Origin of the sequence: Paraglaciecola arctica, assembly GCF_018861065.1 — a bacterium.
Classification (GTDB): domain Bacteria; phylum Pseudomonadota; class Gammaproteobacteria; order Enterobacterales; family Alteromonadaceae; genus Paraglaciecola; species Paraglaciecola arctica_B.
In genome coordinates this window covers 87,865-145,535 of the sequence record NZ_JAHKQO010000036.1, presented here as the reverse complement: position 1 = coordinate 145,535, position 57,671 = coordinate 87,865, and the positions used below count along the sequence as shown (strand labels likewise).

50 protein-coding genes and 1 other RNA gene (1 of these 51 running past the window's edge) are annotated in these 57,671 nt (G+C 41.2%); 30 read left to right on the top strand and 21 right to left on the bottom strand.

The genetic code is table 11. The annotated features are described in order from the left end of the window. From KO534_RS13930 to KO534_RS13850, 17 genes are all read left to right on the top strand, one after another. Positions 1-1,303, top strand: partial view of a UDP-N-acetylmuramoyl-tripeptide--D-alanyl-D-alanine ligase gene (locus KO534_RS13930; RefSeq protein ID WP_215930273.1) — the 3' portion only. The gene continues 107 nt to the left of window position 1, outside the view; 1,303 of the gene's 1,410 nt are visible here — the last part of the coding sequence; its start codon lies off the left edge, out of view; the stop codon is at positions 1,301-1,303. Continuing rightward, complete coding sequence (gene mraY / locus KO534_RS13925; RefSeq protein WP_215930272.1) at positions 1,297-2,379, top strand: phospho-N-acetylmuramoyl-pentapeptide-transferase; 1,083 nt, start codon at positions 1,297-1,299, stop codon at positions 2,377-2,379. The genes KO534_RS13930 and mraY overlap by 7 nt, the downstream gene beginning before the upstream one ends. Positions 2,380-2,405: 26 nt before the next feature. Further along, entirely contained in the window at positions 2,406-3,704 is a 1,299-nt protein-coding gene (murD, locus tag KO534_RS13920; protein WP_215930271.1) for a UDP-N-acetylmuramoyl-L-alanine--D-glutamate ligase, read from the top strand. Beyond that, the gene (ftsW, locus tag KO534_RS13915) at positions 3,701-5,041 is read left to right on the top strand and encodes a cell division protein FtsW (RefSeq protein WP_215930270.1); all 1,341 of its coding nucleotides are present in this window, start codon (positions 3,701-3,703) and stop codon (positions 5,039-5,041) included. Before murD ends, ftsW begins: the two co-directional genes overlap by 4 nt. After that, on the top strand, positions 5,034-6,122 hold the full coding sequence (gene murG, locus KO534_RS13910; RefSeq protein WP_215930269.1) for an undecaprenyldiphospho-muramoylpentapeptide beta-N-acetylglucosaminyltransferase: 1,089 nt from the start codon (positions 5,034-5,036) through the stop codon (positions 6,120-6,122). Before ftsW ends, murG begins: the two co-directional genes overlap by 8 nt. Further along, positions 6,119-7,573, top strand: coding sequence for a UDP-N-acetylmuramate--L-alanine ligase (murC, locus tag KO534_RS13905; protein ID WP_215930268.1), 1,455 nt, complete (start codon positions 6,119-6,121; stop codon positions 7,571-7,573). The genes murG and murC overlap by 4 nt, the downstream gene beginning before the upstream one ends. After that, complete coding sequence (locus KO534_RS13900; protein ID WP_215930267.1) at positions 7,570-8,532, top strand: D-alanine--D-alanine ligase; 963 nt, start codon at positions 7,570-7,572, stop codon at positions 8,530-8,532. Before murC ends, KO534_RS13900 begins: the two co-directional genes overlap by 4 nt. Continuing rightward, positions 8,529-9,287, top strand: a complete 759-nt coding sequence (locus KO534_RS13895; RefSeq protein ID WP_215930266.1) for a cell division protein FtsQ/DivIB — start codon at positions 8,529-8,531, stop codon at positions 9,285-9,287. The genes KO534_RS13900 and KO534_RS13895 overlap by 4 nt, the downstream gene beginning before the upstream one ends. 82 nt (positions 9,288-9,369) lie before the next feature. Continuing rightward, positions 9,370-10,599 (top strand): cell division protein FtsA, encoded by a 1,230-nt coding sequence (gene ftsA, locus KO534_RS13890; RefSeq protein ID WP_215930265.1) that lies wholly within the window; start codon positions 9,370-9,372, stop codon positions 10,597-10,599. 96 nt (positions 10,600-10,695) lie between these two features. After that, entirely contained in the window at positions 10,696-11,868 is a 1,173-nt protein-coding gene (gene ftsZ / locus KO534_RS13885; protein ID WP_215930264.1) for a cell division protein FtsZ, read from the top strand. A gap of 151 nt (positions 11,869-12,019) precedes the next feature. Next, positions 12,020-12,934, top strand: a complete 915-nt coding sequence (lpxC, locus tag KO534_RS13880) for a UDP-3-O-acyl-N-acetylglucosamine deacetylase (protein WP_215930263.1) — start codon at positions 12,020-12,022, stop codon at positions 12,932-12,934. 246 nt (positions 12,935-13,180) lie between these two features. Next, positions 13,181-14,089, top strand: a complete 909-nt coding sequence (locus KO534_RS13875) for a M23 family metallopeptidase (RefSeq protein WP_215930262.1) — start codon at positions 13,181-13,183, stop codon at positions 14,087-14,089. A gap of 144 nt (positions 14,090-14,233) precedes the next feature. Continuing rightward, positions 14,234-16,927, top strand: a complete 2,694-nt coding sequence (gene secA / locus KO534_RS13870) for a preprotein translocase subunit SecA (RefSeq protein ID WP_215930261.1) — start codon at positions 14,234-14,236, stop codon at positions 16,925-16,927. A 94-nt stretch (positions 16,928-17,021) separates the two neighbouring features. Then, on the top strand, positions 17,022-17,432 hold the full coding sequence (mutT, locus tag KO534_RS13865; protein ID WP_215930260.1) for an 8-oxo-dGTP diphosphatase MutT: 411 nt from the start codon (positions 17,022-17,024) through the stop codon (positions 17,430-17,432). A 181-nt stretch (positions 17,433-17,613) separates the two neighbouring features. Beyond that, positions 17,614-18,624, top strand: a complete 1,011-nt coding sequence (locus KO534_RS13860; RefSeq protein ID WP_215930259.1) for a LacI family DNA-binding transcriptional regulator — start codon at positions 17,614-17,616, stop codon at positions 18,622-18,624. Between the two features lie 187 nt (positions 18,625-18,811). Beyond that, on the top strand, positions 18,812-20,053 hold the full coding sequence (locus KO534_RS13855; protein ID WP_215930258.1) for an Nramp family divalent metal transporter: 1,242 nt from the start codon (positions 18,812-18,814) through the stop codon (positions 20,051-20,053). Positions 20,054-20,126: 73 nt separating this feature from the next. Beyond that, the gene (locus KO534_RS13850) at positions 20,127-21,203 is read left to right on the top strand and encodes a class I mannose-6-phosphate isomerase (RefSeq protein ID WP_215930257.1); all 1,077 of its coding nucleotides are present in this window, start codon (positions 20,127-20,129) and stop codon (positions 21,201-21,203) included. A 27-nt stretch (positions 21,204-21,230) separates the two neighbouring features. Here the strand turns inward: KO534_RS13850 and KO534_RS13845 are convergent, their stop codons facing one another. The 6 genes from KO534_RS13845 to KO534_RS13820 all read right to left on the bottom strand — a co-directional run bounded on the left by KO534_RS13845 (position 21,231) and on the right by KO534_RS13820 (position 30,755). Further along, complete coding sequence (locus tag KO534_RS13845) at positions 21,231-21,695, bottom strand: hypothetical protein (RefSeq protein ID WP_215930256.1); 465 nt, start codon at positions 21,693-21,695, stop codon at positions 21,231-21,233. Positions 21,696-21,997: 302 nt separating this feature from the next. Further along, positions 21,998-24,238, bottom strand: a complete 2,241-nt coding sequence (locus tag KO534_RS13840; protein ID WP_215930255.1) for a heparinase II/III domain-containing protein — start codon at positions 24,236-24,238, stop codon at positions 21,998-22,000. Positions 24,239-24,436: 198 nt separating this feature from the next. After that, on the bottom strand, positions 24,437-24,793 hold the full coding sequence (locus KO534_RS13835; RefSeq protein ID WP_215930254.1) for a cupin domain-containing protein: 357 nt from the start codon (positions 24,791-24,793) through the stop codon (positions 24,437-24,439). 151 nt (positions 24,794-24,944) lie between these two features. Further along, positions 24,945-25,817, bottom strand: coding sequence for an NAD(P)-dependent oxidoreductase (locus KO534_RS13830; RefSeq protein WP_215930253.1), 873 nt, complete (start codon positions 25,815-25,817; stop codon positions 24,945-24,947). A 364-nt stretch (positions 25,818-26,181) separates the two neighbouring features. Next, positions 26,182-29,241, bottom strand: a complete 3,060-nt coding sequence (locus KO534_RS13825) for a TonB-dependent receptor (RefSeq protein WP_215930252.1) — start codon at positions 29,239-29,241, stop codon at positions 26,182-26,184. Positions 29,242-29,756: 515 nt separating this feature from the next. After that, positions 29,757-30,755, bottom strand: coding sequence for an NADP-dependent oxidoreductase (locus KO534_RS13820; RefSeq protein ID WP_215930251.1), 999 nt, complete (start codon positions 30,753-30,755; stop codon positions 29,757-29,759). Between the two features lie 154 nt (positions 30,756-30,909). Here KO534_RS13820 and KO534_RS13815 point away from each other — a divergent pair, with 154 nt between their 5' ends. Further along, positions 30,910-31,809: a LysR family transcriptional regulator gene (locus KO534_RS13815; protein WP_215930250.1), complete on the top strand. Its 900-nt coding sequence runs from the start codon at positions 30,910-30,912 to the stop codon at positions 31,807-31,809. A gap of 36 nt (positions 31,810-31,845) precedes the next feature. Here KO534_RS13815 and KO534_RS13810 read toward each other — a convergent pair whose 3' ends face one another. After that, positions 31,846-32,643 (bottom strand): substrate-binding periplasmic protein, encoded by a 798-nt coding sequence (locus tag KO534_RS13810; protein WP_215930249.1) that lies wholly within the window; start codon positions 32,641-32,643, stop codon positions 31,846-31,848. 232 nt (positions 32,644-32,875) lie between these two features. Between KO534_RS13810 and KO534_RS13805 the strand changes: the two genes are divergently transcribed. Both KO534_RS13805 and mtnK read left to right on the top strand, forming a co-directional pair. After that, on the top strand, positions 32,876-34,051 hold the full coding sequence (locus KO534_RS13805; protein ID WP_215930248.1) for a dipeptidase: 1,176 nt from the start codon (positions 32,876-32,878) through the stop codon (positions 34,049-34,051). A 66-nt stretch (positions 34,052-34,117) separates the two neighbouring features. Continuing rightward, positions 34,118-35,362, top strand: coding sequence for an S-methyl-5-thioribose kinase (gene mtnK, locus KO534_RS13800; RefSeq protein ID WP_215930247.1), 1,245 nt, complete (start codon positions 34,118-34,120; stop codon positions 35,360-35,362). A gap of 82 nt (positions 35,363-35,444) precedes the next feature. On the opposite strand, the gene KO534_RS13795 is transcribed toward mtnK, so the two are convergent. From KO534_RS13795 to ssrS, 8 genes are all read right to left on the bottom strand, one after another. Beyond that, positions 35,445-36,332, bottom strand: a complete 888-nt coding sequence (locus KO534_RS13795) for an SDR family NAD(P)-dependent oxidoreductase (protein WP_215930246.1) — start codon at positions 36,330-36,332, stop codon at positions 35,445-35,447. A gap of 284 nt (positions 36,333-36,616) precedes the next feature. Continuing rightward, the gene (locus tag KO534_RS13790) at positions 36,617-37,048 is read right to left on the bottom strand and encodes a GNAT family N-acetyltransferase (RefSeq protein ID WP_215930245.1); all 432 of its coding nucleotides are present in this window, start codon (positions 37,046-37,048) and stop codon (positions 36,617-36,619) included. A gap of 244 nt (positions 37,049-37,292) precedes the next feature. Beyond that, positions 37,293-37,949 (bottom strand): ribose-5-phosphate isomerase RpiA, encoded by a 657-nt coding sequence (gene rpiA, locus KO534_RS13785; RefSeq protein WP_215930244.1) that lies wholly within the window; start codon positions 37,947-37,949, stop codon positions 37,293-37,295. 64 nt (positions 37,950-38,013) lie between these two features. Then, on the bottom strand, positions 38,014-38,613 hold the full coding sequence (locus KO534_RS13780; RefSeq protein WP_215930243.1) for a 5-formyltetrahydrofolate cyclo-ligase: 600 nt from the start codon (positions 38,611-38,613) through the stop codon (positions 38,014-38,016). 23 nt (positions 38,614-38,636) lie between these two features. Next, positions 38,637-39,578 (bottom strand): nucleoside hydrolase, encoded by a 942-nt coding sequence (locus tag KO534_RS13775; RefSeq protein WP_215930242.1) that lies wholly within the window; start codon positions 39,576-39,578, stop codon positions 38,637-38,639. Between the two features lie 19 nt (positions 39,579-39,597). Then, positions 39,598-40,488, bottom strand: coding sequence for a ribokinase (locus KO534_RS13770; protein ID WP_215930241.1), 891 nt, complete (start codon positions 40,486-40,488; stop codon positions 39,598-39,600). 160 nt (positions 40,489-40,648) lie between these two features. Continuing rightward, complete coding sequence (locus KO534_RS13765) at positions 40,649-41,059, bottom strand: hypothetical protein (protein ID WP_215930240.1); 411 nt, start codon at positions 41,057-41,059, stop codon at positions 40,649-40,651. A 36-nt stretch (positions 41,060-41,095) separates the two neighbouring features. After that, positions 41,096-41,277: non-coding RNA, 6S RNA (gene ssrS / locus KO534_RS13760), on the bottom strand. A 255-nt stretch (positions 41,278-41,532) separates the two neighbouring features. Here ssrS and KO534_RS13755 point away from each other — a divergent pair. The 7 genes from KO534_RS13755 (at position 41,533) to KO534_RS13725 (ending at position 47,978) form a co-directional block, all read left to right on the top strand. Then, positions 41,533-42,102, top strand: a complete 570-nt coding sequence (locus KO534_RS13755; RefSeq protein ID WP_215930239.1) for a UPF0149 family protein — start codon at positions 41,533-41,535, stop codon at positions 42,100-42,102. Positions 42,103-42,153: 51 nt separating this feature from the next. After that, positions 42,154-43,473, top strand: a complete 1,320-nt coding sequence (pepP, locus tag KO534_RS13750) for a Xaa-Pro aminopeptidase (protein WP_215930238.1) — start codon at positions 42,154-42,156, stop codon at positions 43,471-43,473. 4 nt (positions 43,474-43,477) lie between these two features. Then, positions 43,478-44,692, top strand: coding sequence for an FAD-dependent monooxygenase (locus tag KO534_RS13745; RefSeq protein ID WP_215930237.1), 1,215 nt, complete (start codon positions 43,478-43,480; stop codon positions 44,690-44,692). Between the two features lie 62 nt (positions 44,693-44,754). Then, positions 44,755-45,045, top strand: coding sequence for a hypothetical protein (locus tag KO534_RS13740; protein ID WP_215930236.1), 291 nt, complete (start codon positions 44,755-44,757; stop codon positions 45,043-45,045). Between the two features lie 9 nt (positions 45,046-45,054). Continuing rightward, complete coding sequence (gene ybaK, locus KO534_RS13735; RefSeq protein ID WP_215930235.1) at positions 45,055-45,522, top strand: Cys-tRNA(Pro) deacylase; 468 nt, start codon at positions 45,055-45,057, stop codon at positions 45,520-45,522. A gap of 2 nt (positions 45,523-45,524) precedes the next feature. Then, positions 45,525-46,277 (top strand): sulfite exporter TauE/SafE family protein, encoded by a 753-nt coding sequence (locus KO534_RS13730; protein WP_215930234.1) that lies wholly within the window; start codon positions 45,525-45,527, stop codon positions 46,275-46,277. A 168-nt stretch (positions 46,278-46,445) separates the two neighbouring features. Further along, positions 46,446-47,978, top strand: coding sequence for a methyl-accepting chemotaxis protein (locus KO534_RS13725; RefSeq protein WP_215930233.1), 1,533 nt, complete (start codon positions 46,446-46,448; stop codon positions 47,976-47,978). Positions 47,979-48,081: 103 nt separating this feature from the next. On the opposite strand, the gene KO534_RS13720 is transcribed toward KO534_RS13725, so the two are convergent. From KO534_RS13720 to KO534_RS13705, 4 genes are all read right to left on the bottom strand, one after another. Beyond that, the gene (locus KO534_RS13720) at positions 48,082-48,735 is read right to left on the bottom strand and encodes a GDSL-type esterase/lipase family protein (RefSeq protein WP_354667941.1); all 654 of its coding nucleotides are present in this window, start codon (positions 48,733-48,735) and stop codon (positions 48,082-48,084) included. A 2-nt stretch (positions 48,736-48,737) separates the two neighbouring features. Beyond that, positions 48,738-50,462, bottom strand: a complete 1,725-nt coding sequence (locus KO534_RS13715) for a DUF885 domain-containing protein (protein WP_215930232.1) — start codon at positions 50,460-50,462, stop codon at positions 48,738-48,740. A gap of 44 nt (positions 50,463-50,506) precedes the next feature. Further along, positions 50,507-51,814, bottom strand: coding sequence for a M24 family metallopeptidase (locus tag KO534_RS13710; RefSeq protein ID WP_215930231.1), 1,308 nt, complete (start codon positions 51,812-51,814; stop codon positions 50,507-50,509). A gap of 166 nt (positions 51,815-51,980) precedes the next feature. Continuing rightward, positions 51,981-52,124, bottom strand: coding sequence for a hypothetical protein (locus KO534_RS13705; protein WP_215930230.1), 144 nt, complete (start codon positions 52,122-52,124; stop codon positions 51,981-51,983). A 97-nt stretch (positions 52,125-52,221) separates the two neighbouring features. On the opposite strand from KO534_RS13705, the gene KO534_RS13700 reads away from it, so the two are divergent. Next, positions 52,222-53,118, top strand: a complete 897-nt coding sequence (locus tag KO534_RS13700; protein WP_215930229.1) for a LysR substrate-binding domain-containing protein — start codon at positions 52,222-52,224, stop codon at positions 53,116-53,118. Between the two features lie 352 nt (positions 53,119-53,470). Further along, positions 53,471-54,583 (top strand): hypothetical protein, encoded by a 1,113-nt coding sequence (locus tag KO534_RS13695; protein ID WP_215930228.1) that lies wholly within the window; start codon positions 53,471-53,473, stop codon positions 54,581-54,583. Between the two features lie 219 nt (positions 54,584-54,802). Here the strand turns inward: KO534_RS13695 and KO534_RS13690 are convergent, their stop codons facing one another. Together KO534_RS13690 and KO534_RS13685 are read right to left on the bottom strand one after the other, a co-directional pair. After that, on the bottom strand, positions 54,803-56,056 hold the full coding sequence (locus KO534_RS13690) for a Vgb family protein (RefSeq protein ID WP_252732154.1): 1,254 nt from the start codon (positions 56,054-56,056) through the stop codon (positions 54,803-54,805). A 123-nt stretch (positions 56,057-56,179) separates the two neighbouring features. After that, positions 56,180-56,830, bottom strand: coding sequence for a peroxiredoxin-like family protein (locus KO534_RS13685; protein ID WP_215930227.1), 651 nt, complete (start codon positions 56,828-56,830; stop codon positions 56,180-56,182). 264 nt (positions 56,831-57,094) lie between these two features. On the opposite strand from KO534_RS13685, the gene KO534_RS13680 reads away from it, so the two are divergent. Next, positions 57,095-57,562 (top strand): DUF6491 family protein, encoded by a 468-nt coding sequence (locus KO534_RS13680; RefSeq protein WP_215930226.1) that lies wholly within the window; start codon positions 57,095-57,097, stop codon positions 57,560-57,562. The last annotated feature ends 109 nt before the right edge of the window (positions 57,563-57,671 follow it).

Below are 57,671 nucleotides of genomic sequence, written 5' to 3'. Positions count from 1 at the left end.
TATCTTGCCTAAGGATTTGTTTCTAGCATTAAAAGGCCCCAATTTTGATGGTCATAAATTTGTTCAACAAGCCGAAGGTAAAGGTGCTATTGCCTTAATTGTATCTCAAGATGTTGATACACAACTTCCTTATATTTTAGTTGAAGATACCACTCTAGCACTTGGCATGTTGGGGGCAGCAGTGAAAGCGAAAGTGGCGCCTAAAACTGTAGGTATTACTGGCAGCAGTGGTAAAACAACAGTCAAAGAAATGGTCGCGGCCATCTTATCTCGCCGCGGAAAAGTATTGGCCACCAAAGGTAATTTAAACAATGAATTAGGTGTGCCTATGACATTGTTAAGACTCGAACAACATCACGAATTTGCTGTGGTAGAAATGGGCGCCAATCATCTAGGTGAAATTGCCTATACCACTAATTTAGTTAAGCCTGATGTGGCCACTATAGTCAACGCCGCCGCCGCGCATTTAGAAGGTTTTGGTAGCTTGCTTGGTGTTGCCAGAGCAAAGAGTGAAATTTTCAAAGGTTTATCAGAAAAAGAAGGTTTGGCGATAGTTAACGCAGATAGCCAGTTTGCTGACTTTTGGATGGGGAAACTTAAATACAATAAGGTGCAAACCTTCTCAGCCGAAAAGGCTGCAGATGTGTTTGCCGAAGATATCATTCTAGGTTTAGACGGTTGTGCTCAGTTTGAGTTAGTCACACCGAAAGGTCGTATCGCTATTAGTTTATCTCTACCCGGTGCCCATAATGTGAGTAATGCGCTGGTGGCAGCCGCACTTGCTTTACAAGTTGGAGCTACTTTGCAGGATGTGCGCGAGGGTTTGCGAGATATGCCCCATGTGGCTGGTCGATTACATGTTAAAGCCCTGACTAATCAAGTGAAAATTTTAGATGACACTTACAATGCCAATGTTGGTTCGGTGAACGCCGCAATTGATTTATTGTCGAGTTTCGCCGGAAGAAAAATATTGATCCTTGGAGATATGGCAGAACTTGGCGAAAAAGCTCGCTATTACCATGAGCAAGTAGGCGAATACGCCAAACAAAAAGGTATTGATAAACTGTTTACATTGGGTGTGTTGAGTCAAAGTGCGAGTGATGTTTTTGCTGAACAAGGACGACATTTTAGTCGTTTGGAGCAAATGATTGAATTTATCAATCAACAAACATTATCGGAAAAATGCGATATCAGCATATTAGTAAAAGGTTCTCGAAGTGCACGTATGGAATTAGTGGTTAAAGCGTTGGAGGAATCCCCCTTGGGAAAGCTTGAACGGTTTAGGGAGAGAATTGCATGCTAATTTGGTTAGCTGATTGGCTACAGCAGTTTGACGCGGGGTTTCGAGTTTTTTCGTACTTAACCTTGCGCGCTATTTTGAGTACCTTAACGGCCTTACTTATCGCTGTGATAATTGGACCAAAAATGATCCGTTGGTTACAGAGAATGCAGATTGGGCAAACCATCAGAGACGATGGTCCTGAGTCCCATTTGGCTAAATCTGGTACACCCACTATGGGCGGCTTGTTAATTCTTGCGGCAATAGTGTCCAGTGTTTTGTTATGGAGTGATTTGGCCAATAGGTATGTATGGGTCACGTTATTTGTTCTAGTAAGCTACGGAATTATTGGTTTCGTTGATGATTACCGCAAGGTTATTCGTAAAGATGCTAAAGGTTTAATCGCACGATGGAAGTATTTTTGGCAGTCTGTCATCGCCATTTTAGTGGCATTTTACTTGTATTCAAGTCAACAAAATCCAGCTGAAACTGCTTTATTAGTGCCGTTTTTTAAAGACGTGATGCCACAAATGGGAATGTTGTTTATTGTTGTCAGCTACTTCGTGATTGTAGGTACCAGTAATGCAGTGAATCTCACTGACGGTTTGGATGGGCTTGCTATTGTGCCCGTTGTTTTAGTGGCTGGAGCCTTTGCCATTTTTGCGTATGCAACAGGTAACATCAATTTTTCTGCTTATTTAAATATTCCCTATCTTCCACTCACCAGCGAACTAGTCATTGTCTGTACTGCAATAGTAGGAGCGGGACTCGGCTTTTTGTGGTTTAACACTTACCCAGCTCAAGTATTCATGGGTGATGTGGGATCGTTGGCGTTAGGTGGCACATTAGGAATACTGGCTGTTTTGGTTCGCCAGGAGATCGTTTTATTCATTATGGGAGGTATTTTTGTTGCCGAAACTTTATCGGTAATTTTACAGGTTGGATCATTCAAAATGCGTGGCAAACGGATTTTTAGAATGGCGCCTATCCATCATCATTACGAATTAAAAGGTTGGCCAGAACCACGGGTAATAGTGCGCTTTTGGATCATCTCATTAATGTTAGTTTTGGTGGGATTAGCCACCTTGAAATTACGTTAAGGGTCGAGTAAACAAACGTGAAAAACATGACTTTAGTTAACAAAAATATCGTTGTAATAGGAATGGGCCTTACTGGCTTATCTTGTGTACGGTTTTTGTTAGCTAAAGGAGCCAATGTCACAGCGATGGACAGCCGCAATGAATTGACACTTAAACTCGATATCCCTTTGGTTCTGGGCGAATTATCAATCGCGAAATTAATTCAAGCTGACTTGATTGTACTTAGCCCAGGCGTAGATTTTTATACCCCCGCTATTCAACAAGCCATCAGCGCTGGTGTACATGTGGTGGGCGATATTGAATTGTTTGCTCAATTTAATGAAGTTCCAGTGATTGCTATCACGGGGTCTAATGGTAAGTCTACTGTTACTCACCTAGTAGTTGATATGTGCAAAGCTGCGGGTAAAAAAGTATTAATGGGAGGCAATATTGGCGTACCAGCTTTGGATTTGCTGCAGCAGTCCGCTGATGTCATTGTTCTAGAATTGTCTAGCTTCCAACTAGAAACCACTTACTCTTTAACTCCACTGGCGGCAACCGTACTGAACGTTACCGAAGATCACCTTGATCGCCATGGGAATTTAGCAAGCTATCAGCAAATAAAACTGAGCATCTATCAAAATTGCCAATTTATGGTTTGTAACAGAGACGATATTTTGTCTTACCCAACAAACTGCGAAGCGACCTTAACCTACGGTTTATCTCAATCTAGTTCAGGCTTCTCATGGGATAAAGATAACGCGAGTATCTTGTTAGACGGCAAGCCATATATAGAAAGTGGCAGTTGTTTATTGGTTGGCGCCCATAATATGTTGAATATCCAAGCTGCTGCGGCTTTAGCAAAAGTGTTTGGCATAGACGATGACAGTATTCGTCAGGGAGCGCAAAAATTTGGCGGCTTGCCCCATAGATGCCAAACCGTTTCCATGTTCAATAACGTGCGCTGGATCAATGATTCTAAAGCAACAAATGTAGGAGCAACATTAGCAGCTATCAATGGATTGGTTTCAAACCTTAAGGGGAAGCTAATTCTTATCGCAGGTGGCGAAGGCAAAGGAGCTGATTTCACAGTGTTAAAGCAGTGCTTAACACAATTTGTTAGCGTGCTAATTACCCTTGGTAAAGACGGTGACAAAATTGCTGCCTTACATAACAATAATATAAAGGTAGAAACAATACAGGACGCGGTATTAGTAGCGGCTAAACACAGCCAATCGGGCGATATTGTCTTGCTTTCGCCTGCTTGTGCCAGTCTAGATATGTTTGTTAGTTACCAGCAACGGGGGGATTGTTTTTCCCATGCTGTTCAGGAGCTAGCAGTATGAGCGTGAATGCTGAAAATAAAAGCAACTCACTTCGGCTGTTATTCATGTCTAGGCATGATAACTCTGAGACTGCTACAAAAGCTAACCTGAAGCCATATGATCAGTCTTTACTTCTTTTGGCTGTGGCTTTGTTATCAATCGGATGGGTTGTGGTCACTTCGGCCTCAATGCCAATAGCTGATAGGTTGTTTGGTAACCCATTTCATTTTGCTATTCGCCATGGCATTTATATTATGCTCGCGCTCATCGGCGCATTGATAGTGATGCAAATTCCGATGCGCTGGTGGCGCATGAGTAACGTTTGGTTGTTATTATTGGCTGTGGTGTTGTTAGTTGCGGTGCTGTTAATTGGCCGCAGTGTTAATGGTAGTACTAGGTGGTTAGTCGTTGGCCCTATTACTATTCAAGCAGCAGAGCCTGCCAAGTTGTTTTTCTTTTGTTATCTAGCTGGGTATTTGGTGCGCCGCTACGAAGAAGTAACCGAAAACTTAAAAGGATTTATTAAACCTTTAGTAGTATTTTTTGCCTTAGCGTTACTACTATTGTTGCAACCTGATTTGGGTACGGTAGTGGTTATGTTGTTGACTACTATTGGGCTACTATTTTTGGCCGGCGCCAAACTTTGGCAATTTTTCAGTTTGGCTATTGCTGGTACGCTAGCTGTAGTGATGCTAATTGTATTTGAAGAGTATCGATTACGCAGAATAACGTCATTTCTTGACCCGTGGGCAGACCCTTTTGGCAGCGGATATCAGTTAACCCAATCACTTATGGCCTATGGTCGCGGCGATGTGTTTGGTCAAGGTTTAGGTAATAGCTTACAAAAACTCGAATATTTACCAGAAGCACACACCGATTTTATCATGGCTATTCTTGCGGAAGAACTAGGTTTTGCCGGTGTCTTAACGGTCTTAATTGTTATTTTAATGATTGTTATGAAAGCCATGAAAATGGGGAATTTAGCGTTACGAAAGGAACGCCCATTTGACGCTTACTTAGCTTATTCGATTGGCATTTGGTTTAGTCTGCAAACAGCAGTCAATGTTGGAGCGAGTGCCGGTATTTTGCCAACTAAAGGGCTTACCTTTCCTCTACTGAGTTACGGTGGTTCGAGCATGATAGTGATGTCGATAGCAGTGGCAATATTAGTACGTATTGATTTTGAAATGCGAGTAGATGGTATTCAAGCTATCAACAAAGCAAGTGCTGCTAAAGGTAAAAAAAGTCTGTTAACCAAAAAGGCCAAACAAAAAGTTAACGCTGTGATTGAAGACGTCATCAGCGAAGTGCCGTTAGAGCCTGCAACAACCATAAAAGCTGGAGGTCTCAATGACTAAGCGTTTATTGGTTATGGCAGGTGGCACTGGAGGTCATGTTTTTCCTGGTTTGGCTGTTGCTGCAGAATTGGCAGCGAAAAACTGGCAAATACAGTGGATGGGTACGGCAGGTCGAATGGAAGCTCAAATAGTGCCACAAGCGGGTTACCCCATAAACTTTATTGATGTTGTTGGAGTACGCAAAAACGGTTTGCTCACTTTAATAAGTGCGCCATTTAAAATTATCAAAGCAATTGTCCAAGCCCATAAGGTAATTAAACAATTTAAACCTGATGTTGTCATTGGAATGGGCGGTTTTGCAAGTGGTCCTGGTGGTGTGGCTGCCTGGTTAAATGGTTTACCTTTGATATTACATGAACAAAATGCAGTGCCAGGGCTGACTAATAAACTGTTGTCTCGGATTGCTAAAAAAGTAATGACTGGATTCGACAAAACCTTTGCAGCGCAAAGCACAGGACAAAATAATAAATATGTCTGGGTTGGCAATCCAGTACGTCGGGAATTTGCAGAATTAGCCATTAAGGCGCGTGTTGAGTTACCTCTCAACATACTTGTTATTGGCGGTAGTTTAGGGGCGCAAGTGCTAAACCAAACATTACCTTCTGCGCTAGTCAATTTAGATCAAGTAAAGGTACGGCATCAAACAGGGGGTGGGCATTTATCCAATGTGCAACAGGCATATATAGAAAATGGAATTGACTCGGATTGTTATCAAATTACTGAATTTATTGACGATATTCCAGCGGCCTATGCTTGGTCAGACTTAGTGATTTGTCGAGCTGGGGCCTTAACTGTTGCAGAAGTCGCTGCTGCAGGCGTTGCTGCGATATTTGTACCTTTGCCCTACGCGGTAGATGACCATCAAACAAAAAATGCGCAGACTTTGGTCGATGTGCAGGCAGCAGAGTTGTTGCCTCAAAGTGAACTGACAGCACAAAAATTGCGAGGATTGTTGCAAGAGTATGTGTTGTCGCCGGAAAAATTAATTGAGATGGGCAAAAGTGCAAAAAGCCTTGCCCGTTTAGATGCCGCTAAAGAAGTCGCGCATTGTTGTATTGAATTAAGTGAGCGAGCAGCATGAACAAAGATACTCCAGCCCATTACCACGTGCCAGAGATGCGCAGGATCAAACATATTCATTTTGTGGGGATTGGTGGTGCTGGTATGGGGGGCATTGCCGAAGTATTACTAAATGAAGGTTATGTGATTTCAGGTTCTGATCGTCAAGCCAATGCAATGACTCAAAGATTGCAAAACTTGGGAGCCACTATTTATTTCGGACACCTCGCTACTAACATTGAGTTGGCTAATGTTGTTGTGGTTTCCAGCGCAATAGACCTTAGCAACCCTGAAATTAGCGCTGCCAACGAAAAACGTATTCCAGTCATTCGCCGCGCCGAAATGTTAGCTGAGTTAATGCGTTTTCGTCATGGTATTGCGATAGCGGGCACACACGGGAAAACCACAACTACTAGTCTGATTTCAACTATTTTTGCAGAGGCTAAGTTGGATCCGACATTTGTTATTGGTGGGCTGCTCAACAGCGCAGGCACTAATGCTAGGTTAGGCGACAGTCAATATTTGATTGCAGAGGCCGACGAAAGTGATGCCTCGTTTGTGCATTTGCAACCAATGGTGTCGGTAGTGACAAATATTGAAGCCGATCATATGGAAACCTATCAAGGTGATTTCCAGAAGATGCAAGACACCTATATCGACTTTTTGCATAACCTACCTTTTTACGGACTGGCCGTATTGTGTATTGATGATCCTGTGATTCAAAAATTACTACCTCGATTAGGACGCCAATACTTGACTTACGGTGTTTCTGAAAACGCAGATGTGCGCGCCGTAAACATTCAATTAGGTTTTAATCAAAGTACTTTCGATGTATTACGAGCCAATCTTCCTCCACTAGCTGTAACGGTTAATATTCCAGGGCAGCACAATGTTTTGAATTCTTTGGCTGCCATCGCTGTGGCAAGCGACGAAGGTCTCGAAGACCAATACATAGTAAACGCATTGGCAGGATTCTCAGGGATAGGTAGGCGTTTCGAATTTTTAGGGGATTACACTACATCTAAAGGCCAAGTCATTTTAGTTGATGATTACGGTCATCACCCAACTGAGGTCGCTGCCACTATCGCGGTGGCTAGAAATAATTGGCCAGATAGGCGTTTGGTTATGGCTTATCAGCCTCATAGGTATACTCGTACCCGCGACTTATACGAAGACTTTGTTAAAGTGCTGTCTCAGGTTGACGTGTTGTTATTACTGGAGGTTTATTCCGCAGGAGAAGAAGCAATAGATGGTGCCGATAGTCGTTCGTTATGTCGCTCTATTCGTCAACGTGGGCAACTTGAACCTATTTACGTTTCCGATATAGCTGAGTTGCCTAAATTGATGGCTGAAACGCTGAGTGATCAAGACATTATTTTAACCCAAGGTGCCGGCAATATTGGGCAAATAGCTAAATTCTTGCAGCAAAGCAAACTAGAGCCACAAGTATTAAATAAAGGGTTAGAGTCGTGAGTAAGCAGCAAATAACATCGCGTAATCTAGGTTTCACTGAATATGGAAAAGTCGCAGTAATGTTTGGCGGAAACTCCGCTGAAAGAGAAGTGTCTTTGAATTCAGGGAAGGCCGTACTGCGTGGACTCATTGCAATGGGAATTGATGCATACGCTTTTGATCCTGCAGAGCACCCCTTAACCGAATTGTTGTCAGAAAATTTTGAGCGTGTCGTGATTATGTTACACGGTCGTGGCGGCGAAGACGGTTCATTGCAGGGGGCGTTGCAGCAGCTCAAGTTACCCTATTCTGGAACCGGGGTTTTGGGGTCTGCGTTATGCATGGATAAAATTCGAAGTAAACAAGTGTGGCAGAGTCTGGGACTGCCTACCGCTAAATATAAAATAGCTGATAAAAGATGCTTTGATGCAGGATCGTGCGAGGCTATAATGGCCGAATTGGGGAATGAGGTCATGGTCAAACCTGCGCAGGAAGGATCCAGCATCGGTATGGCTAAAGTCAGTTGCGCACTACAACTAGAAACTGCCATACAAGACGCATTTAAGTTTGATGATAAAGTCTTAATAGAGCAGTTCGTACATGGTTCAGAATATACTGTCAGCATACTGAATGGCAAAGCTTTGCCTTCTATAAGCATGAGTACTCCCCGCGATTTTTATGATTACACTGCAAAATACCAAGCAGATAGCACCGTATATCGTTGCCCTAGTGGTTTGCCAGATGAGATAGAGAGGCAACTGGGAGAGTTGGCGTTGCAAGCATTTGATGCTTTGGCAGGCTCAGGTTGGGGCCGTATTGATTTCATGCAGGATAAGTTAGGTCGCTTCTATTTATTGGAGGCGAATACAGTACCCGGTATGACTGAAAAAAGTTTAGTACCACTAGCGGCAAAACAATCTGGAATGAGTTTCGATGAGTTGTCATTGGCGGTGCTCAAAACCACTGAGGAGTGCAGGTGAGCGAACTGCCAGCATTAGATAAACCACGCAGAGGCCCGCACTTTTATTTGGGGTTGGCGTTTTTTATTAGTTTGTTGGTTTTGTTAGTGATTGGATTGATTAAATTGAATGCTTGGTTGGAAGATGAACAACAAGCACCGGTACAAGATATTGTGATTTCGGGTGAAAGAACATTTATCGACGACCAGAAGATACAAAGGTTGATTAAAAAAACACAGCCGGGCAGTTTTTTTGAATTGGACGTTAACCAAACACATCAAACGGTTGAAGACATGCCTTGGGTATACCGATCCTCAGTCCGTAAGCGTTGGCCAAATGGATTGGAGGTGTTTGTTGTTGAGCAACAACCTGCGGCAATTTGGAACGGCGATATGCTGTTAAACCAATTTGGTGATGCTTTTGACGCGCAAATTAGCGATGCCGATTTGAATTCAAAAATAACCTTGCCTTATTTATATGGGCCTGGAGGAAGTGAACAAACGGCATTGCAAGGATACCGAAATATGCAGTCGTTATTGGAGACTTCGGATTTGTATATTGTAGAAATGTTTTTGAGCGAACGTTTTGCGTGGAATGTACAGCTAAACAATGGCATTAAGTTAAATTTAGGACGTACAGAGTTTATTGATCGATTGCAGCGATTTGTGGATTTATTACCGCTAATATCGCAGCAAAAAAGACAAGTCGATTATGTCGATTTGCGTTATGACACAGGTTTAGCAGTAGGTTGGAAAACCTTAGACAAAGCAGCATAAATTAAACCAGTTTAATAACTGGAAAGAAGAGATTAAATTATCGTGAGTGTGGTGAATGTGATGAATGACAAAGTTGAGCAATATGTCTAAGGGTACAGAAAGAAGCCTAATTGTTGGCTTAGACATAGGCACCAGCAATGTGAAGGCCGTAGTGGGCGAGTTGTTGCATGACAACACCATTAGCATTGTGGGTGTTGGCAGCCATTCGTCAAAAGGCATGGATAAGGGAGGCGTAAATGACCTCAACTTGGTCGTGCAATCGGTTAAACGTGCGGTGCACGAAATGGAATTGATGGCAGACTGCAGTGTATCTTCGGTGTTTATGTCAATTTCGGGACGCCACGTAAAATGCCAAAATGAAAGCGGTATGGTGCCGATTAATAATCAGGAAGTGACCCAAGAAGACGTCGACAACGTGGTGCATGCCGCTCGCTCGGTACCTATTGCGGCTGAGCGTCGATTGTTACACGTATTGCCTCAGGAATTTACTATAGACGTACAGGAAGGTATTAAAAATCCAATTGGTATGTCCGGTGTTAGAATGGAAGCGCAAGCACATATTATTACTTGTGCTGATGATATGGCTAAGAATTTAGTCAAATGTGTAGAGCGTTGTGAGCTAACCGCCGACCAGTTAATATTTTCGGCGTTGGCATCTAGCTATGCAGTATTAACTGATGATGAAAAAGAGTTGGGTGTGTGTGTAGTAGATATTGGTGGTGGCACTATCGATATGGTGATTTACACAGATGGCGCGATTCGTCATACCGCGGTTATTCCTGCGGCTGGTAACCAAATTACCAGTGATATTGCCAAAATATTCCGTACTCCCATCAGTCATGCTGAAGAGATAAAAATTAAACATGCATGTGCTTTAAAAGACATGGTTAGCATGGAAGAAAACATTGAAGTACACAGTGTTGGAGGCAGACCTTCAAGAGCTATGTCGAGGCATACACTGGCGGAAGTTATTGAACCTAGGTACCAAGAATTATTTGAACTAGTTCACGATGAAATTCGCGCCAGTGGACTAGAAGAGCAAATCGCTGCGGGCATTGTATTAACTGGCGGCACGGCAAAAATGGAAGGAGCGGTTGAATTTGCAGAAGAAATTTTCCAAATGCCGGTTCGAGTAGGGGAGCCTTTGGGAATGAAAGGTTTGTCTGAATATGTCGAAGATGCAAAATTTGCTACAGCAGTAGGTTTACTGCAATACGGAAAAGAACATGTCATAAGTCAGCTTGTTATGAAAAACAAAGCAAGTGACGGAATGTGGCAACGAATTCAAAGTTGGTTCAAGGGTGAGTTTTAAAAGTTGATCTTTTAACACATAAATTGAGCGATAAAAAATGAGCAGCAGGCAAGGAAGAATTTCTGACTGCTTTTATGTACAAACCGGAGAGTAAAAATGTTTGAGTTAATGGATAGTCATAGCGAAGAAGCAGTAATTAAGGTTATTGGCGTTGGCGGTGGTGGTGGTAACGCTATCGAACACATGGTTGCACAGAATATTGAGGGTGTAGAGTTTATTGCCATCAATACTGATGCTCAGGTGTTACGTAGTTCATCAGCAAACGTGACGTTGCAAATTGGATCAGGGGTAACCAAAGGTCTAGGTGCCGGCGCGAACCCTAATATTGGTCGTCAAGCAGCAGAAGAAGACAGAGAAACTATACGTCAGAGCCTTGAAGGTGCTGATATGGTATTTATCACTGCTGGAATGGGTGGAGGAACAGGTACGGGGGCAGCGCCAGAAGTAGCGAAAGTAGCCAAAGAATTGGGTATTTTGACTGTTGCTGTGGTAACCAAACCTTTCCCATTTGAAGGAAGAAAACGTACCGACTTTGCCGATCAAGGTATTGAAGAGTTATCCAAATATGTTGACTCCTTAATCACTATTCCTAATGAAAAATTATTAAAGGTTATGGGTAAAGGTACTCCTTTATTACAAGCCTTTAGCGCAGCCAACGACATTCTAAGTGGTGCGGTGCAAGGTATTGCTGAGTTGATTACCCGTCCTGGTTTAATCAACGTGGATTTCGCAGATGTAAGAACAGTTATGTCTGAAATGGGTACTGCAATGATGGGCCATGGTAGCGCATCAGGTGAAGATCGTGCAGAAGAAGCTTCAGAAAGTGCTATCGCTTGTCCTCTATTGGAAGATATCGATTTGTCTGGTGCAAGAGGTATTCTCGTTAATATTACTGCTGGGCCAGACTTCTCTATTGATGAGTTTGAAACTGTTGGTAATGCTGTTAAAGCGTTCGCTTCAGAAAACGCAACCGTTGTAGTCGGTACCGTTATCGATATGGAAATGAGTGATGAATTGCGAGTAACAGTTGTGGCTACGGGTATTGGCGCTGAAAAGAAACCTGACATTTCTTTAGTGTCTAATAGAGCAAATAAAGTGGTTGCTGATGCACACGAGTTCAAGCTTCAGGCAAATGGATCAAATGTTATGCCTAGCGCTAACGTTATGCCTGAAACAGCAAAAACAATAGTGAATGAAGAAAAAACTGAGCAAGGCAATGATTTGGAATATCTAGATATTCCCGCATTCTTGCGTAAGCAAGCTGATTAGTACTTAAAATGAATTATTTAGTTAAAACTCGGTCAGACTATTTGGCTAAGACGGCCATTGAGCTAAACATGACAGTATTTTGACAAAAATAAGTATTTTTAGTACTATGCGTGCCGCTTTTTATTCTAATAAGCTATTGAGCTAAAAGGTTATGATCAAACAACGCACTATCAAACAATCTGTGCAAGAGACCGGGATTGGTTTGCATAAAGGTGACAAGGTCACTATGACTCTCCGGCCAGCGCCGGCGAATACGGGAATCGTATTTCGCCGCGTTGATCTTGAGCCTTATGCTGATATTCCCGCTCGCGCAGAATCTGTTGGTGATACTATGTTATGTACATGTATCAGCAATGATGACGGTGCAAAAATTTCTACTGTTGAACATCTAGCATCAGCTTTAGCTGGGCTAGGTATTGATAATATAATTGTAGAAGTAGACAGTGATGAGCTACCTATTATGGATGGTAGCGCTAGTCCATTTATCTTTTTGTTACAATCAGCTGGCATTGAAGAACTTAATGCGCCTAAGCAGTTTATAAAAATCAATAAAACTATCAAAGTAGAAGACGGTGATAAATGGGCGGAATTTCGTCCTTATGACGGTTTTAGGGTAGATTTTAGAATTGATTTTGAACACCCAGTAATTAGTCAGACTCGCCAACATATGGTTTTGGACTTCGACTCGTCATCTTACGTTGACGAAGTCAGTCGAGCGCGTACATTCGGATTTATGAAAGATCTTGAATATATGAATTCACATGATTTGGCCTTAGGAGGCAGCATGGAAAATGCGGTCGCCTTAGATGAATATAGAGTACTTAATCCTGAAGGGTTACGTTACCCTGATGAGTTTTTGAAGCACAAAATACTGGATGCTATTGGTGACTTATATCTTTGTGGGCATAGTATTATTGGTGAGTTAGTGGCTTATAAAACAGGCCATGGATTAAATAACAAGTTACTTAACGCATTATTGCAAAATAAAGAGTGTTGGGAATTTGTTGGTTATAACACACCAGAAGAGATGCCTATCAGCTTTGCTCCGGTATTATTGACTAATTAAGTATCAATTTGTGTAATTTGACTAGTTGACAATAAACTAGCCAAATAACATAGTGATAGAGTTATCAATAATACAAATGCACTATTGTTGATTATTTTCTTGTTGAAGAGATTCTAATTGGAATCCGGTTGGTATAAAAAATCAACAGTATGTCGTAACTGATATAACTTGTTATGCTGTTAGTTTATGGCTTGGTGAATTAAACTCAAAGTATATTGAGTCCATGTTGAAAGGCAGTCAATAGTAATGAAATTAACGTTACTCTTTAAAAGTAATAAAGCACGTTTTGTGCTCAATATAGACAAGCCTAAATTGCTTGTAGCCTTATTGGCGATCTGTGGCTTTTTCTTCGTTTCCGGACGTTCTACTCATTCCCCTGAAGAAAATATTGCAAGGATCCAGTATGCAAAATCTGGCCTCGAGCAACAGGCTAATGAAGTCGATTTACTCAAATCTTCTACCGAACAACGTTTAACGGGCGTAATGCTAAAACTGGCCGACATGCAAAGCCAAATTCAACGCTTAGATGTTTTAGGGTCACGTTTAGTTGAAAGAGCCAACCTGAATCCAGATGAGTTTAGTTTCAATCAAATGCCCAGTATGGGCGGTCCTTTGGATAGCAGCCCTGTAGATATTCAAGTTCAAGATGTGCTTTTGTCACAAATGACTAGCATGTTAGAAACCATCCAAAATAAAACCCAAGAACTCACAGCCCTTGAATCTATCATGCTCAGTCACCATATAGAGCAGGAGAGACGATTAGAGGGTAAACCTATTTCATCTGGTTGGTTGTCATCTTATTACGGCATTCGTAAAGACCCCTTTAGTGGCTTACCCGCTATGCATAAAGGGCTTGATTTTGCCGGTAAAGAAGGTGAGCCCGTTTTAGCTACAGGAGCCGGGATTATTACTTGGTCCGGATCGCGATACGGTTATGGTAATTTGGTTGAAATTGACCATGGTGACGGATTAGTCACGCGTTACGGGCACAATAAAGAACTTAATGTTAAGATTGGCGATGTAGTGACAAAAGGTCAAAGTATCGCCGTCATGGGAAATACGGGGCGTTCTACTGGAGCACACGTGCATTATGAGGTCATACGCAAAGGTAAGCAGCAGGATCCATTGCCTTACGTATATCGCAAAAGCTCCTAACTCATAGTAATGGGGCAATAAATCGTAATTAACAATCGGCCCTCTGGGCCGATTGTTTTATTTTAGTACAGGGTTTGATCATGAGTTGTTGTAGCTTGTGATCAATTAAAATTATTAATCTTTTAGATTGGAAGCTGTAAATAGATGTTTTCTAGTATCTTCACCAAAATATTCGGCAGTCGAAACGACCGGACAATTAAAAAACTAAGTAAGTCTGTTGACCTTATTAATCAACTAGAAACTGAATACGAAGCTTTATCTGATGAGCAGCTTAAAGACAAAACTAGCGAATTTAGACTGCGCTTAGAAAAAGATGAGACCACAGACGATATCATGGTTGAAGCTTTTGCAGTGGTTCGTGAAGCCAGTAAGCGAGTGTTCGGAATGCGTCATTTTGATGTGCAAATGCTCGGTGGTCAGGTACTACATCAAGGTGAAATTGCAGAAATGCGCACTGGTGAAGGTAAAACACTGACGTCTACCTTACCTACCTACCTCAATGCGATATCAGGCAAAGGCGTTCATGTCATTACTGTTAATGATTATCTAGCTAGTCGTGACGCTGACTGGAGTAGACCTTTGTTTGAGTTCTTGGGCTTAACGGTAGGTTGTAATATTCCAGGGTTAAATCCTCAACAAAAACGAGACGCTTACGCCGCCGATATTACTTACGGCACAAACAATGAATTTGGATTCGATTATTTACGAGATAATATGGCATTTAGTCCAAATGATCGCGTTCAAAAGGGCCTACATTTTGCCGTAATTGATGAAGTGGACTCGATTCTAATTGATGAAGCTCGTACACCCCTTATTATTTCTGGCCAAGCCGAAGACAGCTCTGAGTTATATCGAAAAATAAATGTCATTATCCCTGAGTTGACTAAGCAAGAAAAAGAAGATGAAGAAGGTGAAACGGGTGATGGGCACTACACCATTGATGAAAAAGGTAAGCAAATTCATTTGACCGAAAATGGTCAGATATTTGTAGAACAAATTTTACAACGCGAAGGTATCTTGTCACAAGAAGAATCTTTGTTTGCTGCAGCTAATATCTCGTTGCTACACCATGTCAATGCAGCACTGCGAGCACACAAACTGTTTGCCAAAGATGTGGATTATATCGTTAAAGACAATGAGATAGTGATAGTCGACGAACACACTGGGCGGACTATGGAAGGACGTCGTTGGTCTGAAGGTTTGCACCAAGCAGTAGAAGCTAAAGAAGGTGTGCGCATTCAAAATGAAAACCAAACACTAGCTTCTATAACCTTCCAAAATTACTTCCGTTTATACGAAAAACTTTCTGGTATGACAGGTACTGCCGATACTGAAGCCTTCGAATTTCAAAGTATATACGGTCTGGATACAGTTGTTATTCCAACCAATAAACCTATGGTGCGTAAAGACAAAGCAGATTTGATTTTCTTAACTGCGGAAGAAAAATACGAAGCCATAGTTGAAGATATCAAAGACTGCGTCAAACGCGGTCAACCTGCGCTAGTGGGTACTGTCTCAATTGAAAATTCGGAATTGATATCGGGCATTTTGAAAAAAGCAAAAATACCTCACAAAGTACTTAATGCTAAGTTTCATGAACAAGAAGCTGATATTGTTTCTCAAGCAGGTAAACCAGGTGCCATTACCATTGCTACGAATATGGCAGGTAGGGGCACGGATATTGTTTTAGGTGGTAACTGGCAGGCAGAAATTGACAAAATTCACGATCCTAAGCCAAGTAAAGTAGAAAAAATTAAGGAAGAATGGAAAGTCGCTCATGACGCCGTTTTGGCAGCAGGAGGATTGCATATTATAGGTACCGAGCGTCATGAATCACGTCGGATCGATAATCAATTACGTGGCCGCTCGGGTCGCCAAGGGGATGCAGGTTCTTCACGTTTTTACTTGTCACTTGATGATGCTTTGATGCGTATCTTTGCCTCTGAAAAAATGGGCAATATGATGAAGCGTTTGGGCATGGAACGTGGTGAAGCCATTGAACACCCTTGGGTAACCAGAGCTATCGAAAATGCTCAGCGTAAAGTTGAAGGCCGTAACTTCGATATGCGTAAACAATTGCTTGAATATGATGATGTTGCTAATGATCAACGAAAAGTTATTTACGAGCAGCGTAATGAGTTATTAGAGGAAGGCGAAATCAGTGAAACCATCGAAGTGATCCGCGAAGACGTGGTCAATGGTATTCTAGACCAATATATTCCTCCTCAGTCTTTAGAGGAAATGTGGGATGTAGCCGGCTTAGAAGAGCGTTTCAAAGCAGAATTTTTAACTGAAATGCCAGTACAAAAATGGTTAGATGAAGACGACAAACTCTATGAAGAAAAGCTTCGTGAACGAGTTCTAGCTGAAGTGAATGCTGCTTATAAAGCTAAAGAAGAGATTGTTGGCCCTGAAGTGATCAGGCAGTTTGAAAAAGCGGTGATGCTTCAAAACTTAGATAGTCACTGGAAAGAACATTTGGCCGCTATGGATCACTTGCGACAAGGTATTCACCTTCGCGGTTATGCGCAGAAAAATCCTAAACAGGAATATAAGCGTGAATCCTTTGAGCTATTTTCTGAGATGTTAGAAGCCCTTAAGGTCGAAGTGGTCACTATTTTAAGTAAGGTACAAGTTAAGGCTCAAGAAGATGTTGAGGCGGTAGAAGAGCAAAGACGTCAGGCCGATGAAACGCCAAAGAAATTTGAACATGAATCAGCAAGTAAACCAGAGCCCACTAAAACGGGAATACGTCAGGGACCTAAAGTTGGTCGAAATGATCCTTGCCCTTGTGGTTCAGGTAAAAAGTATAAGCAGTGTCATGGTAAGTTGAGTTAATTTAAATTCTATAAAAGCCATCAAACAAAAAAAGTCGGACATCAGTTCGGCTTTTTTGTTTGTCGTTATGAGTTGATTGATAAATGGGAAGCGCATGAAAATAGTAGAAGTAGCCGTAGGTGTCATAAAGCAAGGTAACGAGATCTATATTAGCAAGCGAGCAGAGAAGTTACATCAAGGCGGAAAGTGGGAATTTCCTGGTGGTAAACGTGAAGAACATGAAACTATAGAACAAACCCTTAGCAGAGAATTGGCAGAAGAAATTGGTATTCAAGTGACCAAACAAAGCGAACTGATGTTGATTGAACACGATTACGGCGATAAAAAGGTACGATTAGATGTACGCTTGGTTGAGAGTTTTAATGGACAAGCCAGTCATCAAGAAGGTCAACAGAGTCAGTGGGTGGCTATTAGTGATTTAAGTCAATATAACTTTCCCGAAGCCAACAAAGTCATTATCGATAGGTTGGTTAGTTTATATGTTCAAAATAGTGAGAAAAAATAATAAAGCGGTTCCAGTATTTTTAGTCTGGTATTCTGATAATTCGACCTTCATAAATTGCAAATGATGCTCACTCTTTAAACCATTTTGTTAGGCTGACAAAATCGGATTAATTGAACTGATTCGCATAATATTGCAGTATGTTAATAACACAAGATTTCACCCCTCAGTAGAAAAAGCGACTATGGCAAAAGTAAAACTAGTAGACGTTGCGCAGCTTGCATCAGTATCTAAAAGCACCGCATCGCAATTCATTAATGGTCGTTATGATTACATGTCGAAAGACACACAAGAGCGCATTAGAGCAGCGATTAAGGAGTTAGATTATGTTCCCAACCCTATCGCCAGAAACTTAAAAGCAGATAGGACCAAAACTATAGGTGTCATTGTAAGAGACATTACCGGATTTGATACTAGTCACACTATTCGTGGAGTAGATGACTTCTGTAAAACTTGTGGTTATAACGCACTAATATACAACACTGATTTTGACCCTGACGTCGAAGCTAAATCCCTTGAGGCGCTTTATCAATTAAGGGTTGATGGCATTATTATTGCCTCGTCAGGAGGAAACAATAAACTGATCTCTGACTATATAAACAAAGGTATGCCTATTGTTCACTTTCAGTTGGAACATGATGGTAATGAAAAAAATCTCATTTTGTCTGACTACCGCCAAGCCGCGTTCGACGCAACCGAGTATTTGATTCGCTTAGGACATAAGAAAATATGTTTTGTCACCCAAGATTTCAAAAATGTAAAATCAAGAAATGACCGTTACCTTGGCTATGTATCCGCACTTGAACAACACAATATTGCATTGGATAAAAATCTAATTCAGTATTGGCATCGCGAAACTGGATTCGAACATTCACCAATAAGCATCTTACAATCGAAAGCCGCGCCTAGCGCTTTTTTTACTCAGCATTTAGCCATTACTACTGATCTTTTAAGTCAATTAAACCAAACAAAAATATCAATTCCCGAAGATGTGTCACTCATTGGTTTCGACGATATCCCTATGGCAGAATTTTTCAAAGTCCCAATTACTGTGGTCAAACAAGAGCCATATATTATCGGTAAAGAGGCAACTAAGTTACTGCTCGAGAATATAAATGACAAAGCTAAAGGTTCCCAAAAACTGATGATTGCGTGTTCTGTCACAGAACGACAATCCTGCAAAAAAATACTTTAAATAACAAACTCTTGCTTACTGCCAATGGTTGGTCGGAGCTCTCGTGGCTGAGCTCCCAAATGATTGACAGCTCTCGATGACAACGGTTACTATAAGTATTAACTAAATCGGTTTAGTTGTTTGATTACTTTTATTTTTCGAATTTACACGGTAATCGTGCACTTCCTAACTTCCGGTAATTTTTACAATGCATAACATCAAAACATTTTTAAAATCTCTACTGCCGGGAATATTCTTATTTGGATTTACGGTGGGCACAGGTAGTGTGACCGCCATGGCAAAAGCTGGAGCCGATTATGGTATGTCTTTGTTATGGACCATATTTATCTCCTGCGCCATTACCTATTTTTTGATCCAACTGTTTGGTAAATTCACCTTAGTAACAGGTCAGACGGCGCTGCAATCATTTAAGAATAATATTCATCCGCTTGTTGGCGGCTTTTTTATAGTGGCACTCACGACTCAAATATGCGGAAGTGTCATCGGTGTGATGGGGATTTTAGCTGACGTTTGTTTTGAGTGGTCGAAGAATTTTATAGAGGGTGGTATCGCTCCACTATATTTCGCAGCGTTTTTTATCGCCTTTGTTTATATTATTTTTCTAATTGGTAAGACCCAAGTATTTGAAAAAGTATTAGCGTTTTTTGTTGCCATTATGGCTTTGTGTTTTCTAATCAATTTTTTCATTTTGATGCCGCCGGCTTTAGAAATTTTAAACGGAATGATACCTAATGTGCCTGACACTGGGCCTGATAAAAACGCGTTTCTAGTCATTGCTTCTATGGTAGGAACGACAGTTTTTTCTGGATTGTTTATCTTGCGAACCATACTAGTCAAAGAAGCCGGTTGGACTTTAGCTGATCTAAAAACTCAAAATAGAGATGCGCTGTTTTCTGCATTTTTGATGTTTATTGTGAGCACTTCAATAATGGCAGCGGCGGCAGGAGCGTTGTTTGTTCAGGGAATCAGCTTAGTCAATGTAACCCAGATGATTTATTTGTTAGAACCTTTAGCTGGATCTGCAGCAGTGGCCATATTTACAATCGGCTTAATTGCAGCTGGTGTGTCTTCGCAGTTTCCTAATGTGGCGTTGTTACCCTGGTTGTTGGACGATTTTTATGAACGCAAACCTAACCTAAAAAGGCCTAGTTACCGAGTTATGGCGTTAGTTATTTCCTTACTCGGTTTAATCGTGCCCATTTTTAACGCTAAGCCTATTGCGGTAATGGTAGGTTCTCAAGCCTTTGGTGCCTTAGTTTTGCCTGCTACAGTTCTTTGTATTGCTTATTTAGGAAATAAAAAAGGACTAATGGGAGAGCATAAGTTTTCAAAAATGATCAATTTGATATTGTTGCTAATTTTCGTTTTTGCCTTAGTTATGAGTTATATGAGTTTTAACGGTATTTACGCTACATTGACAGCACTATAAATTAACACAGTGAGCTTTAAAGAGCAGTTGACTGCCTTAAGAGTGATTACAGCTAGAAGCAATGGAAAAAACAATGAATCAAATAATGAAGTTCGATTCCAATCGAGTTTGGCGAACCTATCAAGGTGGCAAATTGCTAGATACTATTGAAGGCAAAGTTGCACCCCAAGATTCAAGTTTTCCTGAGGACTGGATTGGTTCCACAGTAGAGGCTCGCAATGTCGGTCGTGAGCATGTGTCAGAAGGGTTGGCTATGGTACAAGATGAAGCGGGTCAGTCAGTCCCATTTAGAGACCTATTGCAAAAAAAACAAGAATACTTTTTAGGCAAGGCTGATGACACTATCCGTTCGATGGACGATATTCCTCTAGTTAAATATTTAGATAGTGCAACACGTTTGCATTTTCAAGCGCATCCTACTCGTGAATTCGCACAAAAGCGCTTGGGTATGCCTCGTGGAAAGACTGAAGCTTACGTTATTCTTGAAACCCGAGAGGATGTAAGCGAACCCTATATTTACGCCGGTTTTCAACGTTCACCTAGTCGAGAACAGTTAAAGCATTGGATTGAAACACAAGATATACAGTCCATAGAGAATTGTTTCGATCGTATTCCAGTTAAGCCAGGAGATGTGTTTCTGCTACCTGGTGGTCGCCCTCATGCGTTAGGGGCAGGCATACTCATGTTGGAAATTATGGAACCATCGGACCTGGCTGTCAGGTTTGAGTTTGAGCGCGGCGGTTTTGTCATTCCCGAGCAAGCAAGGTTTATGGGCAGAGATATTGAAACAGCATTAGACGTATTTAATTATGACCCTATTCTCCCTGAAGATATTGACGCAGAATTTCGTTGTTTGCCTAAAACCCTTGCTACAGATAACGAGGGGAATTGCCTTGAAGAGTTAATCGGTGCCGACAAAACGTCTTGCTTCACAGTAAAAAGAGCCTCTGTTACAGGTTGTTTTAAGCGCCAAGAGCAGGCTTTTTTCTTTGGTATTGTGACTCAAGGAGAGGGAACAATTTGTATTGATGGTGAAGTGACTCAACTAAAGCGTTGGGAGCGCTTTTTCCGCCCGGCTGGTGTGAACAGCTTTGAATATCAATCACATACAGGTATGTCGATTTTGGAGTGTTACCCAGGAAACAGTTAACAGCCTGACTAACCACATAGAATTGCTTCAGCGTGGGGCAGGGTAGTCCCATTTAATTTCGGTATAGGCTATATTGAAGGGCTCAGACCTAGTATTTGAGTCATGACTATAGGCCCATTCTACTTTTTCATAGCCCAAGGTTACTTTCTCTGCAGGCAAAGGATCTGAAGTCGTTTTAGTCTTCGCAATATTAGCCCCAGCGAATGACAACAAACACCATTGCTGTTGGTGGATCTTACTCGCCTTACCTATGACTCTAAGACCTATTAGTCTAGCGCCAGTTGTCGCAATAGTGCGAAATATTGAGGTCTCTGAATTGACCGGCCTAAGCAATGTGAGTGTACCCTTTCCCCCAATTCCAAACTTTGTTGTCTCAATTTTAGATACGCCTGCGCCGGCGATACTATAGCTCGAGACATATACATTATGTAACTTATGATTGTAGTGGTAAGGGCCCTTATCTATAGTCTTAAATTTATAAAGTTGATTCATAATTTCTTTTCAATCGGTCAAGTAAGATTAGTGCTTCAAGAATAGGTTTATATAACGGAATGGCCTTGAGTATTCACACCTAATTTTGAGTGTATAACTACTCAAATTTGGCTTATTTGTTGTCTCGAGATAGGGGATAGGATGTAGAAGATAGGAGATAGATACAAATTGCTGGTTGGCGATTATCCTATTTTCGTAGAGCGGTGTCACAGGCATAGAATGCAAAAAAGAAAAGGCTCTATGTATGTAGAGCCCTTGCTTGGATAAATTAGTGAGGTGAGGAGCGGGTCCTCTTTTCATTATTATTTGAAGTGATAAGGCCCGGTCCAATTGAAAGTTTTGCCAGCAATTTTAACTTTGTGTTGTTTGCTAGCCGCGGCATTTTTATTGGCCAAGATAAACATACTGCTATTACCTTTTACATCTTCGATTGAAACGGCGGTGTAGTTTAGGTCGTCGTATACCACCTTCAATTCAGCAATGTTACTGTTTGAATTGACTGACAATTCTGAAACAGGACTATAGCTGCCATGTGGTTCAATAACTGTGGCAAAAGTTGTGTTGTCGTTATTCTTTCTGCGGATCATCAGCGCGGCTTCTCTGCGCAAATTAAAGTCCGGATCATTTGCCCCTAACCGAGTCAGTAATAATTCATCAGATTGATTCGTGGCCGAAGTTAAGGTGTAATATTTCCCCTGACCTAACCATGAAAATTGAGTGGTGCTGCCAGTAGGCTGCCCTTTGCCTTCCAAATATAAATGTTGATAACCGTTGTTTTTACCTAACGGAGACAAGGTTGTAGGAGACTCATAGGCAAAGTTTTGGCTCAATACTTGACCCATAAAATAGAAAGGTAAGTCATATTGATTCTGTTTCTCAGACTCTACTTTCATAATATCCAATAAATAGGGCTTCTTGAATCCTTCACTCTTAATCACAGCCATAGTGCGGTGTAATTGTGTGCCAGGATAAGCGTTGCTTTCTGTTGCACTGACAACTTGAATGTCTTTATTAGAATCATCATAAAAATACAATTCAGAGTGATGTTTACTGGCCGTTTCGTATTTGCCGCCAAAATGCATCATTTCATTTTGTGAAATAGTATTATGTGCAATGGTGGTTTTGGCCCATGTCTTGTTTTCTTTTAGGTAGTTACCCCCACCTTTTTGTCCAATATTTACAAAACGGGCCAGTCCATAATCTTGAAGTACTTCATCACCTTTTTCATATAAAGAAAAAGATAACTTATCGTAGTGGCCATGGCTTAAACCTTGTGCCGCATATTTGAACACTAGCGTGAGGTCTTCATTACCGTAACGAAGTACAGCAACGCCGCCCTGTTTGCCATCGGGGCCATCGGATAAATTAATCGAATTTTTTACGAAAGGCTGGGATTTACCATCGCGGATCCCTATCGCCACGGTAAGGCCCGATTGGTCCAATAATACTTCATTTTGTTTTTCAGCAACGCTTAATAATTGAGGATTTTGATTGCCATATTGATAGGCGATATCAACAGCTGTGACCAAAGAGGCGGTATAATAAGACATGCCTTTTTGGCCATCATTCAAAGGAAAAAATTCACCATCGGCATCTGACAAATTGAGAAGGGCATTCACCCCTTTAAGTAGTACATTATTTTTGTGCTCAAAAACCTGCATCTCAGGTTTAGCATTGTGCATCGCCAAACCAAAAATCAAAAAAGGGTACATGGCGTAACGTTGGTAATATGGGCCTTCTGTGTAATAACCATCAGGGGAAAATGGGTCTTCTAGGTTGGCTAAAAAACCTGCCTTTTGGCCTGCTACTTTAATAAAACCGCCGTCATTATCTTTGCCACCAATTTCAAGGCCATCGTCTTCAATACCATATAATGCACGTTGTAATAACTCTTCGTCATCCATTACTAAGGCAATCATACCAACGGCTGCGTTACCCCAAGTACTATGGTTGTGAACTCGATTATAAAACTGCGGATTGCCAATTGAGATAAAGTCAGCAAAAGGTCTAAAAAGGTTATTTTCTAATGTGTCACGCTCTTTTTTGCTAAGAGTATCGTAAATAGCGTCGTAGGCTTGGCTCATATAAACCAGCCAGTTACTGTCATTTAGGCATTGCCAAAATAGCTTGCCGCGAGCATAAGAGCGCTCTTGTGGATGCACAGGTAAATCCTTATACATAGCTTCATACTGAAACAGCATATCCCTAATGTATTTTGCATATTTATCATCCTGTAATATTTGATAAAGCGCCCCTGCTTTTTGCGCCGTCAGGAAATTTATCTTGTGTCTTTGGTGGGTGTAACCGCCAGAAAAATCCTTGGGAATAGGAGTATCAATTCCAAATGCAATTTCTGCATCAACTTGTTGTTTTACTTTTTGAACAGTGGCATCAAATAAAGGCACTTTGCCTAAGTTATTCCTAACTTTTTGCACCCCTTCTTTGGTTAATATTAAGTTTGGGTGTGGCTGTGCTTGTGATAATCGCGGTGACGTCATGGCGACTACAATCAATAATAGTGCTGTGAATTTTCTTAAGTGCATTTTAGGTGTCCTTTTTCTAACAATGAAATAGTTTGTTAGTTTTGAAAATGTGTTTTATCGGAGGATTTGCTCACCGTCACAAATTCGGTATTTGCGATTAAATGATTATCTGCAGGGGGCAGCCAAAACATATGGTTGCGTACTCAAACTTTTGGTTAAGGCCAATTGGGTGTTTGAGTACACAATCATTCGTCACCGTTATTCAGGGGCTGATAAACCTTCCACGAAGTCTTCTCGGGCTGGACTAAAGGTATCGATGAGAATACCGCCGGTTGGGCAAGTCGCACCATGATCTGCAAATGGTGGAATCAAGCAGCTATCCCCTGCTTTTAAAATCTGGGTGACCCCATCAATGTTAAAATGGAATTCGCCTTCGACTACGTAAGTCACTTGTGAATGTCGATGTGCATGATTGTAGCCAATCGCACCTTTTTCGAACCAAATTTTCACCGCCATTAATTCGTGGTTATAACCCAACATTTGACGTTTTAGACCGCCGCCAATATCTTCAATTTCTGTCTTATCAGCAAATAAAAAGTGTTCACTTTGGCTCATATTTAACTCCTATTTCGCCTGTTAGCGGAAAGTTTATGTTTAAAAAGCTATCCGGAATGTCATCAGAACTAAAAAGCCTCTGAGTTAAGAGGCTTAATAATCAAACACAATTCTTACAGATCATGTTTTTCTGGTCGCTCTTCAATTATTTCTATAATTTAAGAAAATAATCGTAAATTTCTGGAACGTTGCCATTTCCCATACCTGCATCGACTGCAGCTTGAAGGTGAGCTGAGGTGCCCTCAGCTATCTTAGCTGTGGTACCTAAATCATTTACCATTTCAAGGAAATAACCTAAATCTTTGTTAGCATTATTGATGGAGAAACCTAAATCGCTGACTCCGTCAACCGCATAGTTCTTACAAAAATGCATAAATGGTGAGTTAGATGGGCCTGTAGACATGATATCGAAAAGTTGTTGGCGGTCTACACCAGCACGTTCAGCAACAGCAAAGGCCTGCGACATAGCAGTAACAGTTGTCATGCCGATGAAATTGTTGATTAATTTTGTTGTATGGCCTGCACCTAGTGCTCCAAGATAGAATACATTCTCACCTTGCATTTCAAGAATTGCTTTTACACTATCAAAGGTCGCTTGATCTCCAGAAGCCATGATGTTTAAAAGCCCGTCCTTAGCATGTGCAGGTGTGCGTCCCAGTGCTGCATCAACCATGCCCGCACCTTTTTTAGCAAGGTCGGCACCGATTTTGCGAGTCGAGGCTGGAATAGAGGTACCAAAATCTATTAAGACAGCGTCTTTTTTGATTCCCGCTAATATTCCGTCTTCTGCATAGACTAACTTTTCAACTACATTAGAAGTCGTTAGGCATAGCATAACGATATCACAAGCAGCAGCTAGTTCAGCGGGAGAGGCTGCTTCAGTGGCTCCGCGAGCAACCACGGCGGCAACTGCGTCCTTATTTAGGTCCATTACAATTGGTTCAAAACCCTTTTTTTGAAGGTTTTCAACCATGTTACTGCCCATAAGGCCAAGGCCAATAAAGCCAATGGTAGGTTTTGTCATAAATAATTCCTATTCATAGTGATTTTAGTTTGCTGTTTGCTGTTTGCTATGCGCTTTGGGTTTATCACATGCTCAACGGGTTAATTTGTATTCGCTGTTAGACTAATACTTTTCATCCGTCTAATTTACACTATTGGTCACTCAATTGGTAATAATATTTGATAATATTGGTAATGTGGCTGGTAATAATTTGATGCTGCGTAACTTCCACAAATTACTGTGATTTTATTTACATTACGAATCTTATTTTAACTACTTTAAACCTAGCGTCACAGAAGTTATTTGCTACCCCCAGTTTCATACTGGAGGTAGCGAAGCGCCAAGAAAAGCGCTTTAGTGGTCCCTTACTATCGAATTCTAGACTTTAGAAACGGTAGCTAGCGCCAAAGGTTATGCGACGGTCAGCCAATCCTTGGAAACACAGCATCGCATCTTCATTTACACAAGATTGTGTAATATCAGACTCAGTTAAGTTAACCGCTTCGACGCCTATGTTTAGTTGTTCGTTAACATCATAGCTAACACTTGCATTAAGTTGTCCGCGGTCGTGAGTATAAACTGGGAAACCTAAAGTTGAGTTACGTGATGCACCACCTGCAGTATCATCGGTACGGAAAGCTTCGCGCCATGTGTAACGAAGTCGTGCAGATAAACCAAACTTCTCATAATAAGCTGTCACGTTATATGCATTTTCAGAGAAATCTAAAAGACCTTGAACGGCATTAACTGTTACAAAATCAGCATCATCATAAATGCCGTTAATGGCGTTAAAGATATCAGTACCACGACCTGCGGAAGCATTAACCGTTGAACCACCTTTGTATTCTTGGATGGTATAGTTAGCCATAAAACCAAAGCCAGACGCCCATCCTAAATCATCTTCAAAACTAGACAGATCATATTGAACCGCCATTTCGATACCTGTTTGTGTGGTTTTAGCCGGGTCGTTTACTTGAGTATTTTTATCTACACAAGCACCAGTTACACCTAAAGGAGCAAGGAAATCATCGCCTTGTGCTGCAGGGTTATAGATACCACCGCCAGAACACGAAGGATCGGTAGAAAAGAAACCGTTAGCATCTGTTGGTGAAGAATCCAAAGTAGAAACGAACAGGTTACTGATTTCTTTATCGAAATAACCGATGCTCACTACAGCCGCTTCAGTAAAATACCACTCGGCAGATAAATCTAAAGTGGTGATCTCTTGTGGCTCTAAACCAGGATTACCGATTGAAACCGACTGGTTAATGTTAGAAGGGAAAGACACAGAGGTATTCAAATCAGAAAAATCTGGACGACGAATATCTTGACCCCAACCTAATCGCAACACTACTTCATCATGTGGCGTAAACACAATATTCACTTTGGGTAAGGTATAGCTGTAATCACCAGAAATAGTCGTTAATTCTGAGCCACTGTCAGTAATAGTATTACCTGTGGAATCAACAGTTGTTTTCAGGTGTCTTACACCTATGTTACCAACAACGTTTTCGAACTCGAAGTTTGCTTGTGCATATATAGCTTGAGTCTCTTCAGAAATACTAAAAAATGCTGAAGATGACGGAGATAACGATGACAAGTCAGGTGAAGAGTCATGAGCAATTAGCGCAGATTCTAAGGTGTCTAAAACAAAATCAGGATTGTTAAAGGCTAAATCTGGATCGATGATAATGAAGTTTCGCATTGCCAATTCACGACCATCAGCGTCGCCAAAGTTACTAGGTCCAGCGACTAAAATATCCGAGAACAGTGAACCACTTGGGCTATCTACCATCTTACTGAAGCCACCAATTCTATCAGTTATTTGATTGTAGGTACTTTCGCGTTTGCTGACACGTAAACCAAAATCGATAGAAGTAACAGGAGAGTCTTCTAAATAATAACTGAAATCTGCACGAGCGGCGTCTAATGAGTTGTTTGTTTCATTACGGCCCACATCAACCTGATCTAATACAACGTTGGCAGGATCCAATAATTCTGCAACAGTTGGCGCAAATGGTGAATCAAAGTTGATACCAAAGGTTAAGGCTCCACCTGTTAAATCATAGATAAATGGCACAGCGTTATCATTACTTGTGTTTGAAGTAATGTTGCCGTCTTCATCAAGACCGTCTAATGGAGCGTGCGGGTTAATGAAGTTTAAAGTGGTGCTTAAATTTGGATTTGTGGTATCAGAACTAGCTGAAGATATTTCAAAACTAGCGAATAAATTGTCACCCTGCCACTCTCCACCGAAGCGGAATAGGCTGGTATCTGTCAAACGTGCACCAGTGTCACTACTAAAACGTAAATTAGGATCATCGTCATCCTTAGCTAAATCGGGCTCGACAACACCACGCACTGCCGCTTGGATACTGCCAAGTTCCACACCATCTAAAGAGCCAAAGTTAATTGTTTCAAATTCAGTCGGTAAGTTTTGGTTAAGTACTGAACTTACACCCGAACCCTGAACTCGGGTACTATCCTGACGACGCTCTTGATCAGTTAATACAACATCTAAGAAAAATTTAGTGTTATCGTTTGGAGCGAATTCGAAGGTTGATGAAATGTTAGTGGTTTCGTACTCATAGTTTTCGTATTCTTGATTTAAGAACTGAATTCCAAGGAAATCGAAATCTTGACAAACGGGGCGGTCAGCAACGTCTTCAACGCTTCCGCTACGAACAACAACTGCATCACAGTTTTCGACTAAACTACCATCACGGTCAACACGAGGACGGAAAGATGAAGATTCTTGACGTGTTACACTGCCACTCATAACAAAACCAAACTTACCGCTATCAGTGTCCCAGTTATCACCATATACTGCTGAAAAGCGTGGTTGGATGCCGTCAGTTGTTAAGCTACTGTCTTCGCCTTGAATACGAACATTAATTAATTGCTCGCTGAGTTCTAACGGACGAATAGTTCTTAAGTTAACTGTACCGCCTACAGAGCCTTCAATTGTTTTGGCCTCAGAAGCTTTTGTCACCTCGACACCAGCGATGATTGACGCTGAAACGTCTTCAAAACTTATACCGCCACGTCCTGTTCCTGCGCCTACTGTTTGCACGCCGTTTATTAGAACATTGTTCGAATTTGAACCACGAATCTGAACACCAGTACCCACACCAGCTGTTCTTGTAATTTGAATTCCTGTTACGTTTTCTAATACTTCCGCCAAGTTTTGGTCGGGTAATTTGCCGATATCTTCTGCTTCAATTATTTCAATTAGGTTGGTTGATTCACGTTTTTCAAGCAATGCGCTCGTAAGTGAGCTACGAATTCCTGAAACCTCGATGACTTCAACAGCTTGTTCGGGAGCCGCTTCTTGTGCTGAAACTGTGGGAGCTGCCAAAATTGCGACTACAGCTGCGCTGTAGATCGCTGAATGTGCGCTGGTACTCTTAAGTACGGAGCTGATTTTATTTAGTTTAGTTTTCATGCGTTCTCCATTCACTGTGCAATAAGTGTTATTCGTTATGTGAGATTTTACTTGTTTACATTTTGTTTGAGTTGTAAACAATATGTTTCAAGCTTGTGCTATAAACTAACCAATTAATGCATGTCATGTCAATATTTTGTTATTCCAATATTTAAAGATTGGTATTATTTTGGTAATACCAATACGGAGAGTTTGTTAAGTATTGGTAATATCTTTAAGCGAGAGTTGTTTCTGCTGCTAAATGAAAAATAATCTGAAAGCCTTTGTATTAAGGGCTTAAGCGCCTTGTTGAGTGTGTTTTTTATTTGGTTAAGGCAAACCGTTGGATAGGTAGGATTGGAATAATATAGATAAAAACACTTTACGTTTTGAAGAGAAATTTTTTGAAGATATTTAAGAAAAAGTCGCTGATTTTTGTGTAGGGTCACACAGTTTCTATCAAAAAGCGCACAAACACCTCCAGATTTTGGAGGTGTTTGTTTAATAAATATACATGAAGGTTATATAAATTGGTTTTACAATTTAACTATTAGTTTACCTTTGTTGGCACCTGTTAATAACATGTTTAAACCATCCACTGCCGACTCTAAGCCATTCAATACATGTGCACGGTGTTTTATTTTACCTTGCATCACATAGGGAGTGAGTTTAGCAACTAATTCTGGCAGCTGTGCAAAATGGTCAGGCATAGCGTAGCCCTGAATAGTGATACGTTTTTTGATTATTGGTATCCAGTTAGGACCGGCACTCGGTGTTTCGGCTGTGTAATCTGAAATCATGCCACACACTACTGCTCGGCCGTGAGCATTCATATGTTCGATTACATGATGCTGGATAGGGCCACCAGTATTTTCAAAGTAAATGTCTACTCCTTTGGGCGCTAACTCTGATAACTTTGCATCAATATCGTCTGTTTTGTAGTTGATCGCGCCATCAAAACCTAACTCGTTGGCAATCCAATCACACTTTTCGTCAGAGCCTGCTACCCCAATAACATTGAGGCCTTCCGCTTTAGCCAATTGACCCACTATTGAACCCACTGAACCCGCAGCGCCACTAACAACTATTGTTTCGCCAGCCTTGGGATTGCCAAAACCGAAAAGACCTTGGGTTGCAGTTAAACCAGGAAGTGCAAAAACAGATAGCACCATTTCCGGATCTAATCCCGGTTGTACTTTTCTGAGGCCTTCGCCTGTGCTTAGGACATATTCAGTCCATCCTGTCATACCCATTACACGGTCTCCAACACTAAAGTCGGGGTGGTTACTTTCGATTACCTCAGCAATTCCTGAAGAGCGCATAACGTCTCCAAGTGCTACGGGTGGGATATAACTTTCTGGATCGGGATTCATCCATCCAACCATCGCGGGATCTAGCGACATATGGGTTTGTTTAATTAATATTTGTCCAGGACCAGCGCTTGGAATGGGCTTTTGTACTATTTCAAAAAGTTCTGAACCAATAGGGCCAGGGGCAGGGCGGGCAACTAGATTAATCGCAGTGTATGTACTCATGTATCGCATTCTCCATTGTGTGGTTGCGTGAATTGAATTGTGCCATGACCTTTAGTATTGCCAATTAAAATTGCAAGATATATAGCTGAAAAAGGCTATCTTTATTGTTATAAAGACAATAATTAGAATTTGGGATTGAGATTGAAGGAATCTAATGGATCAAATCCGAGCGTTACGCTATTTCAGTAAAGTTGCAGAAATGGGCAGTTTTACCAAAGCTGCAAGATTATTCGGTGTGCCACCTTCCTCATTGTCAAGAAGGGTTGCAGATTTGGAAAGTAGCTTAGGCGCGACGCTGTTAAAGCGTTCTACACGTGACGTTAAACTCACTGAGGTTGGGCAGCGTTATTATAAGCAAGTGGCCGATATCCTGCAGCAACTGGAACAAAGTAATGAAGCGGTGCGTAGTTATCAGGCTAAACCAATGGGACACTTGCACATCAGCTCCATGGTTGGATTTGGAGAGCGTATCTTACTGCCTCTACTAGAAGAGTTCAGCCAACTTTACCCTGAAATAGTACTCGATGTGAGTCTAAGTGATGAGTTGTCTACATTAGGCAGAGACGACGTGGATATTGCAATTAGAGGCGGTTATGCACCAAACGAAAGAGTGTTAGCTATCAAACTAATGGGGAATCAGTTTGTACCTGTTGCCTCTCCGCAATATCTGTTAAACATGGGAACCCCAAAAGATGCGCTTGAATTGAAAAAACACAAAGGTCTATATTTTCGTACACCTAATGGTCCTACACCTTGGTTGGCTTACCTCAATAATCAATGGCATGACGTTTCTGCTCCTCAAGTCGCAATATCAAATAATGGAAAATGGTTAGGTGAACTCGCAGCTAAAGGCAAAGGCATATTGATGGCCCCAAGGTGGTCAGCGGCACAGTATTTAACAAGTGGTGAGCTGTTGGAGTTAAAGGTAGAGCCGACCGTGCAAATTAGTCAAAACAACGATATGGCAGTGTATCTGTTGTATCAGAAACAAAGATACTTAGTACCTAAAGTGAAAGCTGCAGTGGATTTTTTGGTAGCGCGAGTGAAACAATAGCATCCCTCAGGTATTCATTTTAAACGTTTTTGGCCATTATTTTTTCGCAAACTCTTCAAGACGTTTAATGACAGATTCGGGATATACCGGTTGATAGAGTCGCCGCATGGTGCCGTCGAGATAGCTCTGCTCTAATGCATTTTGCCAGTTATTGATACGTTTAGAATCAACATCTAGTGAAAACGCGAGATAACGTTGGCGCTTGGCTAAAAAGGCTACAGGTATCAATTTGTCACCCATTTGTGTCGCTTTGGATACAAAGTTATCTAATCCTAAGTCGCTAACAGGAGTTACATCTGCGCGTCCTAGCAATACCATTTTTTGGCAGTCTCCTATTTTACTGGTTAGGATCAAATTTCTATCGATATGAAAACCTAAATTTTCTATTTCAGTAATAATTGCAGAATTGCGATAGGTGCACGCAATATATTTTTGGGGAGCCGTTTTTATATCGGGTTTATGTATAATTCGCTGTTTTAGGCCATACAGTGAAACAGTATAGCTTTGCAGTGGCCCCACCCATTTAAACCAACCTTCTCGCTCTGCAGTTCGCGCTGTTTCAAACAATGCGAGCCCTGTTTCTTGCCGAGCTATTTTCATGGCTCTGCCCCAAGGTAGTATGTTTATCTCGCCTGGTTCATCAAGGCGCTGTTGCAATATGCGGATCAATTCTACGGTGACACCCGTTACGACCCCTTCTTCATTTATATATTCACCTGGCGGGCTATGTTCAGTTAAGAATCTCAGAGGAGGTGAAGGTAGCGCAGATAAACGAGTGGAAAATAAAATAATGAGGAGATTCAATAACCATAACACGCTAAATGGGTTCTTCATGCCATACCTAATTGTAAAACCGCGAAGTAAGGAAAGTGAAAATTAAATATCAAAAAACAAGCTTGATACATATTTTTCCCGAAGTTTAACAAACCTGTGGCAATAAAAAACTGTCAATTGAATTAAAATTGGGGTGAGCAGGCGGTTATCGGAATTTACAATTAAGTTTGACATTTATTGGATGAACGAAGATTGTATCGTTTAATGATTCTTAACCACTAGATTACTAATTATGCCTTCTAAAAAAGCTACTTATAAAGTTGTCGCCATTATAGTCATACTTGCAGTTATTGCTTTTTTTGTGTTTTTTCCCGCGCAATTAGATAGACAAACCAACCGCTTGCATGATTCAAATTTGCCAGTGATATCCGAGCAAGCCCGGGCTTTACATGGCAAGCTGTTTATCGGTGATTGGCACAGTGATTCTTTAATGTGGAAAAGAGATTTAATAGATAAACATGATTACGGACATGTTGATATTCCTCGTTTGCAACAAGGTAATGTTGCATTACAAATGTTTACCACTGTGACTAAATCGCCTGACGGCATCAACTATGAAGAAAATAGCACTGATGCCAGCGACAATATAACAAAACTTGCATTAGTTAACCTATGGCCTATCAGTACTTGGGATAGTTTAGCTGAGCGAGCTTTGTTTCAGGCGAGTAAAGCATTAGCGCTAGCTGAGCGGTTTCCGGAGCAAGTGTCGCTAATTACTTCGAAATCGGATTTATCACAATTTCTTGAGAAGCGTAAAGTTAACCCTAAATTATTGGGTATGTTGTTAGGCACAGAAGGCTCACATGCACTTGATGGAGACTTAAGCAACATCCAACGTTTATTTGATAGTGGCTTTCGAATGATGAGTTTGCAGCACTTTTTTGATAACAAGTTAGGTGGCTCATTACATGGCGTAAGTGGTGAGGGGTTAACTGAATTTGGAAAAAACGCCATACAAACAATGCGCTCTATAGGGGTTATGTTGGATGTGTCTCATTCATCTGAGCAAGTAGTCAAAGATATTTTGGCGATGAGTAATCAGCCTTTACTCATAAGCCATACTGGATTTTACGGACATTGCCCCTCAGCAAGAAATATCTCTGACGATTTGATGCAACAAATTGCAGCCAACGACGGTCTAATTGCAGTGGGTTACTGGGATGGTGCAGTGTGTGAGCCTAACGTAATTGAAATAGCGAAAGCGATTAAATATGGTATCGAATTAGTAGGAAGTGAACATATTGCCCTTGGCTCAGATTATGATGGTGCCACCAGTGTGCCATTTGATACGTCGGAGCTAGTGTATTTAACTCAAGCTTTGTTAGATTTAGGGCTTAGTGAGCTACAAATTAAACAGGTCATGGGGGGCAACATGTTGCGTTACTTACAAGCTCATTTGCCAGACTAAATGCCGCGCAATGGCACTCAATTATCTATCAATTTTTTTAATGTAATCAAAGGTGTACCTTTCTGAATGGAATATTTTCAACTTAGCCGCCTTAATCTTACTGATTACCTGCGTTCTTTACCTGAAATCCAGCACAGGTTTTCGAGTTTCGATCATCTAGAGGTACAGGAAATAACCGATGGCAACATGAATTTTGCCTTTGTGGTGAGTAACAAACAAGAGCCGAGTCAATCTGTTTTTATCAAACAAGCTCCGCCGTATATTAAAGTGATGGGAGAACAATGGCCCTTAACCCGCCAAAGAATGACCGCTGAAATTAATGCCTTAAATTATCAATCCAGCGTATGCCCAGAAATGCTACCCGAGCTATATTATCAATCTGAAGTGTTGTCTGTGGTTATTATGCAAAACCTAAGTCAGCACGATATTTTACGCTCGCAACTAATACAAGGGCACTATTTACCGAGACTGGCAGAAGACTTATCTACTTTTCTGGCTGAGACTTTATTTTATTCTTCTAGTTTTGCCTTGTCTTCACTTGAAAAGAAGGCACTGATGAGCAATAGCCATAATCAGGAAATGTGTAAAATAACTGAAGAGTTTGTGTTTACTTACCCGTTCGAACATCACGAAATGAATGCCTATAATCCAGCTCTATCCCAAACGGTGGTCGATTCTATTCAGAAAAACCCTATTGTTCGAAAGCATGTTGCAGACATGAAATACACTTTTATGACTAAGCCAGAAGCCTTGTTGCATGGGGATTTTCACACGGGTTCTGTGATGGTGAATCAATTAGAAACCTTTGTTATTGATCCTGAGTTTTCGTTTGTCGGCCCAATGGGGTTTGATCTTGGAGCGCTGATTGGAAATCTATATTTATGCTACTTTTCACATGCTCATCACTCGTCGGCTGAATCTGTTAATTACAGTCGTTGGCTACTGCAGACCATTGACGATATTTGGTATAAATTTGAAGGCAAATTTCTATCATTGTGGTTTGAACATGAGCGATCTGCACCAAACCCGTTTATGGGTAAAGATCTTAGCGGCGACAGCCATCAAATATTCAGGCAGTCCTTTTTGCAACAAGTGTTAGCGGATAGTTTAGGCTTTGCTGCATGTAAGATGATGCGCAGAATTTTAGGGGTCGCAAAAGTACCTGATTTGATGCAATTTGAAGAACAGTCGTTTCGCGCAAAACTAGAAACTCAGTCCCTTAAAATGGCTACTTCCATGTTATTAAACCGTAATGCCTATAAAAATATTGCCGACGTTAATAAACTGGCAGAAAGTTTTGCCGCTTCATAAGTTTCGCCAATAGTAAATATTGCATCTTTGGCGGCATTAAAACCGCCACGAGTAATTGATAGTCGTAGCGGTTTGACTATAGCTATAACATCTTGATTTCATCATCCTTAAGATGACTGACAATGGGGCTGTTTTCAGCATCAGCAAATGCCGCATCTAGCAGGGATGAACGATAAGCGATAGGTGCTCGGAAATTGGGGTGAGTAAAAATGTATGTTTGTCCGGATTGCAACGCTTCAACTACACGTTTTGCTAACATTGAAGTAGGAATACCCGACTCCACTAGTTCTTTTGCTTTATTGACTCCTTGGGACGTGGCTGCTTTTGCCGCTCCTTGGTCTTTTACTTCTTGGTATTCATCTTGAAGGTTGCGAAGTGACTCATGAATTCGAGTTTTAACAAAAGCAGGGCATAAGGCTGACACTGCAATATTATGCCTTTTCAACTCGCCAGCCCAACTTTCTGACATAGAAACCACTGCCGCTTTTGAAGCCGCATAAGCGCCAGAATAGGGGACACCGTTCATGCCCGCCATTGATGCAACGTTGATGATCCAACCGCCTTCATTATGTTGTTTCATACTTGGGGCAACAGCTTGTGTACCATTGACTACACCCATTACATTCACGTCCATTACCCATTTCCATGTTTCGAGTTTGGTATCTTCTACCGAGCCAGGCACACCACCTACACCAGCGTTGTTCACCAACATATGAATATTGCCAAATTTGTTCTGTGCTGCTGTGACAGTCTCTTGCCACTGTTGGTAATTGGTAACGTCCAATGCGCAAGCTAAGACTGGTATATTCGTCTCTTGTAACTTACGTTGCGCCTCAGTCAGTTGATTTTGGTCGATATCGGCAATGACTATATTCATACCCAATTGTCCAAATTCTTCGGCAAGTGCAAAGCCAATGCCTCCTGCACCACCGGAAATAATGGCTGTTTTACCCGCAAATTGATTCGACATGATGATAACCCTTAGTTTCTAAATAACTTCTAAATGACGTATGTAACAACGATACTAAGGGGAGGGGGATCGCAAAAATACTTTATTTGGCTAATTGGGGAGTCTTCACGGGGTGAATATAAGCTGCGATATCAGCTTACAACATGCAAGCGCTGGGGGCTTCTCTCAGCATTAATATTCACAGGTAAACACTCTGGTAGCTGTTTTAGTGTACAAACGGAAACGCCCAAAGTTATTAGCTTTAGGCGTTTCTTCTAACAAACTTGGTAACGACGAACCGAGCTTTAAAGTGTCATATGCAAAATTGGAAAAGGTTTCCCCATATCATCGAGAGGTGAGCGCGAAACCGTCTTAAAACCCATATGTTCGTAGAAACCAACTGCCAATGGATTTTGTTCGTTCACGTCTACCTTGGTTGCGCCCAACTGCTTTATCGCATATTGCAGAAGCACTTTACCTGCACCTTGCCCTCTTGCTTCATTTAAGATGAACAGCTTTTCTACCTTTGAATCATGAATACCCACAAAACCTAGGATGACATTCTGTTTATTTTTAACGCACTTCAAGGTCACTGCAGGAAAAGCCTGCTCGATGATTATAGGTTTAAAAAACGCTATATCTTCTTCTGTTATGAAGTCATGGGTTGCTCGGACTGAATTTTCCCAAACTCTAAGCAATTCTGCGTAATCTTTGGGAAGCACATTTTCTATAGTCATTATGTTTTCTCTCAAGTTGACTGAAATAGAAGCGCAGCCGCGAGTGCGAATTTTAGCTTAACAATGTATAAATTGTCCAAAACTGAGATGTTGCAAAACGTAACTAATTTAAAAATTGTTTATCTTTTTAGACAGGCAATATTTAGCTGTAAGAAACGATAATCGGCCCTCCTACAGCTAAATTAACCTTTTGAAATGGGGCCTTGAGGCATCTTTCTCGCCCTTTTAGTGTTCGAACCAAAATTTAATCTATCGTTTCAACACCACTTTCAGTGCCTACCAAAACCACATCCGCTGAGCGATGTGCGAATAGTCCGTTGGTAACCACGCCCACAATTGCATTAAGTTGTTTTTCTAGTTCAACTGGATTAAGAATTTTTAAATTGTGTACGTCTAAAATCACATTGCCATTATCGGTGATCACACCTTGTCGATAGGCAGGATCGCCTCCAAGTTTGACTATTTCTCGGGCCACATAAGAGCGAGCCATAGGGATCACTTCGACCGGCAAGGGAAATTGGCCGAGCATAGGGACTTGTTTGGTATCATCAATGATACATACAAAGGTTTCTGCCACAGCCGCGACAATTTTTTCTCTGGTTAGAGCCGCACCGCCGCCTTTAATCATATGTTTGTGCTGGGTGATTTCGTCTGCGCCGTCTACGTAGATATCAAATTTGTCTACTGAATTGAGATCAAACACTTCAATGCCCATGGCAATTAAACGCTCTGTAGAGGCTTCCGAGCTCGACACTGCCCCTTGAATTTTATGTTTGATATCAGCCAGAGCGTCAATGAAATAATTGACAGTTGAACCAGTTCCAACACCTACAATAGAGTCGTCTTTGACATATTTTATGGCCGCTAGAGCTGCTGCTTGCTTTTTTTCGTCTTGTGTCATGGGGTTTAAGGCCTGTTCAGTTTGATAACCACTTTGTTAAGAGAAGTGTAACCCATGCACAGTGTTAACTTATATTAAAAAATTGCTTTGGGGTGGCAATTCCATTTAATGGAATATCCCAACTATCCGCGATAATTTTATCTGTTTGTTGGCATGTATGTGCCAATCCAATAATTTGTGTGGCGATTGAATCGCGGCGAATTGGCGCTAAGGTACGATCATAGTAGCCGCCTCCCATACCTAACCTGTTACCTTTAGCATCAAAGGCGACTAAGGGAGTCAGTATCAGGTCAATATTTTCTAACGTACAGATGTTTGAACTTGTCACTATAGGTTCGTCGATTCCATATATGTTCTTACGTGTCGCAGAATTGGGATGGTACTCCACAAATAGCAAATGGCCTTTGCTAAAGGGATGTAACACAGGAAGCAAAACGCGTTTACCTTGTTGCCAGCAAAACTGAATGATTCTTTGAGGATTAACTTCTGAATCGTTTGCTATATAGCAAGCAATGGTTTTTGCTTGGGGTAGTCCCGTTGATCGCAAACAGGTTGTGAGTATTTGCGATGCAGCCTCTGCTTGGTGCAGAGGCGATAACAGTTGACGTTTTTTACGATACGTTAGTCGAATTTGTTGTCTTGACTGAACATCTGATTGCGACATAACTCACGTATCCACAGACTAAATTATAGACTGTAAGTATCAAGGTACAATTGAGTTAGTCTTTCGTTGTCTACCTTAGTCGCCACGTTAATTTGCTGTGCGTTGAGCCAGTCGGGACTAGCTGTAGTGTTAGGTAGCGCAACTGAGGTTTGGCCTATGTTTAATGGATCAGTTGATACTCTTGCATGGCCGCTTTGTAATTCAAATAAGCTTGGATCAATTAAATGTGCAATCGGCATAGCGTCATGGAAAAAGCACACGTCCTCATCTCTGTTTTGTGAGTAAAACTTCACATAAAATTGTGCTGCGTCATGGACAAAACCACCCAATTTAGGGTTGTTTTGTTTCAGTTGAGTCAAAAAGCCTGGCGTAAAGGGGCAGGAGTTTGTCACGTCTAGACCAAACATATTCAGTTCCCATGATGCTCCAAACACAATTTCAGCAGCGAACGCATCGTTCCAAATATTGGCTTCTGCCACAGGCGTAACATTGCCTGGAACAAAAGCTGCACCACCCATAATTGACACTGCTTTTAGCAATTTAGGTAGTTCAGGTTCAAGGCGTAAGGCCAAAGCCAAATTACCTAATGGACCAATGGCAACGACTGTGATCTCGCCTGGGAACTCGCGGGCTTTATCCACAATAAATTGTGCTGAGCTACGTGGGTCTAATTCGCCCTTAGCAGAGGGAAAATTGATATTTCCAAAACCGTCGTCACCATGGACAAAGTGGGCGTACCCAGATTCTTTACCAACCCAAGGCATGCCTACACCTTTGCAAACTGGAATGTTCTTCTCGGCTAGGGCACACAAGGTAATTGCATTTTTAGCTGCCATCTCTACTGGTACATTTCCATATACAGTAGTGAGCCCTAATACCTCGATTTCAGGGTGTTGAAAGGCAAAGAAAATTGCCATTGCATCATCAATCCCCGGATCAGTATCTAGTATAATTTTGTGGCTCATTCAATGTCTCCCGAAAATATTATTGTTTAGCAAGAAAACGGTTCACGTCTTCTTCGTTAGGTATAGATTGTGCTGCGCCTACCTGCATTACCGCTAGGGCGGAAGCTGCACATGCGCGTTTTAACGCTACCGTTGAGTCTGTATGGCTACTATATGCAGATAAAAAATAGCCTATAAATGTATCGCCTGCGGCTGTTGTATCGACAGCCTCAACTTCAAAAGCGGGCACGTTAATGGTTTTGTCTTTCTTTAACATCCGCACACCTGCTTTACCTAAAGTAATCAGGACTTCAGCGTGAGGCCAATCTTGGCGAAAATATTCTTCAATTTTATCTAAGTCTTGGCGTCCGGAAATTTCTTCCGCTTCTACTTCATTCACTATCAATAAATCAATACATTCGTTGGGAAGATGTTTAACTGACTCAGTCATAGGAGCGGGATTAAAAGCAACTTGTAATCCTTTTTCTTTGGCTTGAATTAACACTTGGTCGATGCTGCTGGTTTCATTTTGAGTTAAAACCCAATCTGCCGATGAAACTGAATCTAGTGCTTGCATCACGTCTTTAGACGTTAATTCTTGATTAGCACCACCAAACAACACTATGGCGTTTTCTGCTGAAGGTGTCACTTGAATGATTGCATGCCCAGAAGCGGTTTCAGTGCATGACACATATTTACAATCAATTCCATCGCGGATCATGGTTTGTTTGAAAGACACATCAGACTCGTTAATTTTACCCACATGGCGTACCTGTGAACCTGCTCTGGCTAGGGCAATAGACTGATTGGCGCCCTTGCCACCCAATAAACATTGGTAGTGACTTGAAGCTATGGTTTCACCAGGTTGAACAAAGTGATCTACTTGATAGACATGATCTATATTGATTGAACCAAAATTGATAACGGCCATAATGCGCTGTTGTGCCTCTTGTTTTAAAGTTACAGTTTTGAAATTATTCTAGCTGAATAAACTCATAAATTAACCATTTATTGAAAAGTTGACCGTTTGGTCTAGTTGTAAGTATATTGATTTTTTCTCTGGCAGCAAATTTATTTAAAGGTAACCGCCCTTACGCAAAAAGGCGTGACAGCTTATGGATAATCCCTGTTTTGGGAATATAGGGAGAAGTGTCGGTTAAAAACAATCTTACAGAGACAGTCGCTCCATGACCCCAAGGCCACCAAGCTGCCATCACTTTAGGTTGACGTTCAATATTGCTACTGAATAGCTTTTGCTGTTTAACCAGTTTCGAGAATTGACCGGCGTAATGTTTGACTTGATCTGGTGCTTTTTTGATTGTTTTAGCATCCCAACAAACAGGTAACGTTTGTTGTAAGGTAAATAATACTTGGTCTTGTTTATCTACAGAGAACTCTGCGAGCATTACTTTGTGAAAATCATCATATTTCCACTTCACTAAAGAAGACAACGCTTCTAGTACTTCTTTTCCGTAAGTTTGAATTTTTTCTTCTTCATTCATATGACTACTGATCTCAATCCGTTATCGATAGTTTGGACGCCTCCCAAAATGCCGCTGTTCGGTGTAAGCCCGTGAACCGAAAGTTCAGGGCGGAAAAATCATCGCTACCTTAGGCTTCTCGATACGAGCCGAGCTTGCGCAATAGTAGTGGAATCAAATTCCTAGGTAAAAAGCATCGGCCAGGGACATAACTAAACTGGCAAACACCCCAGGAGGCATAGACAATTGTCTGCTGTTTAACCAATTAAACATTAGCTAGCAACAGACCTCACTATTATAATCTGTTAGTCGCCCGAGTTACTAGTGATATCGTATTCAAAACCCATACGCTAAGGCTAAGTCCTTAGCGCGTTAACAGATTTAGATAGGTTACGAATTCTAACTTAGTCATTTTTAAAGCCTATGGGGATATATCATGTATTTGCTTTGGCGGGAGTGGTAGCATTGTTTTGTCTAACAATTGAGAGTGCACTTTGAATACGTCAACCAACCTTTACGATACTATAACTGCGTTATTAGAACGCAACGATATTTTAACCTCAGCCGCTGAAGTACAAGGAATGTTTTGTGGCATGTTAGGAGGGGGAATGCCATTAGAATGCCAAGATTGGTTAGAACCACTGGCCGACTTTATTCATCAAGGCGAGACATTTTCAAACGACGTAATCGATGCATTTAGAAATCTTTATGATAATACCTGTCAACAACTAGTTGAAAGTGACTTTGCGTTGGTCTTGTTTTTGCCAGAAGATTCTGCACCTATTAACGAAAGAGGCCAAGCTTTATTAAATTGGGTCCAAGGTTTTATGTTGGGCTTTGGTTTACATCAGGATGATTTGACTGGGTGTTCTGAGGATGTAAAAGAAGGTTTGCAAGACTTTGCTGAAATTGCCCGCATGGACGATGAAATGAGCGAAGATGAAGAATCTGAGCAGGCATTGTTTGAAGTCATGGAGTATGTACGGGTGACTGCTATGTTGTGTTTTAATGAACTAGGTAAGTCTCCTGAACAACAGCAAAGTGAACCACAAACCGTTCACTAGCCCGTTACATTTTTCATTTTAAACGCCAAAAAGTGAGTCACAGCATTACCCATGGATAATCTAGAATTTTTAAGTCGCCAAAAGTGTTTGCTTCAACAGATGCTACCTAACAGTGTTTGTGTAGTGTCAGCGGCTAGTCTAGTCACACGTAGTCGTGATACAGAATTTCCATTTCGGCAAGACAGTTATTTTCAATATTTATGTGGATTTCCTGAGCCCGATGCTTGGTTGGTGTTATCTAATCATCAAGAATATAGCAACAATATGAGTGTTTTATTCTGCTTAGATAAAGATCCCACTATGGAAATTTGGCATGGACGTAGGTGTGGTCCCAAACAAGCCAAACATACTTATCCAATTAATATGGCTTTTGCTGTGGATGAATTAGATGAAAGATTGTTAGATTTAGTTGACGGCCACCAAAATTTGTATTTTGCACAGGGGCATAATCCCGAAGCCGACGAACTGATATTTGCAATATTGCAAGCATTGCGAGATGCGCCGAAGCAGAGTAAACAAGCCCCCTCTAGCTTGATTGACAGTCGCATAATTTTAGATGAAATGCGTTTAATTAAGTCTCCCTATGAAGTGGAGATGATGCGCACAGCTGCAACCATAGCGACGCAAGCCCATGTGCGAGCCATGCAATTTGCAGCTGCTGACAAAAATGAATATCACCTCGAAGCGGAAATTCATCATGAATTTGCGATGCAAGGCGCCAAATACCCTGCATACAGCACAATAGTGGGGGCCGGTGATAACGCCTGTATTTTGCATTACACCGAAAACAATCAACAGTTAAAAAACGGTGATTTGGTGTTAATTGATGCGGGTTGTGAATGGCAAGGATATGCGGCGGATATTACTCGGACTTTTCCGGTATCTGGGCAATTTTCAACATCACAAAAGCAACTCTATGAACTCGTGTTGAAAGCACAACTGGCAGCTTTTGAGCAAATAAAACCGAACAATACTCTTAAACAGGCTAGTGATGTAGTAATAGCAGTCATTACTCAAGGTTTAATTGAGCTAAATATTCTAAAGGGCGAATTGGCTGAAAATATCCAACATCAAACTTATCGTGAGTTTTACATGCATGGACTCAGTCATTGGCTGGGATTGGATGTACATGATGTGGGTAATTATAAGGTTGACCAACTAGATAGACCCCTAAAACCAGGAATGGTACTAACAGTAGAGCCAGGTATATATATTGCTCCAGATGCAGAGGTTGATAAACAATGGCGCGGCCTTGGTATTCGTATAGAAGATAATTTACTCATAACAACAAATGGCTATGAAAACTTAACATCAGCGGCACCTAAAACCATTAACGACATTGAAGCATTAATGCAAAAAAAGAGCGATTAACAGGATGCGTGGATTTGACATTGTAGTGGTCGGGGGAGGAATAGTAGGCTTGACACAAGCTTTGGCTTTAAAACACAGCGGGCTTTCTGTTGCTGTCATTGAAAATATTGAAAGCCATGGAATGCCAAATGGTGACCCCCAGTTACGCGTCAGTGCTCTGACGCTAGCGACAGAGAATATTCTACGTAATTTAGGTGTATGGCAATATTTAGACCCTAACAGGATATGCAGTTATGTGGATATGCAGGTTTGGGATCAAGACAGTTTTGGCAAGATAGAATTCTCATCAGAGCAAGTGCAAAAGCAACAATTGGGACACATAGTTGAGAATCAAGCGATTCGCCATTGTTTATGGGTACAGGCTCAAAACAGTGATTTTATTGAATTGTTAGCACCTAAAAAAATTCAGCAATTGGTTTTTGGGCAACAAGAATGTTTTATTTCTCTGGATGACAACAGTCAGATAACTGCCAAATTAGTGATAGGCGCCGACGGTGCTAACTCTGTGGTGAAAAAACGCGCTAATTTAGCGCAAACATTTTGGGATTATGACCAACACGCCATAGTTGCAACTGTGAAAACCGAAATGCCTCACAACAACATTGCCAGGCAGATATTCACCAACAGCGGACCCCTTGCTTTTTTACCGCTATGGGATGCTCAGCACTGTTCAATTGTATGGTCACAAGACGAACCTAACGCAGCCGAGCTGCTCAAACTTCCGGAGCACCAGTTTAACAAAGCCCTAACCGCAGCATTTGATTGCGCTTTAGGCTTATGCGAACTTGTGAGTGAAAGGCAAAGTTATCCACTTAAAATGCGTTATGCACGTAAATGGGTGGATAATAGAGTCGCGATTATTGGTGATGCTGCGCATACTATTCATCCTTTGGCGGGACAGGGGGCTAATTTGGGGATCTTAGATGCAGCGGCATTGGCTGAACAAATTATTAAGTTAGCAATGCATAACAAAGATTTTGGCTTAGCGAAAAACCTAAGACCGTTTGAGCGTTGGCGTAAAACAGAAGCACTTAAAATGGTTGCGGCAATGGAAGGGTTTAAGCGTTTATTTGCAGGCGATCAACCACTAAAAAAATTACTCAGAGATACTGGATTAAGTTTGGCTAATCACTCATCCTTCACAAAACAAAGAATCATTCAACACGCTATGGGTCTTAAAGGCGAACTGCCCGATTTGGCTAAGGTACATATAGACTAAAATTTTTGTACTTAAAAATTTCAATAACTACAAATACTATATAAATTTAAAAGGAATATTCCGTGAAAAAACTCTTATTTGTTAGCGTTTTCACTCTAACACTTGTTGCTTGTGGTTCTCACCGAGCGCCACCCTATGAAAAAGATAAGCGTCCAGAGGACCGAACCGAATATAGTGGCGTAGAAGGCTCTATTCAACAACAAAAAGACCAAGCCTATTTGGCAATCCAAGCCAATAAATTAAAATGCCAAGATGCGCGTTTAGATTTAGTTGATGCTGAGGCTGAGGGAGATATTAATATGATCCGTCAAGTGAAAGCTAGGGTACAAAAACTTTGTGTTGGCGATAAATAGGGCACGGTTTTGACCCCAGCAGTAAACAGCGCTAAGAAAGCTAAAATTGATTTTAAGTTGCATCAATACGCTCATGATAGTGGGCATGATTCCTATGGTTTGGAAGCAGCTGAAAAGCTAATGGTAGACGTTGACCGCGTTTTTAAGACTTTAGTGGTAAAGCTAGATGGCAAACAACTTGTAGTGGCGATTCTGCCGGTCGACTGTTTATTGAGTATGAAAAATTTGGCCAAGGCTTGTGGAGGGCGAAAGGCTGAAATGGCCGATAAACTCGAAGTGCAGCGCAGTACAGGGTATGTATTAGGTGGTGTGAGTCCTCTTGGGCAAAAAAAAACACTAAAGACCGTAATTGATGACTCAGCGCAACAAAAATCTACTATCTATGTGAGCGGCGGTCGTCGTGGGCTGGAGATTGAATTAAAGGCACAAGATATACAAACCCTTACACGGGCAACATTTGCCCCGCTCACACAGTAACTATGTTAGAACTATTTGGGTATTCCCTTAGCTACACCACTTTAACGTTACTATTTTTAGTGGCGTTTTTTGTGGGCATGGCCAAAACTGGTGTCCACGGCATTTCGATGTTTGCTGTGCCATTGCTTGCGATAATATTTGGTGGTAAGGCCTCATCCGGTGTGATGTTACCTATGTTAATTATGGCCGACTTGTTCGCTGTTAAGTATTATCACCGACATGCCAATTGGCATTATTTGATCAAGTTGTTTCCTTCAGCTGCTGTTGGGGTAGTCATTGGGACTTGGTTAGGCAATGTGATTGATGACCAAATTTTTCGAACCGTGATGAGTGTCATTATTTTTGCTAGTTTGGCGATTATGTTGTGGATGGAAAAAGGCAATAAAGAGTCAATACCGGATTACCTGTGGTTCGCCTTACTGATGGGGTTATTAGGCGGTATCACCACTATGATTGGCAACCTCGCTGGATCGGTCATGGCATTGTATTTACTGAGCATGCGTTTACCCAAAAACGAATATATTGGAACTGCTGCTTGGTTTTTTCTGGCTATCAACCTGTTCAAAGTGCCTTTCCACCTATTCAGCTGGCACAGTATCGATTTAAACTCATTTATGCTCAGTGCAGTGAGTCTGCCCTTTATCGCACTTGGGGCATGGAGTGGAATTCATATCGTTAAACGCATACAAGAAAAACACTATCGCTGGTTAGTTATCGTCATGACTGGGGCTGCGTCGATCTTAATGTTGTTTTGAAAATAGCTAGGCAACAACAAATTTGGATTTCCTTTTTTTAAGGTTATTTTGTTAACCCTATCATCAATACTTAAACAAGATGATATTATGGACTTTATAAAACACTTCTTAGTGTGTTTTATATTACGTATTTACAATAATAGGAACCGCATCATTGGGAGAATTACGATGGCAAAGACAGAAAAATTTATTGTAAATGAGGAAGTTACATTTAAACCAGATGAAGAGCTGGTTTCTGTTACAGATACCCAGGGTGTGGTGCAATATGCAAACGCCAATTTCTGTCGAGTAGCAGGATTCGAATACGAAGAATTAGTTGGGCAACACCATAATATTGTTAGACATCCCGATATGCCTAAGCAAGCTTTTGCGGATATGTGGAGTAAACTACAATCAAAACAACCTTGGCGGGGAGCGGTAAAAAATCGTTGTAAAGATGGTCGCTATTATTGGGTTGATGCCTTTGTTACTCCTAAGTTTGAAGATGGTAAACTGACTGGTTATCAATCTGTACGCACAGTACTAAAACCAGAATATCAAGCCAGAGCGGAAACCTTATATGCCCAAATTAATGACGCAAAATCTACAGGGAAGTCATGGTTTACAGGGCGAATCAAGGATGGTCTTTTTGTAGCACTAGGGCTGATTTTAGCTACATCGTCTCTTTATTACCCTTTCTTAGCTTTCTTGTTGATTATATTGCCTTTTTTGATATTCAAAGATGAACTTTTTGCGGTTCGTTCCTACATTAATTCTCAAAATGAGGAGTACGATAGCGTTTCTCGTTTTGTGTTTTCCGGTAGCGGTAACAGCAGTATTATTGATTTTTCTAAAAAAATGCAAGAGGGAAAAATTAAAACAATTATTGGACGAGTCATAGATAGTACTCAAGCGTTAACCCAAGGTGGAGAAGTTCTTAAAGAAAGTTCGTATCAGGCCAAACGTGGAGTTGAACGTCAGACTGACGAATTACATCAAATCTCGGTTGCAATAGAGGAGATGGTGGCAACAAACGCTGAGGTAGCAAGTAATACTGCGTTAACTTCAACTAAAGTTGATTCAGTTCATCAAGACTGCAAACACGCCACTAACTCCATGACGACTACTATGGATAAAGTCTCGAGTCTTGCGGCTGAAGTGGCCCAGTCCGCAAGTACAGCAGAAGCGTTAGCTGAAGAAGCCAATAAAATTAGTAGTATCATGCAAGAAATCCAAGGTATTGCAGATCAAACTAACCTTTTAGCCCTTAACGCTGCAATTGAAGCGGCTAGAGCTGGAGAATATGGAAGAGGTTTTGCAGTAGTGGCAGATGAAGTACGAACCCTGTCTAGCCGAACACATGCTGCAACTGAACATATCCAGTCGTCCGTGGGAGATATTCAATCCACCTTACTTTCATGGGCAAAATCTATGTCTAAAGGCCAAGAGTCAGCGGAAGAGTGTGTTGTCGATACAAAAAATACACAAGACATAGTGTATAAGGTTTATGAACAAGTCTCAGAAATTTCGGATTTAGCTAACCAGATATCCGTAGCATCAGAAGAACAAACTGCGGTCTCGCAGGAGATTCGTGCAAATATAGTCAATTTGAGTGATGCGTCGACCAAAAACTTGCAACAAGCCGATATTGTTGCCCAAGAGTCAAGTCATATAGAAGTTAGAGCAAATGCACTCAATGCCTTAGGTACAACTTTCGGTTAATTCAGTCGGTTCGTCTATATAGTGAGCATTTTTGTTGTTCAAAATACTAGCAGCGGTAAAACTATCACAAAATAGTGACTGATCCAGAGCGCTCTTTTTTTTGTTACCGATGATTATTAATATAGTGCTGTAAGGCCTGGCCCCATTTATTATATTGCGCAGCATTGAGATGTAATAAATCAGGCATTACAGACTCCAGTAAAACACCATCTTCGGTTAGAAATTGCTGATTAATATCGAGCCAATGTATTTGTTGGTGTTCGGCAAACTTTTTAATCAATACATTAGTCGCATCCACTCTTTGACGCATCGGCTTATTGGTATTTCTACTACGAGGAAAAATGGCCATAAGTAAAATTTTACTTGATGGTAGTCGACGCTGGAGTTCGCTTAATATTGTAAATATTCCAGCCGATATGTGTTCGGGGGGATCCAGTCTATGTCCAGCGTTGTTGGTGCCAATTAACAACACAACCCATTGAGGTGAAAGGTTGCGTAATTCTCCATTTTGAATACGCCAAAGTAAATGTTCAGTGCGATCTCCCGCAAATCCCAAATTCAAAGCTGTATGTTTCGCAAAGTGTTGATGCCAATATTCGTGGCCTTCTACTTCCCATGAGTGGGTGATTGAATCTCCAATAAATAGAAGCTCAATAGCTTTGTTGAGTTGCTGGATTTCGGCAAGCTTTTGCTGGTGGCGTTTAAGCCACCAGATTTCACTACGTTTACTCGCAATGCTTGATAAAGGAGTAGACACTTTTATTTAGCTTTTTGAACTTTGATCCAATCGTTAATAACATCTTCAAGCACTTCCATGGGTAACGATCCTTGTCCAATTAGGGTGTCGTGAAAACTGCGAATATCGAATTTAGCCCCCAAGGTTCGTTGTGCTTTGGTCCGCAATTCGCGGATTTTGATTTCGCCCATCTTGTAAGACAGTGCCTGACCTGGCCATGAAATATAGCGGTCTATTTGGTTTTCAACGGCTTTTTGAGTCAGTGCGGTGTGTATAGCCAAATAATCAATTGCTTTTTGGCGACTCCAACCAAAAGCATGAATACCGGTGTCGACCACCAATCGTACCGCCCGCCACATTTCATAACCTAAACGACCAAAGTCGCTATAAGGGTCTTGATAGAATCCGGCTTCTTTACCTAAACGTTCAGAGTATAAACCCCATCCTTCACCAAAAGCTGAATGACTTAAGGTACGTCTAAAGTCTGGAACCTCTAACTCCATCGCGATGGCACTTTGCAAGTGGTGTCCTGGAACGGCCTCGTGCAGACTGAGGGCTTCGAGGTTATATAGTGGCTGTTGTGAAGGTTCAGAGGTTAAAAAGTAGGTGCCTGGGGTACGACTGTCAGGTGGCGGCATATAAAAGGCACCTCTACTGGCTGAGCCTTTTATCGTGAAGGTATTTCGCGGCAGATGACCAAATAGGCTGGGCAATTTCCCGTACATTTTCATGGTAATAAAAGCAGTTTTTTCGAGCACATCTTGTCTATCGGCAGCGTAGAACTGGGGATCAGTGGCTAAAAATTGTAAAAATTCAGCATAACTTCCTTCGAAACCTACTTGCTTTATGATTGCCTGCATTTCGCTGCGAATACGTTTGACTTCACTCAATCCTAAATCATGGATTTGTTTCGGAGTCGCATCGGTAGTGGTGTAATAATTTGCGGTGTAAGCATAATAATCTAAACCGCCTTTTGCGCTGGAAATACCCGGTTCTTGGCGGCAGTTAGGCATGTATTGAGTAACAAAAAAGTCGTAAAAATTTTGATAAGCAGGGACCACCGAAGATTGAATTAACTCAGTGGCCTGAGCACTATAGTGTGTTTTTTGTTGTTGACTAAAGGTATTCGGAAAGCGAGTGAATGGTTCATACAAAGCACTTTGTTTTGCATCGTCCACAATATGTTGTTTTATGGTTAGATGATAGTCCTTAAAACTCTCGCAATGATGTACGTAGCCTGCTTTTAACCCCGCTTTCATTAGGGCGATGTTTTCTTGATTAAAGCGTGGGTAGTCGGCCAGACTAACCAAAAAATCATCATAATCCTCACTTGATAAAAACGCCATATTAGCGGGGGCTTCTGCAAAATAAGTGTGCCATCCGCTTAAAAAATTCACTGGAAAATATTTGTCTTGGAACAAATGACTTTGGGCTTCAGTTTCACGCTCATATTTAAATAAGCGGTAGTTCATTAGCTGTTTTTCGTTTAGGGATTTTGAGTCAATATTGTCAAGTTTAGATAATACTTGTTGATTGTATGCTGCTCGCCTGGCAATAGCCTTAGGAGTGAATTCGGCTAACTTTCCACTAGGTTTCCAGCCATCAGGGTCGGTACGAAAGAATACCTTTTCCTTTTGAGCATTTTGCCAGTGCTGCTCGATGATGTGGCTCAGGTCCTGATTTGAATCAGCAAAGGTGTTCCAACTAAGGGTTGTGAAAGTCACAACAGCTAAGGCTTTTTTTAACATAGGCTTCTCTTGTCTTTATTCTATGGAATTTGTTGTTAAGGATATTAAATAGGAAGTGGCGCCAGTTTGCCAATAGGCGCAGCCAAAGAGTCTGGCGGTACGGTAAACCATTGCACTCCTTTTTGTGTCATATACACACAATCTTCTAAACGTACTCCAAATTCACCGGGTAGGTATATACCTGGCTCATTGGAAAAACACATGCCAGCTTGTAATGTTTCGGTTTCACCATGTACAAAGTTTACAGGCTCATGCCCTTGCATTCCAATACCGTGGCCTGTTCTATGGGAAAGTCCCGGGAGTTGGTAGTCTGGCCCTAACCCTTGTTTAACATAATAAGCACGAACAGCATCATCTACTGTTCCGGCTGGTGTGCCTAGTTTTGCTGCTTCAAACGCGATGTTTTGCCCTTGCCTTACCGTATTCCATATTTTTTGTTGCTTTTTGTTTGGCTCTCCAAACACAAACGTACGACTAATATCCGATTGATATCCCTCGACGCTACAGCCACAATCCATCAATACAATTGAGCCTTCTCGAATGCTTTGTTGCTGTTTTGTGCCATGGGGATAGGCGCTGGCTTCATTGAATAACGCCATATTCCAAATACCTTTGCCGCCCAAAGTCGCTTGCGCAGATGACATTAAATTTTTAACGTCAGATTGGCTCATTCCTAATTCAAGTTTTGACCAAACATGCGCGTATGCGGTAAGGGTGATTTCATTTGCCTTGTGCATTAATTGCAATTCGTGTGTGTCTTTAAACATGCGGCAACCCAAAGTAATCGGCTCAGCACTGGTATCTCGCATATTGGGTAAGAGTGACATGATGCCACGCTGCACGAAATAACGTACCGAATCTTCAAAGGCTATAACGTTGCCACTCTGCGCACCCGTATTGATTTTTCTGTCGTTGAGTATTTGTTTGACTCGTTCAAATGGACTTTCATGCTCTTGCCATACTCTTACGTCTTCTCCTACTGTCAGACTTTCTCGAATACTTGGTTCTTCAAAAAATGGGCAGACAATGGCTATTTGACCTTCTTTTGGAATCACTACCGCTGTCAGTCTTTCACTGCGCCACCATTGGATCCCAGTAAAATAATCCATGGCTGCGCCTGGCTCTAATATCATTGCGGCGATATCGTACTGTTGCATCAAACGTTGCGCCTTCGCGATACGAACATTACGCTCTGCTGCTGAAATAGGCACTACATCTTTTGTTAGATCTTGTAAGGAGGATGCTGAACTACTTTTGTCCGTTTTGATGCTTGTCGAAGCAGCATGACCAAAGGGTAAGGCTGCCAGAGCAGCGCTACCGGCCAATAAGAACTGACGTTTATTAATTTCCATGTTTGAGCCTTTTACAAATGCGAGTACATATATCGGGAATACAGACTATTACAAAACATCGGTGTTTTATAGGTGTTTGCTAATGACGTAAACAGGGTAACAGTCAAATTTGTAGCCTTCTCGTTACAGTTTTAGTCACTGTCAAAAGGCCTAACATAATTAAGCACTACTTATAGTTGCATAAGTGAGATATATTCAAAAACTTGCCAATTTGTGCTAACCATTGATTGACCCATGTGCCAGGTTTGTGTGCGTCAATGTTGGGGTTTATATCTTTATTTTTCTGGATTTTGTCGGTAACTTCTTGCATGATTTAGGGCCTTTAATTCGTTTTGTTGAAAATATTGTGACTGCTGTGTGTGTTAAAAGCGAACAATCAAAATTGACATGTAATATAAGTATTACTAATGGATAGGCGATTAAGACATATTGCATTACTACGTTGTTTTGATGCTGCAGCTAGGCATCAAAGTTATAGTTTGGCAGCGCAAGAACTGTCCATTACCCAAGCCGCGGTAAGTCAACAGATTAGAAATCTAGAGGAGTCTTTAAAGGTTAAGCTTTTTGTTCGCGAAAGCCGTGCAATGCGACTAACAAAACAAGGAAAAATACTTGCTAATGCTGTATCAAAAGCGTTCGAAGAGTTATCGCTAGGATTTGATCGTATTCAGGTTGAACCTCAGGCTGGAGTACTGACTGTAACGGCATCCCCTTCTTTTTGCTCTAGGTGGTTGGTTCCTAGACTCTGGAAGCTTTCGGCATTATATCCGGATATTCAGGTGAGGGCGGTTGCATCTGCACAATATGAAGACGTCCGACATTCAGATATAGATGTGGCTATTCGACAGGGTGAGATGCAAGATAAAAATGTTCATCAAGAGGTTCTTATTCAAGATCCTGTGTTTCCGGTTTGTTCGCCAAAAGTCTATCAGGAGCAAAAGTTAGACCATCCAGAAAAAATCAATCAATGTTGGCTAGTTGAGGCAATTGGAGCCGGAAGATGGGGATTTAGTTGGAAAGACTGGTTTAATCTTGCAGGCGTTCCGCTGGATCCCCAAGGGAATAATTGGATGGAAGTGACCACTTGGGAAATGGGAATTAACGCGGTGCTAAGTGGGCATGGTATTTTTTTAACTTCAGGTTGTATGGCGCAAGATCTAATTGAGTCAGGTGCTTTAATCAAACCTTTTGAAATTCAAATTGAACCAGGACTGAAGTTTAGTTTGTTGTTTGACGAGGAGTCGCCGCGAGTTGCGAGGATTAATGTTTTTACTGAATGGTTGAAAACAGAGTTGCAAGCTTAATAAATGGATAAAAAAAAAGCCTGATATATCATCAGGCTTAAAAGAGAACACACACAAAAACTATATACTCAGAGAAGCAGTTATTGTTTAAGTTCAATTTTTTTTAAATTATTTTCAATTTACTTTTTACTTAGACAAAAATTTTCAATGTGAGTGCTTTTTTGACCTTAAATTGTCATAAAAAACACCCTAGACAAGTATCAAAAACGTAGATAAATTAACCAATCTGGTGTTCCTATTTGTAAAACCGTTTTAGCAATAACCAATATGAACTTTTCTTTTATTTATTTACTTTAAAAGTCTGCTTGTTATTTAAAAGAATGGAATTTAACTATACGAAAAGGAGAACAATATGAAAATCCGTATTTTATCTATTTTACTACCCCTCATTTACTTTATGGTTGCCTGTGGTAGTGGAAGCTCATCTGACAAAAATGAAGTCAATGCCCCAACAAATAATGTCGAGACGGCCGAAGGCGTATTCATAGATAGTCCTGTTGAAGGGTTAAGCTATGTTTCAGGTAGTGTAGAAGGAGTCACCGATGTAGATGGCACTTTTACTTACGAAGTGGGCGCTGAGATAACATTCAGTGTAGGAGGTATTGTTATTGGTAGTGCTACAGGTGCAGCAATGCTGTCTCCATTGTCTTTAGTCGAGGGGGCAGAGGACGAAACTGACGCAACTGTAGTGAATATTGCTGCTTTTTTGCAAACACTGGACGATGACGGAGACCCAGAAAACGGGATCACTATCACTGCGGCGCAACAAACAGAAGCAACAGGCTTAACCTTAGATTTTCAACAAAGTACATTTGATTTCGAGTTCGATGGTGAGGTGCAAAATGTGGTGAGCATCTTAACATCGATAACCTTAGCAGGTGCGCGAGCATTAACCTCGGCTGATGAAGCATTGGTTCACCTGCGGGCGAGTTTGGGAATCGTGGTGGACGATCCTGTCGATGAAGAAGAAGGCAATGGTGGGGAAGGAAACGAAGGTGAAGGAAGTGAAGGCGAGGGCAATGAAGGTAGTGAAGGTGGAAATTACGGCACAATAACGATGTCTGGTGAAGATACTGGAGCTTATGGTACGTCTCTAGAGGTGGAGTCAGCGGTGTATGGAAGGGATGACCTTACGGGTTTAGAAAGTTCTGTTGTTTTAACAGGTCGAGGAATCACTATTAACAGTCGTGACGAGCTGGAACCTTTTGAGGTTGAAGATCCGAGTGAAGGTTTTGTGATCGTTATAGGTGATACCACACTATTTGGGCACGTTATATCAATGACTGTTGTGCATACAAGCGGTGAGTATGATTATGTTTGTGATGATACCTGTAGTGTTGAAATAATCTCGGAAAATCAAACTGTTGTCTTTACTGATGCAGTGGCTATTAACACCGATAACGATACTTCATTAACCATGAACGGCACAGTTACTTGGAAGTTTGAGGAAGAAGTCGATAATTAAGGGGGCCGTTAAAACAAAGGCTCTCATTAAAGCGTTCGGTTTGATTGGAAGTTCTAGATGACATGACTGGGTATTGGCAAAGTTTAATATTAACGCTTGGCTATACATCCACAGTTTTATCTTGAACTTCCATCAATGCAAAAATTATTTTAGCTAACTCAATCGCAGTGATATCTGAGCAAATATATTCGCACAAAAAACTGAGCAACGAAATGTTAGTTATTTCACTCGTTCTTTGCCAGAGTCGAGGGTAACCAGAATAATTCTATTAGTGCTACTTTGATGGATCAACAGGTTGCCCTCATGAGTTGAACGCATATGCCTGATGATTCCGGCATAGACGTTTCCTGAGGGGATTGGCCAACTCTGAAAAATTTCAGTTTGGGGATCAAAACGTACTAGGGTATCTGGGCGCATGCCTGATTCGTTGTACCATACAACATCATCTATGACGGCAATGGCATAGGGATGTGATTTTGGTCCACTAGGGGATGGCCATTCTTTTACTTCTTCGGTACTAGGGTTAAACCTACCTAAACGCCCTTGGGAGGAATTAACAAACCAAAGTTGTCCATCGTTAGCAAAATCGAGACGCCGAACCTTGGATTTTGGGTCAGGAAGTTTGTACTCTTTTAGTTGTAGGGTTTGTGGATTGACTTTGATTAAACAATTGCTTCCGTTGCACGCGACCCACGGGTTTCCTTTAGCATCGAGCTTGATCCCATAAGGTCGAGAATTAGGTGTAGGCAAAGTTATTAATTCAATATCGCCGCTAGAGGGGATTAACCTGCCCAACATATTACTGTGTTGTAAGGTAAACCACATAGTTCCATGTTTATCGAATATTGCGGTATGGGGATCTTTAGCCATAGGATCTGGCATCTTATAAACTGTTATGGCTTCTGTGTGTGGGTTGAGTTTGCCAACTGTGGCATTTTTATTACCCGTGTACCAAACATTACCATCGTTATCTAGAGTCACTGAGTGAGGCATTGAGCCAGCTGGCAAAGGATATTCCTTCATTGCACCTGTTTTAGGGTTAATTTTTCCAATTAAGTTACCCCACTGTCCGGCCCACCATATGCTGCCATCTGAGGCTTGAATTGGATCCCGAGAACGTTGGCCTAATGTTGGTACCACCCACTCTTTGAAATCTAAAGACAAACTAGCTGCGCGAAGTGTTGGCTGGCGATTTTGATTAGGTGGGTAATAAGTCGCGAGATAAGTCGTTAATAATTCTCTTTCAGGATGATTAGATAAATCCGTCATCGTACTTATCAATTCTTGCCATTGGCCAAGTGTATAGCCAGAGCTCCCCGTAATTTTATTGAGTTGGTGACACAAGGTACATTGTTGTTGCAGCAATTGTTTGCCATGAGTGTTAAATTTAGAGTCAAATTTCGCTTGCGCAATAATGCTGCTGTGCATCGAGAGTAAAGTCAACAATGGGAAAATTTTGGTAATTAAATTCATTAATTTATCCTCGCTTCAAGCAATTTAACTTAGAGTTGTGATGATTAAATGTCGAAATAAATACAAAATGCCGATTTCTTTCTCAACCTTCACGACAATTATAGGGTAGCTTTTGGGTATTTTTTAAAGCAATTTTTTCAATGCATTAATGATATCGTCAGGTTCTGAGCGTGTTCGATAATCAACATCAACATAGCGCCAAGTCACTATTCCCTCTGGATTAATAATAAAAGTGGCAGGTATAGGTAGAATACTGCTGTTTCCGTTATTAATTGTTTCAAGATCTAACTGACGATCTACTTTCATATGGGTAAGGAGTACTTCTGGTACTTCCCAAGACACGCCATACAGTTCAGCCACGTGTGCATCTTGGTCAGACAGCACAATAAAATCCATGTCGCGAATTTCACTATTTGTGAGTGAACCATCTGGCACTTCAGGGCTGATCGCCACTAATTTCGCTCCTAGTGCATGAATCTCATCTAATTGAGATTGCAACGCTCTAAGTTGTAAGTTGCAATAAGGACACCAACTGCCACGGTAAAAGGTGACAATAACAGGTCCTTGGGAGAGTACGTTGCTTAAGGTATAGGGCTTGCCCAGCGGATCCGGCAATTCAAAATTGGGTGCAGATTGGCCAATGTTAATGGCGTTGGCACCTTGTTGAAATTTCTTAGCTTCATTAATTGCATCATCTACGCTTTTCATAAAATTGGGATTAGCTTGTCGACCCTGTTCAACCTTGGCGATAGTTTGTTCTCGTAAACTTTTCATTTTATTTCCTCGAGATGTTTGAAAGTGGTTTATCACTCAAAATCTATTGTTGTCCGTTATTTGGTGTAAAACGTTTTCTCAAATTGATTTGAATCATTGGACTTTACTAGTAAAGGGAGTGTTCAATTTACAGTGATTGATACTCGATGAGTCATTTTGATAGCCAAGTTTATCTCAAATTGTATTTAGATTTGCGCAAATATATGTGGTTAGTTATAGTTTCTATACTGCTTAGTATGTGTACAACAAGGTTAAGGGAATGAAATGAAGAATTACGTAAAGAGTATTCTAGCTGTGGCCGCTATTTCGTTGGTTGGCTGCAGTAACATCAATAATTATGACAATTTCGTTAATACTTTCATTGTGGACGAAGAACTGTCTCCGATGGAGAGTATAGGTTCGCTTAAAGCGGTTGATCTGTTTGTATTGAATGACCAACATATAGCGCTTGTCGCACAAAACAGTAAATCTTATTTACTGACCACTGCAGATAGTTGTAAAAACATGTATTTTGCTAAAAAGCTGGTTCTTTTAAACTCAGATGACGGTGTTGTCAAAGCTAAAGAGAGCAAAGTTGCAAGGTTGGGTGATAAGTATACTGAATGCACTATTACCGGTTTGTACAAGTTGCATTCTGTGCAATTCGATTCGCTGCATAATGCTTATATATCTAGTTTTAGAAACCCACAGGGCTCTGTAAATGGCTCTTCTAGCTACCCTAGAGGCATTTAACAATACTTAGCAGCCCCGCTCTCCAAACTCTCACTGTGTGGGCTGCTTCCTCGTTAACTAACGAACAACGGCGGCAATAATCTACCTAATTACTAACTAACTAACTAAC

What these genes read in the sequence shown, in the direction of transcription:
- mraY (WP_215930272.1), top strand. Translation starts at nt 1,297, where the DNA reads ATGCTAATTTGGTTAGCTGATTGGCTACAGCAGTTTGACGCGGGGTTT.
- murD (WP_215930271.1), top strand. Translation starts at nt 2,406, where the DNA reads ATGACTTTAGTTAACAAAAATATCGTTGTAATAGGAATGGGCCTTACT.
- ftsW (WP_215930270.1), top strand. Translation starts at nt 3,701, where the DNA reads ATGAGCGTGAATGCTGAAAATAAAAGCAACTCACTTCGGCTGTTATTC.
- murG (WP_215930269.1), top strand. Translation starts at nt 5,034, where the DNA reads ATGACTAAGCGTTTATTGGTTATGGCAGGTGGCACTGGAGGTCATGTT.
- murC (WP_215930268.1), top strand. Translation starts at nt 6,119, where the DNA reads ATGAACAAAGATACTCCAGCCCATTACCACGTGCCAGAGATGCGCAGG.
- ftsA (WP_215930265.1), top strand. Translation starts at nt 9,370, where the DNA reads ATGTCTAAGGGTACAGAAAGAAGCCTAATTGTTGGCTTAGACATAGGC.
- ftsZ (WP_215930264.1), top strand. Translation starts at nt 10,696, where the DNA reads ATGTTTGAGTTAATGGATAGTCATAGCGAAGAAGCAGTAATTAAGGTT.
- lpxC (WP_215930263.1), top strand. Translation starts at nt 12,020, where the DNA reads ATGATCAAACAACGCACTATCAAACAATCTGTGCAAGAGACCGGGATT.
- KO534_RS13875 (WP_215930262.1), top strand. Translation starts at nt 13,181, where the DNA reads ATGAAATTAACGTTACTCTTTAAAAGTAATAAAGCACGTTTTGTGCTC.
- secA (WP_215930261.1), top strand. Translation starts at nt 14,234, where the DNA reads ATGTTTTCTAGTATCTTCACCAAAATATTCGGCAGTCGAAACGACCGG.
- mutT (WP_215930260.1), top strand. Translation starts at nt 17,022, where the DNA reads ATGAAAATAGTAGAAGTAGCCGTAGGTGTCATAAAGCAAGGTAACGAG.
- KO534_RS13860 (WP_215930259.1), top strand. Translation starts at nt 17,614, where the DNA reads ATGGCAAAAGTAAAACTAGTAGACGTTGCGCAGCTTGCATCAGTATCT.
- KO534_RS13855 (WP_215930258.1), top strand. Translation starts at nt 18,812, where the DNA reads ATGCATAACATCAAAACATTTTTAAAATCTCTACTGCCGGGAATATTC.
- KO534_RS13850 (WP_215930257.1), top strand. Translation starts at nt 20,127, where the DNA reads ATGAATCAAATAATGAAGTTCGATTCCAATCGAGTTTGGCGAACCTAT.
- KO534_RS13845 (WP_215930256.1), bottom strand. Translation starts at nt 21,695, where the DNA reads ATGAATCAACTTTATAAATTTAAGACTATAGATAAGGGCCCTTACCAC.
- KO534_RS13840 (WP_215930255.1), bottom strand. Translation starts at nt 24,238, where the DNA reads ATGCACTTAAGAAAATTCACAGCACTATTATTGATTGTAGTCGCCATG.
- KO534_RS13835 (WP_215930254.1), bottom strand. Translation starts at nt 24,793, where the DNA reads ATGAGCCAAAGTGAACACTTTTTATTTGCTGATAAGACAGAAATTGAA.
- KO534_RS13830 (WP_215930253.1), bottom strand. Translation starts at nt 25,817, where the DNA reads ATGACAAAACCTACCATTGGCTTTATTGGCCTTGGCCTTATGGGCAGT.
- KO534_RS13825 (WP_215930252.1), bottom strand. Translation starts at nt 29,241, where the DNA reads ATGAAAACTAAACTAAATAAAATCAGCTCCGTACTTAAGAGTACCAGC.
- KO534_RS13820 (WP_215930251.1), bottom strand. Translation starts at nt 30,755, where the DNA reads ATGAGTACATACACTGCGATTAATCTAGTTGCCCGCCCTGCCCCTGGC.
- KO534_RS13815 (WP_215930250.1), top strand. Translation starts at nt 30,910, where the DNA reads ATGGATCAAATCCGAGCGTTACGCTATTTCAGTAAAGTTGCAGAAATG.
- KO534_RS13810 (WP_215930249.1), bottom strand. Translation starts at nt 32,643, where the DNA reads ATGAAGAACCCATTTAGCGTGTTATGGTTATTGAATCTCCTCATTATT.
- KO534_RS13805 (WP_215930248.1), top strand. Translation starts at nt 32,876, where the DNA reads ATGCCTTCTAAAAAAGCTACTTATAAAGTTGTCGCCATTATAGTCATA.
- mtnK (WP_215930247.1), top strand. Translation starts at nt 34,118, where the DNA reads ATGGAATATTTTCAACTTAGCCGCCTTAATCTTACTGATTACCTGCGT.
- KO534_RS13795 (WP_215930246.1), bottom strand. Translation starts at nt 36,332, where the DNA reads ATGTCGAATCAATTTGCGGGTAAAACAGCCATTATTTCCGGTGGTGCA.
- KO534_RS13790 (WP_215930245.1), bottom strand. Translation starts at nt 37,048, where the DNA reads ATGACTATAGAAAATGTGCTTCCCAAAGATTACGCAGAATTGCTTAGA.
- rpiA (WP_215930244.1), bottom strand. Translation starts at nt 37,949, where the DNA reads ATGACACAAGACGAAAAAAAGCAAGCAGCAGCTCTAGCGGCCATAAAA.
- KO534_RS13780 (WP_215930243.1), bottom strand. Translation starts at nt 38,613, where the DNA reads ATGTCGCAATCAGATGTTCAGTCAAGACAACAAATTCGACTAACGTAT.
- KO534_RS13775 (WP_215930242.1), bottom strand. Translation starts at nt 39,578, where the DNA reads ATGAGCCACAAAATTATACTAGATACTGATCCGGGGATTGATGATGCA.
- KO534_RS13770 (WP_215930241.1), bottom strand. Translation starts at nt 40,488, where the DNA reads ATGGCCGTTATCAATTTTGGTTCAATCAATATAGATCATGTCTATCAA.
- KO534_RS13765 (WP_215930240.1), bottom strand. Translation starts at nt 41,059, where the DNA reads ATGAATGAAGAAGAAAAAATTCAAACTTACGGAAAAGAAGTACTAGAA.
- pepP (WP_215930238.1), top strand. Translation starts at nt 42,154, where the DNA reads ATGGATAATCTAGAATTTTTAAGTCGCCAAAAGTGTTTGCTTCAACAG.
- KO534_RS13745 (WP_215930237.1), top strand. Translation starts at nt 43,478, where the DNA reads ATGCGTGGATTTGACATTGTAGTGGTCGGGGGAGGAATAGTAGGCTTG.
- KO534_RS13730 (WP_215930234.1), top strand. Translation starts at nt 45,525, where the DNA reads ATGTTAGAACTATTTGGGTATTCCCTTAGCTACACCACTTTAACGTTA.
- KO534_RS13725 (WP_215930233.1), top strand. Translation starts at nt 46,446, where the DNA reads ATGGCAAAGACAGAAAAATTTATTGTAAATGAGGAAGTTACATTTAAA.
- KO534_RS13715 (WP_215930232.1), bottom strand. Translation starts at nt 50,462, where the DNA reads ATGTTAAAAAAAGCCTTAGCTGTTGTGACTTTCACAACCCTTAGTTGG.
- KO534_RS13710 (WP_215930231.1), bottom strand. Translation starts at nt 51,814, where the DNA reads ATGGAAATTAATAAACGTCAGTTCTTATTGGCCGGTAGCGCTGCTCTG.
- KO534_RS13705 (WP_215930230.1), bottom strand. Translation starts at nt 52,124, where the DNA reads ATGCAAGAAGTTACCGACAAAATCCAGAAAAATAAAGATATAAACCCC.
- KO534_RS13700 (WP_215930229.1), top strand. Translation starts at nt 52,222, where the DNA reads ATGGATAGGCGATTAAGACATATTGCATTACTACGTTGTTTTGATGCT.
- KO534_RS13695 (WP_215930228.1), top strand. Translation starts at nt 53,471, where the DNA reads ATGAAAATCCGTATTTTATCTATTTTACTACCCCTCATTTACTTTATG.
- KO534_RS13690 (WP_252732154.1), bottom strand. Translation starts at nt 56,056, where the DNA reads ATGAATTTAATTACCAAAATTTTCCCATTGTTGACTTTACTCTCGATG.
- KO534_RS13685 (WP_215930227.1), bottom strand. Translation starts at nt 56,830, where the DNA reads ATGAAAAGTTTACGAGAACAAACTATCGCCAAGGTTGAACAGGGTCGA.
- KO534_RS13680 (WP_215930226.1), top strand. Translation starts at nt 57,095, where the DNA reads ATGAAGAATTACGTAAAGAGTATTCTAGCTGTGGCCGCTATTTCGTTG.